The sequence below is a fragment of the Streptosporangium sp. OZ121 genome (assembly GCF_051918885.1).
GTDB lineage: Bacteria > Actinomycetota > Actinomycetes > Streptosporangiales > Streptosporangiaceae > Streptosporangium.
This window is the reverse complement of sequence record NZ_JBPXMC010000017.1, coordinates 113,998-168,468: the sequence shown is the minus strand read 5'-3', so window position 1 is coordinate 168,468 and position 54,471 is coordinate 113,998. Positions and strand designations below refer to the sequence as shown.

Here is a 54,471-nt window from a genome sequence, read left to right as displayed (position 1 = left end):
GTGGCCGGGGCGGTGCAAGCCGACCTGGCCAGGCGAGGAATCGACGAGACCGTCCTGGTCGGGCACAGTGCCGGAGGTATCGCCGCCCTCCTGATCGCTGCGACATGCCCCGATCTGGTGCGCGGAGTCGTCGTGGTGGACTCCACCATCGCGCTCACGGAGCCGGAACTGCGGGCAAACCGGGCACGGTCCGCCGAGTCGAACAACAGCGACTGGCGGCGCCATTTCATGGACTCGATGGCGGAGGCGTGGGGCACAGGCGAGCACGGTCGAGCCGCGGTATTCCGGACGCTGGAGCGCACGCCCGACCACGTCGCCAGGTCCTTGTGGCACAACGTTCTGGCCTTTGAACCGGAGTCCCTGTGGCGCGGCGTCACAGTGCCCGCGCTTTACCTCAGGTCCAGACGCGACACCGACTTGCGGCTGCTGCAGACGCTCAACCCCTTGATCTCGACGGTGGATCTACGCCCCCGCTGCGGCGGGCACTGGCCGCACGTGCAGTGTCCGGACGCGGTGAACCAGGCACTGCACCGCTTCCTGACCCTGCTCGGACTTGATGACGGTTGAGGAGGAAGTCATCGTGGACGTGTCTATGCTGATCAACGTCGGAGCGGTGATCGTATCGATCCTGGCCCTGATCACATCGGCGCTGCTGGCGCGCAACCAGTTCAGGGCACAGCGGCACGGCAATCACGTCGGCCCGCTCGTCGAGTTGCTCAGGGAATTCCGCTCGCTGGAGTTCCACCGCAACTACGCGTTCATCAGGAACGAGTTACCGAAGCTCTCCAGTGACAAGGGCATCTCAGGCCTCGACGAGGACATCCAGCGGAAGATCTACGACATCGGGTACTTCCTCCAGCTCTACAGCATCCTCGCGTACATGGACGTCATCGACCGCGAGTTCATCGGATCCCTGCTACGCAGGCGTTATGTCGAAGCCTGGACCTCCCTGGAACCGTTTGTGCGTAAGGAACGAGAACTGCAGGGACTGCCGGACAGCGCGATACTCAATGTCTTCGAGCGCTTCGCCGTTCACTTGCGTGACCACCCGCCGGCCGACATCCAGATCGCGCTGCGCCGCTGAGCGGGCGGGCCGGCGACGAACGGTCGCCACCGGCGGGTCCAACCGCCGACCCCCTCGAACGCGCGTGGGGGGGCCGACTCCTCCCTCCGGTAGCCGGCCCCGCCGCTGTTCATGGCCCCCACTCGGGTCCGCGCGATGAGGCCGGCCCGGCGCCCAGGGGCCGGCAGGATCCGCCGCATGGCGGAGCGGGTGTCGAGAACGGTGATCGACATGGCGCCGATGCCAGAAGGTGACGCAGCGTCAAGGTCAAACCTGCGGCTCTCCTCGCCGGGGTACGGCCGGCGTGCCGTCACCCGGCCCCGTCATGACCGGCGGTTCGCCGGCCCGGCCCGTCACGCGGAGCCGCTTCACCCGTGGTGACGCCGGCTCCGGTGGAGGGCCGGGCAGGTCGCGTAGCTGGCGGATCGGGCCGAGCAGCAGCATCGGAGCGGCGAACGCCTCACACAGTAGGAATCCCCGTGCGGTCCCGAACCGGGTGGCGACACGGCCGGCCAGCACCGCGCCGCACAGGCCGCCCGCACCGGCCAGTGCCAGCACGGCACCCGCCTGTCCCGCGCCCGCGCCCAGATTCCGGGCGAGGAACACCACCTGGATCGACTGATAGCCCACCAACGCGACGTTCGACATCACGCTGAAGGCGGTGAGCGTACGCAGACAAGGGTCGCCTGCCACGAACCGCAGGCCGTCGCGGATCTCGGCGAGCAGCCGCCGGTCGGCGGTGTTGCCGCCGCGCATCTCCCGGGCGCGCACGGAGCGCAGGAACAGCACGGCGACGCCGAAGCTGACAGCGTCCATCAGCACGCCGTTGCCGCGCCGGCCGGCCCCGTCCCGTCACGCATGTCCATGGGGAGGCTCGCCGCCCGGCCGATCCGCCGGAGCGGCCTTTCGCGTGGCGACGAGGTAGGTGACCGCGGCCGTGAAGGCGAGCAGGGCGGTCCAGTCGTTGAGGCGCAGACCGAGGATGTGGTGGGTGGGGTCGATGCGGAGCCACTCGATCCAGGCGCGACCGGCGGCGTAGGCGGCGACGTAGAGCGCGAATGTCCGGCCACGGTCGAGCCGGAACCTTCGTTCGGCCCAGATGACGAACCCGGCCACGCCCAGGTTCCACAGCGACTCGTAGAGGAAGGTCGGATGGTAGGTGGCGGTGGATTCCATACCCGGTGGCCGATGGGCGGGGTCGATCTCCAGCGCCCAGGGCAGGGTCGTCGGCCTGCCGTACAGCTCCTGGTTGAACCAGTTGCCCCAGCGGGCGATCGCCTGCCCGAGCGCGATCCCGGGCGCGACGGCGTCGGCGAAGTCGCGCAGCGCGACGCCGCTCCGGCGGCAGGCCAGCCACGCGCCCACCGCGCCGCCCGCGACGGCGCCCCAGATGCTGATCCCGCCCTCCCAGATCGCGAACGCGCGCAGCGGGTCGTCGCCGGGGCCGAAGTACTGCTGCCAGTCGGTGGCCACATGGTAGAGCCGGGCACCGACCAGGCCGAACGGCACGGCCCAGGTGGCGATGTCCCCGACCGCGCCGGGCTCGCCGCCGCGAGCGGCCCAGCGGCGCCGGGTCACCCAGATGCCGACGAGGACGGCGAGCAGCATCAGCAGGGAGTAGGCGCGGATCGGGAGCGGGCCGAGGTGCCAGACGGCTTGGGTCGGGCTGGGGATGGCGGTCACGCCGTCGAGTCTGGTCCCGGTACGGCGGCGCCCGCATCGAACGGAACGCCGATCACGTGATCAGTCGACTGGTTGATGCCGGGCGGACGGGTGGTTGATTATCGTCGGCGGTGTGGAGTCCTGGGAGCGGTCGCAGCGCCGGTGGCAGCACGCCTTCTTCGCCTCATGGCTGGTGCTGACCTCGGCCGGCCCCCTGAAGGAGGCGGGCCAGGTGCTCCCGGTCGTGCTGGTGGCCGGGCTGGCCGCCTGGTACGCGGTGTGGTTCGTCCTGCGCACGCCGCCCTCCGACGGCGTGCCCGCGCCGTACACGCTCGGCGGTGGGCTGCTCTGGCTGGGGCTGTTCGCCATCGACTCCTCCTTCCTGGTGGTCGTGCTGAGCGTGCTCGTGCCGTACTGCATGGACGCCGTGCGGGTCGGGCTGGTCGCGGTGGTGTCGTGCGCCGGGGGCTGGCTGTGGCATCGTTTCCACGCGACCGGGTCGATCACCTGGACCGAGATCGTCATCGCCGCGCTGATCGCGATCAGCGCGGCCACCGCGGTCGGGTACTTCGGCTCGGTGTCCCGGCAGAGCGCCGAGCGCAAGCGGCTCCTCGACCGGCTGCAGGTCGAGCAGGAGGCGCGGGCGGCGGCCGAACGGCAGGCGGGCGTGGCGGCCGAGCGGCAGCGGCTGGCCCGCGACATCCACGACAGCCTGACCCAGGGGTTCGCCAGCGTGGCGATGTTGCTGGAGGCGGCCCAGGCGACCCTGCCGGACAACAAGCACCTGACCCAGGCGCTGCGGGCGGCACGGGAGAATCTGGCCGAGAGCCGCCGGGTGGTGAGAGCGCTGCGCCCCGGCCGGCTCGACGAGTGCGGCCTGCCGGAGGCCCTGCAGTGGCTGTCCGGCCGGCTGTCGGACGAGACCGGCGTCCACGCGCACACCGTGATCACCGGCAAGCTCCGGCCGCTCGAAGCCCAGGTTCAGGCGGAGCTGCTGCGCGTGGCGCAGGAGGCGGTCGCCAACGTTCGCCGCCATGCCCGCGCCGAGCAGGTCACGCTGACCCTTTCGTACATGGAGGACCTGGTCGTGCTCGACGTCCACGACGACGGCGACGGTTTCGATCCCGGACGGGCCGCCTTCGGGCACGGCCTTTCGATCATGCGGGAGAGGATGGAGCAGCTCGGCGGCACGCTGCTCGTGGAAAGCGCCCCGGGTGCGGGCGCCACGGTGGCGGCCAGCCTTCCAGTGGTGACGCTGGGCGGGGCGCGATGACCGTCCGGGTCCTGATCGCCGACGACCACCCGGTGGTCCGCGACGGCATCCGGGCGATGCTGGGCACCCAGGACGACCTGGAGGTGGTCGGCGAAGCGGTCTCCGGCGCGGACGCGGTGCGGCTGGCGCGCGACCTGCGGCCCGACGTCACCCTGATGGACCTGCAGCTGCCCGAGATCGACGGCGCGACGGCGATCGGCCGGATCCGCGAACACGACCCGGGCGCCAAGGTGATCGTCTTGACCACCTACGACACCGACGGCGACATCTCCCGCGCCATCGACGCGGGGGCCACCGGCTACCTGCTCAAGGACACCGGCCGTGAGCAGCTGTTCGACGCGATCCGGGCGGCGGCGCGAGGGGAGAGCGCCCTGTCGCCGGCGATCGCGACCCGGGTGTTGTCGTGGGCGCGGGCCGATGCCCCCGATGCCCTCAGCGGCCGGGAGATCGAGGTCCTCGGCGCGGTCGCCCAGGGGATGAGCAACAAGGCCATCGCCGCCCACCTGTGCATCAGCGAGGCCACGGTCAAGACCCACCTGCTGCACATCTTCGCCAAGCTCGGCGTGGACGACCGCACCGCCGCGGTGACGGTCGCCGCTTCCCGCGGCATCATCCGGCTGGGCGGTTAGCCCCTTCGGCTGAAATCAGCGGTGAGCCGGCCGCGCGGATGCGGGCCGGCGCCTCCGGCCGAGACCGCTCTGGGTCACCGGATCATCGGGAGTGAGCCAGAGCCGTCAAATCCGCGCGCGACACGGATGTCCGGCCCGCCGCGAGGTGAGTTCGAACGGTGCGGCGCTCACCGTCCGTCTGTCGTCGCGCGCGGAGATGGTGCCGGTGGACACCCGTGATCGTTGCCAGTGGACCGCGGCCAGGATGTTTGAATGAATCATGACCGCGCGATATGACGGCCTGGCCGAGTGGTACGACGACTACATCGGGCCCGGCGCCGCCGCCAACGTCGCCCACATGGCCGATCTCCTGGGCCCCGGTGAGGGCCTGTGCCTGGACATCGGCTGCGGCACCGGCCTCTACCTCGACGCCATCCGATCCACCGGCCGGACCGTCGTCGGCCTCGACCACTCGGCCGACCAGTTGCGTCTCGCCCGCCGCAGGGACGGCGCCCCGCTCCTGCAGGGTGACGCGACGACGCTCCCGTTCGCCGCGGACACCTTCGGCACCGTCACCGCGCTCTGGGTCTCCACCGATATCGGCGACTTCGCCGGGCTGATCAAGGAGGCGGCCCGGGTGCTGCTTCCGGGCGGGCTGCTGCTGTTCTACGGGGTACACCCCTGTTTCAACGGTCCGCACATCGAGCTCCGTACCGACGGAGCGGTGGTCATCCACCCCACCTACCGGCTCAGGGGCTGGCACGAGCGCTCGCCGTGGTGGCGCGAAGGCGGGGTCCGAGACCGGGTCGGAATGAGCCACGTGCCGCTGCCCGACCTGGTCAACGCGTTCATCGACGCGGGACTGAGCATCGATCGGCTCTTCGAGCCACGCGAGCACGCCATCCCATCGGTGCTGGCGGTAAGGGCGTTCCACCGATGCTGAGCCGACCGCCCTCAGCCGGCGGCAGCGGTCCGCCGTACGCGAGAGGCCCGGGATCTCCCCCAGGGCTCACCGCCACGCGTCGCCGGTCACCGGACGTCCCTGCGGGTGAGCGCGACGGCCGCCGCGCCGAGGGCCGCGACGACGTACAGGGCCATCACCGCCAGCGCCGCCGCCGGGGACAGCCCGATCCCCGCGGCCGCGTCGCCGAGCCCGACCGCCAGGGGCGGCTCGCCCGCGGCCTGCCGGGTCAGGTCCTCCAGCAGCACCGAGCCGACCCTGGCGTTCCACGGCTCGGGCAGCGCGGTCGCGAACCTCGGCAGGACGTACAGGTACGCGACGACGCCGGTGATCGCCCCGGCGGTGGAGCGCAGCACGACGCCCGCGCCGAGCCCGACCATGGCGAGCACCACCGCCGACAGGCCGGCGGCGAACATCCCGGGAAACTCCTCCCACAGCGGCGTCGCGAAGCCCGGGATCGGGCGGTCACCGATGATCAGCCGACCGGCGGCGAACGTCACCAGCCCGCTCCCCTGCCCCACGGCGAACGCGACGGCGGCCACGACCGCCGCCCTGGCCGCCAGCACCACCGCGCGCTGCGGCACCGCCGTGAAGGTGGTGCGGGCCATGCCGGTGGCGTGCTCGGAGGTGAACGCGAGGACCCCGAGCACGGCCATGCAGATCTGCACCGGCAGCAGCAGGAGCTGCTCGGGCCGCGCGGCGCGCAGGGTGGCCCGCCGTTCGGGAGGCAGCCCGTCCCACAGACCGCCCACGTAGAGGGTGAACACCACCATGAGCACGACGGAGGCGGCGACGGCGGCCAGGACGTACCAGGTGGAGCGGACGGTGCGCAGCTTCAGCCACTCGGCGGCCAGCACGTCGGCCGCCGGCCGGCTCCCCGTCACCTCGCGCCGCGGGAGACGCGGGAGGCCGGTCATCGCTCGCCCGCCAGGTACTCGGCGCTGTCGCCGGTCAGCTCCATGTACGCCTCCTCCAGCGAGGCGCCGCGCGGGGTGACCTCGTGCACGGCGAGGCCGGCGGCCGCGGCCAGGTCCCCGATCCGCGCGATGTCCAGCCCCCTGACGACCAGTCCCCCGCCCGGTTCCGTCCCGACCGTCGCGCCGGCGGCCTCCAGCGCGCCGGTGAGCTCGGCGGCGCGCGGGGAGCGCACCAGCACGCCCCGGTCGCGGCGGGCGGCCAGGTCCCCGACCGTGGTCTCGGCGACCAGCCGGCCGCGCCCGATGATCACGAGGCGGTCGGCGGTGAGTTCCATCTCGCTCATCAGGTGGCTGGAGAGCAGCACGGTGCGTCCCTCGGCGGCCAGCGAGCGCATCAGGTGGCGGATCCACCGCACGCCCTGCGGGTCGAGCCCGTTGACCGGCTCGTCGAACATCAGCACGCCCGGGTCGCCCAGCAGTGCCGCCGCGATCCCCAGCCGCTGCCGCATGCCGAGTGAGAGGTCACCGGCCCGCCTGCGGGCCACCCCCGCCAGGCCCACCCGCTCCAGGACGGCGGCCACCCGCGAGACCCCGATCCCGTTGCTCCGCGCCAGGCAGCGCAGGTGGTCGTAGGCGCTGCGCCCGCCGTGCACCGCGTTCGCGTCGAGCAGCGCGCCGACCTCGTGCAGGGGGTGCCGCATCGTCGCGTAACGACGCCCGTTGACGAGCCCCTGGCCGGAGGTGGGGGCGTCCAGCCCGAGCAGCACCCGCATCGTGGTCGACTTCCCCGCGCCGTTGGGGCCGAGGAACCCGGTGACCAGGCCCGGCCTCACCTGGAACGACAGCCCGTCCACCGCGACGGTCGCGCCGTGGCGTTTGGTCAACTCCCTGACTTCGATCATGCCGTCGAGGCTCTCGCGGGGCAGGCCCCGGGCGCGTCGGGCCAGGGCGGGCACTTCGCGGTCGGCCCCGGGTCCGACGGCGGCGCCCGCGGCGCGGGAGGGTCGGTCCCGGGGATGACGTCCCGTGGGGGGAGGCGGGGACGCGACCTTGGCGGATACGGTCTCATCGTGGACCTCACCATGGACGACTCGCTCTTCCCGCGGCACTGGAGCCGCGCCCGGCTCGTCCGCCTCGACACCCTGGGGGCGGCGGGGTACGCGCTCGCGCTGCTGCTGTTCGGAGCCGGGCACCCGGACCCGGCGGTGCCCGCGTGGGCACGGTTCCTGATCCTGGCCGGGATCACCCTGCCGCTCGCGGTACGGCGGCTGTGGCCGCTCACCGTCTTCTGCGCCGTCCTCGCGATGTCGCTGGTGTCCCTCGTCGTCCTCGGCACGGTGCACGACAGGTTCGCGGCGGCGGCCTTCGCGATCTACATCGTGGCGCTCACCCGGCCCCGGCCCCGGTGGGAGCCCACGGTCGCGATCGGCGCCTGCGGCGCGGTGGCCGTCCTGCTGCTGTCGGCGGTGGGCACCTCCGCCCCGGCGCCCGGCGTCGCCGGGCCGCTGCTGGTGGGGGTGGCGTTCATGGGCGGCGCCTGGGTCGCGGGCCGCGCCGTGCGCGAGCGGCGGGCGTACACGGCGCGGGCGGCCGAGCAGCTCGCGGGCCGGGCGGTGGCCGAGGAGCGGCTGCGGATCGCCCGCGAGCTGCACGACGTGGTGGCGCACAGCATGAGCCTGATCGCGGTCAAGGCGGGCGTCGCCCACCACGTCGCCGCCGTGCGGCCCGAGGAGGCCACGGACGCGCTGCGCGTCATCGAGACCACCAGCAGGGGCGCCCTGGCGGAGATGCGCCAGCTGCTGGGAGTGCTCCGCTCCGACCTCGACGCCGACCTTGGTGCGCCGCCCGCCCTCGCCCCCTCCCCCGGCCTCGCGGGTCTCGCCGGCCTCGCGGAGCGGGCGTCGATGGCCGGGGTGCGCGTCGAGCTGGACGTCCGGGCGACCGGCCTGCCCGAGGGGGTGGAGCTGTCGGTCCACCGGATCGTCCAGGAGGCGCTGACCAACGTCGTCAGGCACGCCGCCCCCGCCCGGTGCCGGGTCTCGGTCGAGGCGTCCGGGGGCGAGGTCCGGGTCGAGGTCGCCGACGACGGGCCCGGCGAGCGGGTGCTGCCCGGCGGGCCGGGGCACGGGCTGATCGGGATGCGCGAGAGGGTGGCCGTGTACGGCGGGAGCTTCACGGCCGGGCGCCGCCCGGAGGGCGGGTTCGGGGTCTCGGCCCGCATCCCGTACGAGGAGACGCGCGTGCCGCACCGGGAGGCGCGCGCACCGGGTGAGGGGACGTTCCCGCCGCCCCGGGGAACTCACCCGCCGCGCGTGCCGCACGGGGAGACGGCCGGGTCACCCGGCACGACGCGCGTGCCGCAGGAGGAGGCCCGGTGATCCGGGTGCTCGTCGCCGACGACCAGGCGCTGCTGCGCGGGAGTTTCCGGGTGCTGGTGGACACCGCGCCCGACCTGGTGACGGTCGGCGAGGCCGGGACGGGTGCCGAGGCGGTGGAACTGGCGCGCGGCGGGTCGCCGGACGTCGTGCTCATGGACGTGCGGATGCCGGAGATGGACGGCATCGAGGCGACCCGCCGCATCTGCGGCCCGGCGGGCGTCCCGGGCGTGCGGGTGCTCATGCTCACCACGTTCGACCTGGACGAGTACGTCTACGCGGCGCTGCGGGCCGGGGCCAGCGGTTTCCTGCTCAAGGACACCCCGCCGGGCGACCTGCTGGCCGCGATCCGGGTGGTCGCCTCCGGCGAGGCGCTGCTCGCGCCGACGGTGACGCGCCGGCTCATCGCCGAGTTCTCCCGGCGTCCCGAACCGGCGCGCCCGACGGCCCGCGAGCTCGACGGGGTCACCGGGCGGGAGCTCGACGTGCTGGCGCTCGTCGCCAGGGGACTGTCCAACACGGAGATCGCCGACCACCTGACCCTGAGCCTGGCGACCGTGAAGACGCACGTGGGCCGCCTGCTCGGCAAGCTCGGCGCGCGCGACCGGGCCCAGCTCGTCATCGTCGCCTACGAGACGGGCCTGGTCACGGCGGCTCGCCCGCCCCGCTAGGCCGGACCCCGCGCCCCCGTCCCGCGGCCCCGCCGTGACGGGTCCTTCCGGGCACCGGACCGGCCGGGTGCCCGCCGTCCCCCGCCCTCGCGCGGCGGGGGACGGTCCGGTCGGGTCAGCGGGGCTCGCCGGTGCCGGTCGCGCGTTCCAGGACCTCCAGGAGGGTCCCGGCGAGCAGCGCGAGCTTGGAGGAGTCACGGGCCGCCGGGGCGCACCGGGCGACGGCCAGCCCGGCCGCCCGGTCCAGGGGCTCGCCCGCCAGGAGCGCCTCCTCGACCTCGGGCAGGCGGACGGGGACGCGGGCGACGCCCCCCGCGGCCACCCGGGCGAAGGTGATCCCGCCGTCGTCGACGACGAGCCGCGCCGCCGCCTCCACCAGCGGCCACTCGGCCTCCGACCTGCCGATCGCCCGGTGGTAGGCGGCCCGCTCCCCCGGCACGGGCGGCGGCAGGACGACGGACAGAAGGATCTCCCCCGCGGCCAGCAGGTGGTCGCGGGACGGGTCCGAGCCGTCTCCGTACAGCTCGGCGATCGGGAACGCGTCCCTGCCGTGCACCTCGACGAAGGCGTCGCAGGCGAGCAGGGCCACCGCCAGCGACGACGGGTGCGGCGCGACGCACGGGCCGGTGTCGAGGATCACGGCGTTCGGGGCGAGTCCGGCGCGTGCCGGGCAGTGGTCGCCGCCGTCCTGGTGGCAGGAGAAGGCCGGGTTGCGGAAGTACGCGCAGCGGTTGCGCTGCAGCAGGTTGCCCCCGACGGTGGCCACCTCCCGGATCTGGGGGGTGGCCAGGGCCGCCGCCGTCATCGCCAGGCAGGGGTGGCCGGCGGCCAGGCGCGCGTCGCGGGCCACCCGCGCGACCGTGGTCAGCGCGCCGATCCCGGCGGAGCCGTCCGGCCGCCAGGTGACGCCGGACAGATCGGGCAGGCCGCGCAGGTCCACGTGCGGCCCCGCCGCGCGGCGGCCCATCAGGTCGGTGCCTCCGGCGCGGAACTCGCCGCCGCGCCGCACGGCCTCGCCGAGGTCGGTGAGTACGGTCATCGAACACCTTCCAGTACGGGGATCGTCGAACAGCTTCCGGCGCGGATCCGCGGGAAGAGGATCACCGGTTGATCCCCTCGAGGAGCCGGTCGGGACGGATGGGCAGGTCGTGGGGGCGCCAGCCGGTGGCGTTGTGGACGGCGTTGCCCACCGAGGCGGCCACGCCGACCGTGGAGATCTCGCCGACCCCGACGCCGTGGCCGTTGACGTGGTCCCACCCGTCGCGGTGGAAGTGCACGGTGATCTCCGGGGTGTCGCCGATGCCGGGGATGCGGTAGTCGTCGAGGTTGGCGGTCAGCACGACTCCCGTCACCGGGTCGACCAGGCGCTCCTCGTACAGGGCGTAGCCGATGCCCTGCACGACGCCGCCCTCGCACTGGCTGCGCGCCAGCCGCTCGGCGTAGATGTGTCCCACCGCGATCCCGGCCCACACCCGCAGCGGCCTGACGGCGCCCAGGCGGGTGTCGACCTCGACCTCGGTGACGTGGACCGAACCGCTGAACCCGCGGCCGATCGCCATGCCGCCCACCGGGAACGGGGTGACGTAGCCGCGCCGGTCGCGGCGGCGCCCGCCGACGACCCGGGCGCCGTCGGTCAGGCCCAGCTTCCGCAGGCGCCGCGCGGCGTCGCGCGCGGCCGGGGCCACCGAGACCGTGGTGCGGCTGCCGATCGAGGCCGGCCCGTGCACGGTGCCCGTCCTGCCGATCTCGACGCGGACGCGCTCGGCGGGCAGCCCGAGCTCCTCGCCCACGACGCCGGCGATGACGGTGCGGATGCCGGTCCCGATGTCCTGGGTCGTGGTGCGGGCCACGACCACGTCGCCCTCGACGCGCAGCTCCACCTCCGTGCCGGGGTCGAGCATGTAGGCCCAGTTGGCGGCGGCCACCCCGACGCCCCGGCGGAAGCGGCCCGTCTGGGAGCCGGTCCGCGGCCTGGCCGTCCACCCGGGCAGGGCCGCGGCCAGGTCGTAGAGGGCGTGCCGCTTGCGGTTGCCGTCCCAGCGGCGGCGCAGCGCGATCGGGTCCTCGCCCCGGCGGTGGGCGGCCTCGTCCACCGCCTGCTCCAGCGCCCAGAGCATGGGCGGCGCCCCCGGGCCGCGGAACGGGGTGCCCGGCGGCTCGTTGGTGACCACGTCGTAGTCGCGGAGCCGCCGGGGCGCGGTGCCGTACATGAGGCGGGCCATCACCGCGACGGCCGACCCGATGGCCACGCCGCCACGCCCGTGGACGTCCATGGTGAGGGCGGCGAGGTCGCCGCGGTCGTCGGTGAGCAGTTCGAGGGTGGTGCGGGTGCCGGGGCGGTTGCCCGCGTCGGTGAGCTCCTCGGCGCGGCCGAACACCACGCGCACCGGCGCGCCGCAGGCCCGCGCGAGCTCGACGGCGGCGATCGTCTCCGTGCCGACGCCGCTCTTGGCCCCGAAGCCGCCGCCGACGTGGTCGGTGACGACGTGGACCCGCCCGGCGGGCAGGTTCCACCGCTTGGCGGCCTGCTCGGCGGCCACGCCCACGGTCTGGGTGGACAGGTGCAGGTGCAGGTCGCCCTCGGCGTCCCAGCGGGCGACGCAGGCGTGCGGCTCCAGCGGGGTGTGGACCTGGACGGCGGTGGTGAAGGTGCCGGTTACCAGGCGGGGGTCGGCGTCGCGGCGGGCGGCCTCGATCCGCTTGACGGCGGTGCGCCCGCGCCAGCTCGCCCTGGTGAAGGGGCCGCGCACGTTGCCGTTCCAGTCGCCGGGCAGCTCCAGCCCCTCGCTGGAGCTGGGGACGTGCTTCCTGGCGGCCTCGTCGTAGACGGGCGGGGCGTCCGGCGCGTCGTCGAGCGCGGCGGGCATCGGGTCGTAGCCGATCTCGGCGGCCTCCGCGATCGCCAGCGCCTCGCGGCGGGTGGGGGCGGCGACGGCGGCGACGGGCTGGCCCGCGTAGCGGACGGTACGGTCGGGCGGCAGCAGGTCGACCATGTGGGCGGCGTCCACCCTGACCGAGGTGACGCGGGCGTGCGCCCTCGCCGAGCGGATGATCACCCCTTCCAGCTGGCCCTCGAGGCGCACGTCGGTGGTGTAGCGGGCGCGGCCGGTGACCTTGTCCATCGCCTCCACCCGGGCGGGTGTCCCCGCGGCGCCGTCGTGCTCGCCCCGGCAGGCGGCGGCGATCGCGGCGTGGATCCCCTCGTACGCGCCGCACCTGCACAGGTGACCGGCGAGGGCGGCGGCGATCCGCTCGCGCGGCGGCGCGACGTCGCCGTGCTCGGCGCGCCAGGCGTCGACGAAGGCGGCGCCCTCGACCGCGAACCCGGGCGTGCAGTAGCCGCACTGCAGGCCGTCGTGGACCGCGAGCGCCCGCTGGACGGGGTGGTCGAGGCCCTCGGCGGTGGTGATCTCGCGATCCTCCAGCGCGGCGGACGGCAGCAGGCAGCTCGCCTGGGGCACCCCGTCCACCATGACCGTGCACGCGCCGCAGACTCCGGTACGGCAGGCGGCCTTGGCGCCGGTGAGGCCGAGTCCGTCGCGCAGGACGTCCACGGCGGCGTCGTCGGGGCCGGCGTCCACCGTGGCGGGCAGTCCGTTCACCGTGATCTTCATAGCTCTCCGGTTGACGTCGTCAACATCATGTTGACAGTGTCAACCAGGTACGTTGACATTGTCAACACGCGAGGCCCGGGAAGGTGGACCTACATGGTGGACGACACCAGGACCCGCCTGGTCGACAGCGCGCTGAGACTGCTGCGCGAGGGGGGCCTCGACGCCGTGACGCTGCGCGCCGTCGGCGACCTGGCCGGCCTGTCCCGTACGGCCCCCTACCGGCACTTCAGCGACAAGACCGCGCTGCTGGCGGCGCTCGCCGTCCGGGTCATCGCCGATCTCAGCGCGCACGTCGCCGCGGCGATCCTGGAGGGGACGAGCCCGCGCGACCGGCTGCGGGCCTTCTACCTGAGCTACGTCGAGTACGCCACGACGCACCGCGAGGAGTACCGGCTGGTGTTCGCCGCGGAGTTCCTCGCCGGGGACCACCCGGAGCTGGAGACGGCGATCGACCAGGTGACGACCGCGCTCGGCATGCGGGGCCCCTGGGACGGGCCGGCGTCCAAGGCCCGGGTGATGGCCCTGCTCTCGACCGCCCACGGCCTCGCGGAGTTCGCGGTGGCGGGACAGTTCACGCACAAGGAGATCGGGTACGCGGACATCGTCGACGTCATCGTGGCCCGCGACGGCGAGCCGTGACAGCCGGTCGAGCCGGTCGTGACGGCCGGTCGTGACGGTGGGCCGCCGGCGGGTCAGCCGGGGACGGCGTCCCTGGGCTCGCCGGCGGCGGGCGCGTCGAGGGCGGCGGCCCGGCCCTCGGAGGGGACGGGCAGGACCCCGCGCTCGGCGGCCCTCGCCACGTTGCGCAGCATCGGCCCGAAGATCAGGCTGTGGAAGGGCGCGACCGACCACCAGTAGAGGTGCCCGGCCAGGCCGCGGGGGTGGAAGATCGCCCGCTGGCCGTAGACGGTCTCCCCCCGGTGCGTGAGCACCCGCATCTCCAGCCAGGCGAGGCCGGGCAGGCGCATCTCCGCGCGCAGCCGCAGCAGGCGGCCCGGCTCGACCTCCTCGACCCGCCAGAAGTCGACCGAGTCGCCCACCCGCAGCCGCTTGGGGTCGCGGCGCCCCCGGCGCAGGCCCACGCCGCCGACCAGCCGGTCGAGGAGGCCGCGCAGGCTCCAGGCCAGCGGCAGGGAGTACCAGCCCGACTCCCCGCCGACGGCCTCGACGACCGCCCACAGGGCCTCCGGCGAGGCGCCGACCCGGCGGGCCCGCGCGTCGACGTACAGGCTGCCGCCCGCCCAGCCCGGGTCGGTGGGCAGCGGGTCGCTCGGCGCGCCGGGGACGGAGGCCGAGGACCAGCGGGTGACGACCCTGGCCTCCTTGATGCGCTCCAGGGCGAGTTCGATCGCCCGTCTCAGCCCGGTCAGGCCGCCGGGCGGGTCCTCGACGTAGCGGGCGATGTCGTGCTCGCCGCAGACGGCCTCGTTGCGCAGCGACTCCACCAGCGGGCGGGCCAGGCCCGCCGGGACCGGGGTGACCAGTCCCACCCAGTGGCTCGACAGGCCGGGGCTGAGCACCGGGACCGGGATGATCAGCCGGCGGTGCAGCCCGGCGACCTCCGCGTAGACCCGCATCATGTCGGCGTAGGTGAGCACGTCCGGGCCGCCGATGTCGAAGGAGCGGTTCACCTCCCCCTCGACGGAGGCCCAGGCCACGAGGTAGCGCAGCACGTCGCGGATCGCGATGGGCTGCGTCCTGGTGGCGACCCAGCGCGGCGTCGTCATCACGGGCAGCCGCTCGGTGAGGTAGCGCAGCATCTCGAAGGAGGCGGAGCCGGATCCGATGATGACCGCCGCCCGCAGCACCACCGCGGGCGTCGAGGAGCGCAGGAAGATCTCCCCCACCTCGACGCGGGAGCTCATGTGCGGCGAGAGCCTCTCGCCCGGCGCGGGACCACCGGGGTGGGAGGGCCTCTCCTCCGGGACGAGACCGCCGAGGTAGACGACGCGGCGGACCCCCGCGCGCTCGCACGCGGCGGCGAAGGTGGTGGCCGCCTCGCGGTCGGCGGCGGCGAAGTCGCTCCCCCCGCCCATCGTGTGGATGAGGTAGTAGACCACCTCGATGCCCTCCAGGGCCCTGGCGGCCTGCTCGGCGTCGGACGCGTCCGCCTGGGCGACCTCGACCCGGGAGGCCCACGGCTGGTCACGCAGGCGGCCGGCCGACCTCACCATGCAGCGGACCTCATGACCCGCGTCGAGCAGTTCGGGGACGAGCCGCCCTCCGATGTATCCGGCCGCGCCGGTCACGAGACATCTCATGCCCACATCTTCGTACGGCGCCGCCCGGCGGTTGCGGGCGGGCCGCGTCCCCGGCTCGCAGCCCCGCGCTCACCGGTCCCGCGAGCCCCGTTTCCGGCTCACAGCCTCCGCTGGAACTCCTCGCGGATCCCCAGGAGGATCTCACGGGTGCGCGTGGCCGGCTCGGCCTCGATGCACAGGCGCTCCATGACCTCCAGGTAGCTGTCGACGTCGTCGCGCTTCTCCAGGTAGACGGCGCTGGTGAGCTGCTCCATGTAGACGACGTCGGGCAGGTCGGGCTGGGAGAACCGCAGGATGCTGAAGGGCCCGCCGGCCGCGGCGTGGCCGCCGACGCTGAAGGGCACGATCTGGACGGTCACGTTGGGCAGTTCGAGCGCCCGCAGGATGTGGTCGATCTGCTCGCACATCGCCTGGACCCCGCCGAGCGGGCGGCGCAGCACGGCCTCGTCGAGCACGGCCCACAGGTGGGGCGGCTCCGGACGGCGCAGCAGCCGCTGGCGCGCCATGCGCAGCTTCACCCTGCGGTCCAGCTCGTCGTGGGAGGCCGAGGGGAAGCCCAGCCGGACGACGGCCCGCGCGTAGCCCTCGCTCTGCAGCAGGCCGGGCACGAACTGCACCTCGTAGTTGCGGATGACGGCGGCCGACTCCTCCAGGCCCACGTACGTCTCGAACCAGGGGGGCAGCACGTCGTTGTAGTTGTGCCACCAGCCGGTGAGGTTGGCCTTCTCGACGAGGGACAGCAGCGGCTCGCGCTCGGCGTCGCTGGTCACCCCGTACAGGGTGAGCAGGTCGGCCACGTCCCTGATCCGGAAGCTGACCCTGCCGAGCTCCATGCGGCTGACCTTGGAGTGCGAGGCGCGGATGGAGTGCCCCGCCTCCTCCAGCGTGATGCCCCGCTGCTCGCGCAGGCGGCGGAGCTGCGCGCCCAGGACGATCCGCAGCACGGTGGAGCTGCCCCGCGGCGCGGCCATCGAGGTTGGGCTGACCGGCGGGCCGTCGGCGTCGGGTGTGATCATCTACAGTCCTTCGGGCGCGGAACGCGAGCCTCTGCGCACTCTTTGTGGCGATCGCGAGCCTTCACGGTACTCCGCTCGCCGCGTCCAGACCATAGAGAGTTTTATTTTTCAATCACAGTCCCGGCCCCTCAGATGATCAGGTCGTCGAACTCCCCGCCCTTCACCCCGCGGACGAAGTCGTCGGCCTCGCGGCGGGTGTAGATCAGCGCGGGGCCCTCGGGATCGCGGGAGTTGCGCATCGCGACCCTGCCGTCGGGGAGCTCCGCGAGTTCCACGCAGTTGCCGCTGGGGTTGCTGAAGTTGCTCTTGCGCCACACGACGCCGTCCATCAGGGCGGCCGACATGCCGTTGTACAGCTGGTTCATCCTCGCCTCTCACCGGTCGGGGAGGGAAACAACACTTCGAGCATAGGGCTTTTTGTGCAGATGCACGTGCATCTGTACTTGCCTATGCACATTACGGAGGGCAAGATGGCTAGACGGATCAACCTCGCCATACGATCGCCCCCCTCCCCAAGGTCGCCGATGACTGGTTACCAAAGACACGAAGCCACACCTATCCGAGCTGAGATCGGAGGGTGGGAACGGTGGTTGTCGATGCTTGATCACCTGCTCCCCCCGAGCGGCCTGCCCCCCTGGGCCGGCGAAGAGGGCCACGCCGGCCAGTTGCAGATGGCCGTGCGCAGCCTTCGTTACGACCCGTGCGCGGCACGGACCGCCCGCGAGTTCACCACCAGGTCGCTGAGGGCCTGGGAGCTGGAGCCGCTGATCGACGACACCGGTGTCGTGGTCTCCGAACTCGTGACCAACGCCCTGCGCCACGGCACCCGCGGCGTCCTGCACGCCCGTTCCTTTCCCGAGGTCAAGGTGATCCTCTGCCACACCGAGCGCTCGGTGCTGTGCGCGGTCACCGACCCCAGCGACCAGGGGCCCTGCCTGCGCGATCCCGACTACGAGGCGGAGAACGGCCGGGGACTCCAGCTGGTCGACGGCGTCAGCGAGACGTGGGGCTGGGCCCCGCTGGAGAGCCACGGCAAGGCGGTGTGGGCGGCCTTCGCCCTGCCCCCGGCGGGGGAACGCCATCTGGAGGCCTGCCACTGACGACACCCGCCCGCTGACGACGCCTGGAAGCCCGCCGCCGACGGCGCGGGGAAACCCGCCCCGGCGGCCCGCCCGTCACCGGCGAGGGAGACGCGGAGCAGGGGGTACGGACCGCCGAGTATCCAAAAAGTGACATGAGCAGAAGGAGGCTCTGGCAAGAAATACAGCACAGCGTGGGCGGAAGGTCGATAATGTCCGCTGGAACCGCATGGCTGGACGGAGGACATCATGGCGTCGCCGCAACCTGAGCGCCTCAGGTTCGACCCCACGATCCCGAACGCGGGCCGGATAACCGACTACTTCCTGGGCGGCAAGGACAACTTCGCCGCCGACCGGGCCGCCGCGCAGGCGGCACTCGCGATCGCCCCCGAGCTCCCCGCCATGTCGCGGGAGGGGCGCAGGTTCCTCGGCCGCGCCGTGCGGTTCCTCGTGCAGGCCGGCATCCGGCAGTTCGTCGACATCGGCTGCGGCCTGCCGACCCAGGGCAGCGTGCACCAGATCCTGCGCGGCGTCGCGCCCGAGGCGCGGGTCGTCTACGTCGACAACGATCCGATGGTCGTCGTCCACGCCCAGGCCCTCCTGAAGGAGGGCAGCCCGGCCACGGTCATCGAGGCGGACATCCGCGACCCGGAGCGGCTCCTGGCGCATCCCGGCCTCACCGACATGATCGACCTCGACGAGCCCGTGGCGATCCTGCTGTTCTCGGTGCTGACCGACTTCTCCGACGACGTGCAGGCCATGCAGATCACGGCCGCCCTGCAGAAGGCCGTCGTGCCGGGCAGCTACCTGGCCCTCTCCCACGCGGTCTCGGACCTGTGCCCGGAGAGGACCGCGAGGCTCGCCGCCCTCTTCCAGGACAGCGGGTCGATCACCGGTCCCCGGCGGGCGAACCTGCGGACCAAAGCCGAGGTCGAGCTCTTCCTCGACGGGCTGCGGCCGGTCGAGCCGGGGATCGTCTACATCCCGGAATGGCGGCCGGAGGGCTCGGTGCCCCACCGGCCGGACTCCGTCTGGGTCGTCGGCGGCGTTGCCCGCAAGGAATAGACTTTCTTGGCAAATAATCACGTTTTTCATGTATAAACCGCGTCTTGACACCTGTTCACGCATCGCGCGGTTCTTTATCGTCACAGGAAAAGGAGGAGTCGATACATGAGCGATGCGTCCCGGCGGCCGGGGGCGGGCCTGGACACCAGCGTGCCCAACATCGCCAGAATGAACGACTACTTCCTGGGCGGTAAGGACAACTTCGCCGCCGACCGCAGGGCGGCCGAGGAGGTGCTGGCCATCGCGCCCGAGGTCAGGGCCATGACGCACGAGGCCCAGGCGTTCCTCGGCCGGGTGGTGCGCTATCTCGTCGGGCAGGGCATGACCCAGTTCGTCGTCATCGGCTCCGGGCTGCCCACCCGCCGCAACGTCCACCAGGTGGCCCAGGAGAGCGCGCCCGGCACCCGCGTGGTCTACGTCTCCAACGACCCGGTGGTGCTCTCCCACGGCCGCGCCACTCTGGCCACCAATCCCCACACCACCGTCGTCGAGGGTGACGTCATGCACCCCCGCGAGCTGCTCACCGACCCGGAGCTGCTGCGCCTGGTCGACCTGGACCTGCCGGTGGCCGTCCTGATCCTGTCGGCCCTGCAGTTCATCCCCGACGAGGACGACCCGCACAAGAGCGTGGCCGTCCTCCGCGACGCGGTACCGGTCGGCAGCCACTTCGGCATCGGCCACGTCGTCTTCGACACGCGCCCGGAGGCCCGGCGCCCGCTGGTCGAGATCTTCCAGCGGGTCCTCGGCCGCGGCGAGGACGCCTCGCGGCGGAGCGAGCAGGTGCTGCGCTTCTTCGACGGGCTGGAGCTGGTCGATCCCGGCCTGGTCTACGTACGCCACTGGCGCCCCGACAACCCGCTCGCCGCGCAGGGCCGCGACAGGACGTGGACGATGGGCGGGGTGGCCCGCAAGTCCGGGGGCTGACCCGGCTCCGGCGCGGGCCCCGCCCGCCCGGCCTAGCCCGCGACCAGGAGGTCGTCGCGCTCGACGGCCTCCAGGGAGAGCGTCTTGTAGCCGACCTCGTCAAACAGCACGGTGATCCGGTCGCTCTCCCTGCTCATCACCATCCCCGGGCCCCAGGCGCTGTGCCGCACCCTAGCGTGCATCGCGAAGGGCCCCTCCTCCGCCACCCCCTTCACGGCCTCCGGCTCCTCGGGGAGGCCTGCACGGCAGGTGTCGCAGGCCTCGCAGCCGCGCTCGCGCGGCTCGCCGAAGTACTCGAGCAGGAAGCGGCGCCGGCAGCCCGTGGTCTCCGCGTACGCGCGCATCATGTCGATCCGGGAGTCGTCGATGCGGCGCCGGGTGTCGTCCAGCTCGACGGCCCGAGCCGCGGCCGCCTCGGGCTCGGGCCCCTCGGGCACCCCCCCGCAGGTCGCCCTCCCCGGTGACCTCGATCGCGTTCGCCCGCTCCAGCAGGTTGACCAGCCGGGTGAGCCGGGTGGCGCCGACGCCGAGCAGGGTTCGCAGCTCTCCCGCCGGTACGGTGCCGCCGTGCTCGTGCACCAGCGTGGCGACGCGCAGCAGGAGCTCCTCGTCGGCCCGTCCCCCGGCGAAGAACCTGCGCAGCCCGAGGTCCTCCGAACGGTAGAACAGCACCGCGGCGGCGGGCTCGCCGTCCCGTCCCGCGCGGCCGATCTCCTGGTAGTAGGAGTCCGGCGACTCCGGCGGGGCGGCGTGCAGCACGAACCGCACGTCCGGCTTGTCGATGCCCATGCCGAACGCCGAGGTCGCGACCACGACGTCCAGCTCGTCGTCGCGGAACATCTCGTGGATCCTGTGGCGCTCCGCCGCCTTCATCCCCGCGTGGTACGGCTCGGCCCTGCGACCGGCCTCGCGCAGCGCGGTGGCGTACTCCTCGGCGGCGCGGCGGGTGGCGACGTAGACCAGCCCGAGCCCGGAGCGGGACGCCGCGTCCTCCACCAGTGCCCGCCTCAGGTCGTCCTGGGTGACGAAGCGGCGCACCTCCAGGTCGATGTTGGGCCGGTCGAAGCCCCGCACGATCTGACGGACGTTCCTCAGGCCGAGGGCGGCGATGATCTCCTCGCGCACCGCGGGGGCGGCCGTCGCGGTCAGCGCCACCACCGGCGGATGCCCCAGCCGCTCGATGACCTGGCCCAGCCTCAGGTAGTCGGGCCGGAAGTCGTGCCCCCACGCCGACACGCAGTGCGCCTCGTCCACGGCGATCAGCGAGGGACGCGCGGCGCGCAGCCGCTCGACCGTCTCCGGTTTGGCGAGCTGCTCGGGCGAGAGGAACACGAACTCGGCCGCGCCCGCGCGTACGGCCTCCAGGGACGCCTCGCCGCCGGACTGGGCGGAGTTGACCGCGACCGCACCGCCCGCGTCGGCCTCGGCCAGCCCGGCGACCTGGTCGCGCTGGAGGGCGATGAGCGGTGAGACGACGACGGTGGGCCCGTCGAGCAACAGGGCCGGCACCTGGTAGACGGCCGACTTGCCGCTGCCGGTGGGCATGACCACGAGGGCGTCGCCGCCGCCCAGCAGGTGGCGCATGGCGTCGAGCTGCCCGGGCCGCAGGTCCCGCCAGCCGAAGACCTTGCGGGCCACCGCCCGCAGCCTCCGCGCTCTCGGCCCGAACCTGTCCTTGATGTTCATGCCCTCCGCCTTCCCTCCGCGTGACGGCCAGTTACCCGTGGATCGGGGCGCTAGTCGCGCGACGTCCCCTTGATCGCCGGATGGCACGAGACGGGTGTGACTCCTCCGTTCCCTGAAGGGAGCGGCTTCTCGCTAGGCCGCTTGCGCAGCGTCGCGAAGGGCAAGCCCTGCCCGCAGGATGTTGATCGCCGCGTTGACGTCGGCGTGCGCCGTATGAGCGCACCGCTGACAGTGGAACCCGGCTTGGGTGAGGCGGTTCTCCTGCGCGCAGTGCCCGCAGGCGGCAGGTGCCGGTGGACGCGGACATGCCCGACGCCCTGGAGGCGGACGAACGTCACGGACGGGTGTTCGGGCTGGGAGTCCCACCGGCAGCCGTCGCCGTCCTTGGGCCAGGTCACCGTGTCGAACCGGCCGCGCCCCTTGAAACGCGGGTAACCCGGTGTTCGCCCGGCCTGGAGGCGGGCGAAGAACGCGGCGAACGCCGTGTCCAGACGGCGCAGGGTGGCCTGCTGGGAAGAGAACGACCACTGGCCCTGACCGTCGGGGTCCTCGGCGCGGATGTGCTTGAGGTCGGCCGGCTGCTCGCCGTAGCGGATGTTCACGCCTGCCGTGCGGTAGGCGGTGCGGCGGTGCTCCAGCGCGGCGTTGTACAGGGTGCGGTGGTCATCCAGGCACGCGGTGAGGGCGACCTCTTGATGGCGGGTGGGACGCAGCAGGAACTTGAACGACCTACGCACGAGCACCCCCGCCCGTGGGGACACGATCGTCCTGGAGCTCGATGGAGCGCCGCACGGTATCGACCGACACCGCGCCGACCGTGGCCACGAAGGACGACCGCGACCACAGCGTCGGCAGCTGAGAGCGCAGGTGCGCGAACCCGGCACGCACGTGATGGGAGGTGAAGCCCTTGAACCGGCTGGCCACGTACGACGGAGAGTTCTTCGGGTACGGCTTGACGAACAGGCGCACGTGGTCGGACATCACCTCAAGCGCCACGATCTCCCGGCCGTGCTCGCCGCCCCGGGCGCGAATCAACTCCTCCAGGCGGTCCTTCACCCGACCGTCCAGAACCAGGCGGCGGTACTTCGGGCACCACACCACGTGGTATCCGAGGTCGTAGGCCGCACCGGGACAGGTGCGCGCCTGACGAGTCACACGACCATTGCAACAGCACCATCCATCCAACGCGCGACGATCGGAGATCCCGCATGCGCAGACCTGACCGGCCAGGGCACACTCGGGCCCTGGCGGCCCTCCCGCTCCCGATTCCCCCGTCGCCTAAAGGCGACGGCCCCCTCGGGAGGAACTGATGGGAGCGGGGCAGGCGTGCGGAGCCGTGGGAACGGGACACGCGTGCGGGGCCACGGGTGAGGGGCGCCCCGTACGGGCACCCCTCCTTCGGCCGGATCGGATCGGCCCGGCCGGCCGGGCCACGACGGCCACCGGGGCCGTCGTGGTCGTCACGGCCGTCGTGACCGTCACGAGCGTCGCGTCACCGCGGTCACTTCGGCATGAGCACCGTGTCGATGAGGTAGACGACGGCGTTGGAGGTCTGGATGTTGCCGCAGACGACCTTGGCGTCGTTGACGGTGAAGTCCTCGCCGGAGCCCGTGACGTTCAGCGTTCCTCCCTGCATCGTGGTCAGGTCGCCGCTGCTCAGGTCCTCGGGAGCCTTCTTCCCCTCGACGACGTGGTAGGTCAGGACCTTGGTGAGCTGCGCCTTGTCGGCCAGGAGCTTGTCGAGCGCGTCCTTCGGGATCTTGGCGAACGCGTCGTTGGTCGGCGCGAACACCGTGATGTCCTTGGCGGAGTTGAGCGTCTCGGTCAGGCCTGCCTGCTCGATCGCCTGGGCCAGCGTGGACAGGGCGGGGTTGGAGGCGGCCGCGGTGGCGACCGGCTGCGAGGCCATCTCGCTGAGGCTGCCCTCGCCGCTGGCGGGCAGGGACGCGCATCCCGGGCCGAACGGCTCCGTCATCATGCCCGAGGGCTCGGGCGACATGCTGTCCGTGGGCGAGGCGCTGTCGGTCGGCAGAGCCGTGTCCGTCGGGATCGGTGTGGGAGAGAAGATGCGCGCGTCGGCGGCGACCGCCTGCGCTGCGGGGACGGCGGTCAGGGCGAGCACGGTCAGGGCCGATGCCAGAAGAGACTTCTGCTTCACGGTTATCTCCTTGTTTGGGCGGATGAGCCATCCGGGGTCCGTCGGCGGGTTCCCGAGCCACTCATGTCCTGCATTGGAGATCAATTCCCTGATATTTGGTGTCAAATGCCCCATTAGACGACTCTTGACCACATATCTCCCGAGAAAGAGAGCCATTTTCCATTCGTCAGGGCGTTAATTCGGGCGTGCCACATCCCCCGTAGAGTGGGCATTATGAGCCCGAAGATCGCAACCAACGAGGTCGTCTCCCGCGACCGGCTTCTGAATTTCCTCCGAGACCGCCACCGCGCGCTGGTCATCACGGCGCGGCGCGACGGCCGGCCGCAGGCGTCCCCGGTGACCTGCGGCGTCGACGCCGAGGGCCGGATCGTGGTGTCCACCTACCCCGAGCGGGCCAAGACCTCCAACGCCCGCCGCGACCCCCGGGTCAGCATCGTGGTCCTGTCGGACGACTTCGACGGCCCCTGGGTGCAGGTGGACGGCACCGCCGAGGTCCTCGACCTGCCGGAGGCCCTCGAACCGCTGGTCGACTACTACCGGTCGATCTCCGGCGAGCACCCCGACTGGGACGAGTACCGGGCGGCCATGACGCGGCAGGGCAAGTCGCTGCTGCGCCTCACCCCGGAGCGCTGGGGCCCCATCGCCACCGGCGGCTTCCCGGCCCGGCTGGCCTGAGGGACGCCCCCGGGTCAGGCGCCCAGGTCGGCCAGGACGGCGTCGGCGGCCCGGCGCCCCGAGACCAGGGCGCCCTGCTGCGAACCGGTGTCGCGGTGATCCCCGCACACGTAGCGGCCCGGCGCGAGGCGCACCGGGCGCCGCAGCCGGAACGGCGGCACCATCGCGGGCAGCGCCCCCTTGACGGCGTACGTCGCCAGATGCTCCCAGCCCGAGGTGTCGGTCCCGTAGATCTGCGACAGCCGCGCCCTGACCCGGGGCTCGTCCGCGTCGGAGAGGACCCCCAGCACCGACGTGGAGACCAGCGCGCGGCCCGGCGGGGCGTACTCGGGCGCGGCGTCGCTGATGACCAGGGTGTCGGTGATGTGGCCCTCCGCGTCGACGATCTGCGTGGGGTCGTCCATGGGGGAACGGGAGGCGGCGTGGTAGAAGGTCGTCACCGAGCGCATCGCCGGGATCTCCAGCCCCGGACAGAGCGTGGCGGCCATGGCGGGGTCGGTGGCCACCACCACCGCGCGGGCCGGGATCGTCGCGCCCCCGGCCGTCTCCACCCCCTCCCCGGTCACGGCGAGGACCGGGGTGCCCGGCGCGAGCGCCCCCGGGGGGAGGCGGGCGGCGAGCTGCCGGGTGATCTCCCCCATGCCGAGCGCGGGCACCCCGACCGTTCCCCGGGCGAAGGCACGCCAGACGAGGTGGAAGAAACGGCTGGAGGTCTCCAGCTCCCGCTCCAGGACGACGCCCGACAGGAACGGGCGGATCAGCTTCTCGACCATCTTCGGCGAGACGCCCCAGTGCCGCAGCTCCTCGCGCGTGGTGCGCTCGCGCCCGCCGCGCAACCGGCTCGCCGGCAGCAGGAGGTCCCGCGCGGTCAGCGCCGCCAGGGCCGCCTTGTCGGCCGGTGAGCCCACGTCGGCCAGCAGCCCGCTGAGCGCCTGGCCCGGGTGGCGCCAGGGCAGCATGAGCCGCTCCCGCCGGCCCCTGTCGAAGGAGATCAGGCCGGACGGGATCGGGCGCAGGTCCAGGGCTGCGACGTCGAGGACCCGCGCGGCCTCCGGGTAGGCGGTGTTGAACACCTGGAAGCCGTGGTCCAGCCGGAAGCCGTCCACGACGTCGGTGCGTACCCGGCCGCCCACCTCGTCCGCCGCCTCGACGACGTGGACCTCCACTCCCGCCGAGCGCAGCCGGAGGGCGCACGCGAGACCGGCGAGCCCCGCACCGACGATGACCACCGTGTCCTGCATGACGCGTCCCCCCCGGGTCGACGGCGGCACGGAGTCCGCGGGCCCCCCGGGTTCACCGGGTTCACCGGTCCGTGGGTCCGTGGAGTCCCCCGGGTGCGGGGGTCCGCCGCCTGTGTCTTCGAGAAGGCGGGTGCCGGGGGTTGCGTCCGCCGCTCCCTTCCTCGTACGGCCTACCCCAGCCTCACGGTGATCTCTCCCCCGAGCCGGAACCCTCCGGTCAGCTCCAGGTCGTCGCCGCTCCAGAACCGGCCGGGGTCGTACCAGTTCGGCCGCCGTCCCCCCGGCAGCAGCCCCATGGCCTCGTACGTGACCGCGACGACCTCGGCGCAGTAGGCGCTCTCCAGGGCGCTCTCCTCCGTGCCCCGCTTGAAGATCTTGGGCACCCGCCCCTTCATCCAGCGGCCGGCGAGCCTGGCCGTCGAGGGGAAGGGCGTGCCGTCCAGCCGGGCGACGGTGCGCAGGACGGCGTCCTCCATCTCGCGGGGGGGCTGCGGCTCCAGTTGCCTCAGCCAGCCGCGCTGGCCGTATCTGGTCGCCCAGACCGTGACCGCCTCCCGCAGGTCGTGCAGCTGGACGCCGCGCTGGTGGGTTCCCGACCACAGGTCGGGCAGGGAGCGGCCCAGTTCCGCGTGCCACATCAGGGGCGGCATGTCGTCGATGACGACCGACATGCCGACGTGGTTGACGGGGCTGTTCGTCATGGTCTGGATGGCTCGATCGGGCACCGTTCGACCGCGGAACAGCCACACGTCGCCGGTGCGGGTCAGGTTGACGGCCTCGTCGAGGCTGATGCTCTTGCCGGACATTCCGCTAGCGTAGGCACATGCGATGGTGGAAGGTACTCGGTCTGGCAGGAGTGGCGGGCGTCGCGGCCACGGGGGTCGTGATCGCGCGGGCCGAGCGCCGGCGGCAGGCGTACACCCCGGACGAGATCCGCGCCCGCCTCCGCGCCCGCCTGGAGGAGCCCTCCGGAGAGCCCGCCGAGCCGGAGCCGAAGATCGTCGGCCCCGCCGACCGGGCCCCCTGAACGAACACGTCCCGGCGCGCCCGCGGGCGGGCCGGACCCGCGACGGCGCTCACACCGGCCCGTCGGGGGCGAGGGCCGCGGACAGGGCGTCGAGGGCGGCCGGGTAGGCGCGCTCGGACGGGGCGGCGAAGCCGACCAGCAGACCCCGCGGGCGGCCGGCGGGATCGTGGTGGAGTTCGGTGAGACCGCGCAGGGCGACGCCGTGGCGGGCGCACCTGGCCAGGAGCCGGTCCTCGGTGGGGCCGCCGGGCGCGAGGGTGACGAGGGTGTGCAGGCCGGCGGGGACCCCGTGGGCGGTAAGGCCTGAAACGGCGGCCAGCCGGTCGAGGAGGAGTTCGCGGCGGCGGCGGTAGCGCAGGCGGGCGGCGCGGATGTGGCGGTCGTAGGCGTGGGTGGTGATCAGGTCGGCGAGGACGAGCTGGCCCAGGGTCTCGGTGTACAGGTCGGATCGTTCTTTGGCCAGCGTCACCGGTCGCACCAGGTGCGGCGGCAGGACCATCCAGGCCAGGCGGAGGGCGGGGCCGAGGGTCTTGGACGCGGTGCCGCAGTACACGACCTGGTCGGGGGCGACGCCCTGGAGGGCACCGACGGGCTGGCGGTCGTAGCGGTACTCGCCGTCGTAGTCGTCCTCGACGATCAGACCGCCCGTGGAGCGCGCCCACGCGACCAGTGCCTGGCGGCGGCCGGGGCGCAGCGGGACGCCGGTCGGGTACTGGTGCGAGGGGGTGAGGAACGCCGCTCCCGCGCGCCGTGTCAGCGTCTCCACGCGGGCGCCGTGCGCGTCGACGGGCAGGGCGAGGACGGTGAGCCCCGCGCGCCGGACGACGTCGCGAAAGGCGTTGTGGCCCGGGTCCTCCACGGCCGCGGTGCGGGTGCCGTCCGCGGCCAGCACCCCGCTGAGCAGGCCAAGGCCCTGGTAGTAGCCCGAGGTGATCACGATGCGGTCCGGGGTCGTGATCACGCCGCGGGTGCGGCCCAGGTAGCCGGAGAGCGCCTCGCGCAGCTCGATCCGCCCCTGCGGGTCTCCGGCGCCGAAGACCTCCGGGCGGGCGTGGGCCAGGACGCGACGGGTGGAGGCGAGCCAGGCCCGGGTGGGGAAGGCGCTGACGTCGGGGCGGCCGGGGCGGAGGTCGTGGGGCGAGGTCGCCGGCGCGGGCGCGCGGGGCGCGGGAGCCTGGGCGCGTCGCGGCGCCTCGGCCACGCTGGTGCCCGATCCCGGCCGCGTGGTCAGGTAGCCCTCCTCGACCAGCTGGTCGTAGGCGGCGCTGACGGTGCCCCGCGAGAACCCGAGTTCCCGGGCCAGCCCGCGCGTGGACGGCAGGAGCGTCCCCGCGGGCAGGCGTCCCTGACGGATCGCCGCCCGGAGCGCGGACTCCAGGCCGGAGCGCCGCCCGCCCGCCGCGTCGGGGGAGATGTACAAATCGAGCCGGGAACCGGCCCAATAATTCGGCATGAAACCGGATCTTATTCTTGGTCCGGTGACCTTCTACTTTCGAGGTGAGCCCGAACGGGGAGCACGAGCGCGAAACGGGTCGCCGTCATCGCGATCGGTGCGCGACCAGGGCCGCTCGGCCGTCATCGCGATCGGTGCGCCGGCCCGGGGCCGCTCGGCCGTCCTCGCTCACCTCCCGCACACCGCGACGAAGGGACCACGGTGATGATCGTGATCGCCCACCTCAGCGACACCCACATCGACGGCGGGGAGCGCAGCGCCGAGCGCACCCGGGCCGTCATGGACCACCTCGAAGACCTCCCCTACGACCTGGACGCCGTCCTGGTCACCGGCGACATCGCCGACCACGCCCTGCCGGAGGAGTACGAGCGGGCCCGCCTGCTCCTGACCTCCCGGCACCCGGTCATGATCTGTCCCGGCAACCACGACGAACGCGCCGCGTTCCGGCGGCACCTGCTCGGGCGGCCGGAGACGACGGCGCCGATCAACCAGGTGCACCACGCGGCCGGCGTCGTCATCGCCCTGTGCGACTCCTCCGTGCCGGGCAAGGACGAGGGCTTCCTCGAGGACGAGACGCTGGCGTGGCTGGAGGACACCCTGACCCGGGCCCCGGCCCGGGTGCCCGTGCTGGTCGGCTTCCACCACCCGCCGGCTCGGCTGCACGTCCCCTTCGTCGACGGCATCCGCCAGTTCGGCGCGGAGCGGCTCGCCGCGATCGCGGACCGCCACCCCAACCTCGCGGCCTTTCTGTGCGGGCACGCCCACACCCCGGCGGCGACCACCTTCGCCGGACGGCCGCTGCTGGTGGCACCGGGAGTCGTCTCCACCCTCCGGCTCCCCTGGGAGCACCGGGCCCACCCCGAGGACCACGTCCACCTCGACCAGCCGCCCGCGCTCGCCTTTCACATCCTGGACGACGAGGGACGGCTGACCACCCACTACCGGTGCCTCCCCGCGCCGGGGACGAGGTAGAGGCCGGAGCGGGGGTCGTGGAGGCCGGCGCGCGCTTGGTAGACGTTCATGATCACCAGCATCAGGACCGAGAAGGCCCCGTACTGCAGGCCGCTCAGCCCCACGGCGAGGTCGATCGGGACAGCCAGGGCGATCACCACCCGGACGGCCGCGTCGGCCAGCGCCCCGACGCCCCAGACGACCGTGGAGACCCGCCACACCCGGCGGAAGCGCGGCGAGCCACTCCAGAGGTCGTCCCACGACACGTCCCTGGCACCGGTCCGGCCCTCCAGCAGCGGCCGGGAGAACTGCAGGGCCAGCGGTCTCGGCCCCCGGGCGGTGGCCAGGAACCAGCCGCCGGCCATGACCATCAGCAGGGCGCCCTTGAGGAGCAGGAAACGGGGGCTGCCGCCGACGACCGCCAGCCCGGCGCTCACCAGCATGGCGCTCGCCATGAAGAGGCCCACGGAGTCGAGGCGGCGCTCCCTGACGAGGACGGCGACCATTCCGGTGCCGGGCACCAGGGAACCGGCGACCAGGGCGTTGACGTAGCCGACGCCCGCCGCGCGCAGGGCGTAGTAGAGCCCGATGGGCAGGACGAGGTCCACGAGCATCAGGACGGCCGCGGCCCGACGGCCCGCTCTCGTCCTCGTCTCCGCCCTCGCCCCGGCCCCCGTTCCCGTCTCCGGCTCCGCCCCCGCTCTCGCCTCCGCCTCGGTCCCCGTTCCCGCCCCTGTCTTCGGATCCGTCCCTGTTCTCGTCTCCGTTCCCGGCTCCGCCCTCGCCTCGCGTTCCGCTCTCATCTCCCGCTCCGCGTGGCCAGGTCGAAGATGGTCACCAGCTCGGCGGCGTAGAGGGTGGTGTCGACGTCCGGGTCGGCCTCCAGCAGGAAGGGCAGCCCGTCCACGGACCGCTGGATGCTCATCGCCATCACCCTCGGCTCGAAGGCGCGGAACTCGCCCTCCCGCTGGCCCCAGCGCAGGATCTCCTCGATGTGGGAGAGGGTTCCCAGGTCGGTGGCCGCGTCGTGGGAACGTTCGCCGTCCTCGCCCCGGTAGTTGACGAAGATCTCGTACAGCGCCCTCATCCGGACGCGGTGGGTGACGATGAACTCGACGTTGCCCGTGATGTAGGCCCTGATCGCCCCGCCGGCCGTGGGCTCCGCCCGCACCCGCTCGGACATGAACTCGCCGATCTCCCGGTGGACCTCGGCGACGACCTGGGCGATCAGCTCGTTCTTGCCCCGGAAGTGGTACGAGATCAGGCGAGTGCTGCTGAGCCCGGCCCGCTCGGCGATGCGCGCGAAGGAGGCCTGCCCGTACCCCAGCTCGGCGATCGTCTCGATCGCCGCCTCGACGATCTGGGCGCGTCGCGCGGTGGCCGCGAGACTCGGAGGCTTCGTTACTTGCATAGGTAATAAATAACTCGGACGAGTAACAAGCGCAAGGGGCAGACCGGAGAACGGTCCACCCCTCGCGTCCTCGCCGTCGGGCCCCCGGGCCCGGACCCGTCAGTCGAAACGGATCGCGGCCGGGTCCCATCCCTCGGGCAGCGGCGCCGGTACCGGGCAGGTGCTGCCGATCTCCACGAACTCGGCCCGCTCCGCGGACTCCGCGACGGCGATCATCGTGTCGAGGACGTGCAGGCCCAGCTCGCCGGTGGTCCGGTGCGGCCTTCCCTCGCGGACGGCCTGGGCCATGTCGAGCACGCCCAGGCCGCGACCGGCCTCGGTGCCCTTCGCAGGGACCGGCACCCACTCGTCGTCGACGGCCCGGCGCAACCGCACCTCGCCGCCGAAGGTGTTGGGATCGGGCACCCGCATGGTCGCCTCGGTACCGGTGATCTCGACGAACCCGGTGCAGCGCAGCGGCGAGTCGAAGCTGAAGACCATCGTGGCGGCCTGTCCCGCGGCGAACTCCAGGAGCGCGCTCGTGTGGGTGGGCACCGCCACCGGAAAACGCGTCCCGGCCTTGGGACCGGAGCCGACGACCCGCTCGTCCCTGGCCCTGCGGCCGACCGCGGTCACCCGCGACGCCGGGCCGAACAGGGTCACCAGGGTCGTCAGGTAGTAGGGGCCCATGTCGAACAGCGGCCCGGCCCCCGGCTGGAAGAAGAACTCCGGGTTCGGGTGCCACGACTCGGGGCCCGGCGTCTGGAACAGGACCAGGGCGGTGAGCGGGGTGCCGATGGCCCCCTCGGCGACGAGCCTGGCCGCGGTCTGCAGCCCGGCGCCCAGGAAGGTGTCGGGGGCGCTGCCCAGGAGCACCCCCGCCGCGGCGGCGGCCTCCACGAGCCGCGCGCCGGACTCCCTGTCCACGGTGAACGGCTTCTCGTTGTAGACGTGCCGTCCGGCCCGGACGGCGGCGAGCGCCACCTCGGCGTGCGCGGCGGGGACCGTGAGGTTGACCACCAGCTCCACGTCCGGGTGCGAGATCGCCTCCTGCGGGGAGGTCGCCACCGGCACGCCGTACCGCGCGGCGACCTCCGCGGCGCGGTCCAGGTCGAGGTCCGCGCACGCCACCACCCGCACGCCGGGGAAGGAGGTGAGGTTGCCCAGGTACTGGTGGCTGATGTTCCCGCAGCCGACGATCGCCACCCCGAGCGGGCCGGTCACGGGTTCACCCGCCCGGCGGCGGCGAGACCGGTCAGGTAGGCGTGGCTGTCGGCCAGCGCCTGGAGCATGTCGGTGGCGCAGTGGTCGAGTTCCACGATCCGCACCGCGTCCGGCGCGGTGTTCAGCGCGTCCACGATGGGCACCCGGCCGGTGCCGACCGCGGTCATCGGGCCCTCCTGGGTGGCGGGGCCGTCCTTGACGTGCAGGTGGCTCACCCGCTCGCCGAGCCGGGTCAGCAGCTCCGACGGGTCGACCCCGCCGGTCGCCGCCCAGTAGAGGTCCACCTCCAGCAGCACCGAGGGGTCGAGCAGCTCCGCGAGCACCTCCAGCGCGGGACGGCCGTCCACCCGCTGCTCCAGCTCCCACCAGTGGTTGTGGTACCCGAGCCGCAGCCCGTGGTCGGCCGCCTCGCGGGCCGCCTCGCCGATGCTCCTGGCGGCCAGCTCGACCCCCTCCCTGCCGGCGAACCACTCGGCGGGGGCGGCGGGCACGATGACGGTCTCCGCGCCGACGGTGACGGCCCCGGCCAGCGCGGCCGCGCGCCGCTCGTCGAGGAGCGGGGCGTGCACGCTGCACACCGAGAGCCCCGCCTCCCGCAGGTCGTCGCGGAGACCTTCCGGATCGAGGTGCACGTCGTACGGCTCGACCGCGCCGTAGCCCATGTCGGCGATGCGGCGCAGCACGGCGCGGCGGTCGACGGCCGCCTGTTCGCGCACGGAGTACAGCTGGACGGCTAGTGAGCTCATCGGTTCTCCTTAGCGTGGACACCTCCGCCTGCGGGCGGAGGAGAGAACGCGGTCCTCTACCCCGCGACGGGGAGGACCAGGGCCGCGGCGCCGTACAGGCCGGCGTCGCGTTCCAGGGAGGTACGTTCGACGTTCAGGCCGCGCAGGAAGCCGAGGCCCGCCCGCTTGGCGACCGCCTGGCGCAGCGGGGCGAGCAGGGTCTCCCCCGCTCCGGAGACGCCGCCCCCGATGACGACGTCGTCGAGGTCGAAGAGCGCCGCCGTGGTGAGGATCGCCACGGCCAGCGCGTCGGCGGCCCGCTGGAAGGCCTGCCGGGCGACGGGGACCCCGCGCGCGGCGTCGGCCGAGAGCGCGCGGGCGTCCGGGTGCGCGCCGGAAGCGCTCCAGCCGTTCTCCAGCGCCCAGCGGACCATGCTCGGGCCGCTGGCGATCGTCTCCAGGCAGCCGGTCGCCCCGCAGGGGCAGAGCCGTCCGTCGCTGTCCACCGCGATGTGCCCGATGTGCCCGGCGTTTCCGGTCGGTCCCACGTACGGCACCCCGTCGAGGACCAGGCCCCCGCCCACGCCGGTGGACACCACGATGCCCAGCAGGGCCCGGGAGCGCGAATGCCCGCCCCGCCACCACTCCCCCAGCGCCATGCACTGCGCGTCTCCCGCGAGCGCGACGGGAAGGCCGGGAAGGAGCTCGCTCACCGCGCCGACCAGCGGGAAGTCACGCCAGGCGGGGATGTTGACCGGGCTGACCGTACCGGCGACGGCGTCGAGGGGACCGGCCGAGCCGATGCCGACCCCGGTCAGATCTCCCAGGTCCCCGGTCTCTCCGGCGGCGCCTGTGCCGGTGGCGCCATCGGTGTCACGAACGTCGGGGACCTCGCGGATGTGCCGGACGAGCGAGGCCAGCGTCGCCTCGGGATCCGGGCCGACCGGCAGTTCCGCCCTGCGTGCCACGGTCCCGTCCGGCCGGACCAGCGCCGCGGCGAACTTGGTGCCGCCGATGTCGATCGCGAGGGCGGTCATCGGCCGGCCTTTCCGGCGCACCGGAACCCGGAGGGACGGCAGGCGGCCACCGGGGCCACCACGCGGCTGTGCAAGGAGATCCTCCGCTGGTCAATGGCACAAAGGGTGCGATACCCAAGTGGCTGGGCAAACAGGCTGAAGGTATGACGTTTATGACAACGTTGTCAACGGCCTACGGGGGGTGCGGGGTCACCGGTTCACCACAAGCCTTCCATGAGTTGTGCAGGCTTATCCGATTTAGGGGCAGATACGGTTAGCTCAGGTGTGATGTGAGGAGACTGCGATGACGCACGAACACGCGGGACAGCCCGCCGGGCCGTCCGACCTTGTCGACGTGGCCCGCCTGGTGACCTCCTACTACGCTCTGCATCCCGACCCGGGCGAGGTGGGCCAGCGGGTGGCGTTCGGGACGTCGGGACACCGGGGCTCCTCGCTGAACGTCGCGTTCAACGAGGACCACATCCTCGCGACCAGCCAGGCCATCGTGGAGTACCGTGCGGCGCAGGGGATCGACGGCCCGCTGTTCCTGGGCGCCGACAGCCACGCGCTGTCGGAACCGGCACAGGTGTCGGCGCTGGAGGTCTTCGCGGCCAACGGGGTGACGGTCATGGTCGACAGCCGGGACGGCTACACCCCGACCCCCGCGGTCTCCCACGCGATCCTGGCCCACAACCGGGGGCGCTCCTCGGGACGGGCCGACGGCGTGGTGGTGACCCCCTCGCACAACCCGCCCGGCGACGGCGGGTTCAAGTACAACCCGCCGCACGGCGGCCCGGCCGACACCGACGCCACCTCGTGGATCCAGGACCGGGCCAACGCGCTGATCGCCGACGGCCTGAAGGAGGTCAGGCGGGTCCCGTACGCCAGGGCGCTGGCCGCCGACACGACCGGCCGGTACGACTTCCTCGGCCACTACGTGGACGACCTGCCCTCGGTACTGGACCTCGACGCCGTCCGGGAGGCCGGGGTGCGCATCGGCGCCGACCCGCTGGGCGGGGCGAGCGTCGCGTACTGGGGGGAGATCGCCGAGCGGCACCGGCTGGACCTGACGGTGATCAACCCGCTGACCGATCCGACGTGGCGGTTCATGACGCTGGACTGGGACGGCAAGATCCGGATGGACTGCTCGTCGCCGTACGCGATGGCCTCGCTCATCACCGGCCGCGACGCCTTCGACGTCTCCACGGGCAACGACGCCGACGCCGACCGCCACGGCATCGTCACGCCCGACGGGGGGCTGATGAACCCCAACCACTACCTCGCCGTGGCGATCTCCTACCTCTACTCCCACCGGCCCGGCTGGCCCGCCGCCGCCGGGATCGGCAAGACGCTGGTGAGCAGCGGCATGATCGACCGGGTGGCGGCCGACCTGGGCAGGCGGCTGATGGAGGTCCCCGTCGGGTTCAAGTGGTTCGTGCCGGGCCTGCTGGACGGCTCGCTGGGCTTCGGCGGCGAGGAGAGCGCCGGGGCGTCGTTCCTGCGGCGCGACGGCTCAGTGTGGACCACCGACAAGGACGGCCTGATCCTGGCGCTGCTCGCCTCGGAGATCATCGCGACCACGGGCCGCTCGCCGAGCGAGCACTACGGCGACCTGGTGGCCCGGTTCGGCGACCCCGCCTACGCCCGCGTCGACGCCCCCGCGACCCGGGAGGAGAAGGCGGTGCTCGCCAGGCTCTCGGCCGAGCAGGTCACCGCCGGCAGCCTCGCCGGGGAGGAGATCACCCAGGTGCTCACCTCGGCCCCCGGCAACGGCGCCGCCCTCGGCGGGCTCAAGGTATCCACCGAGAGCGCCTGGTTCGCCGCCCGCCCCTCAGGCACCGAGGACGTGTACAAGATCTACGCCGAGTCCTTCAAGGGCCCCGAGCACCTGGCGCGGGTGCAGCAGGAGGCGCGCGACCTGGTCTCGGCGTCCCTGGGCTGACCGCGACGACGCGCGACCGGCGGGCACCTCCCGAAGTGGCCGCCCGCCGGTCGGCCGGGCTCTCGCGAACCGGCCTCGGGCGGAGCGGGAGCGACCTCAGGCGAACATGCGCCAGGCGGCGGGCACGACCGTCCAGCGGCGCCGGGTGATCCGGCCGGTCAGCTCGCCGTCGGCGTTCACCGGGACGGGGCCGCCCTCCACGGTCACCTCCCCGCCGCGAGTGGTGATCACGTCGCGCAGGCCGAGGTGGGTTCCCCTGCGCAGCCGGAGGGCGTAGACGAGCCTGTCCAGCGGACCGGTCATCAGCGAGACGATGACGTCGGCCATGCCGTCGTCGGGCCTGGCCCTGGGAGCCAGCGGGGTGCCGCCGCCGATCGTGACGCCGTTGCCGATCCCCACCATGAGCGCCGGGCGCCCGTCGCCGACGGAGCGGCCGTCCACGGTCACGCGCAGCCGCCAGCCGGGGCTGCGCACACCCGCGAGCAGCGCTCCCACCGCGTAGGCGAGCCGCCCGAGCACCGGCTTGAGCGGCGTGGCGCCCTCGGACGCCTCGGCACCGATGCCGAGGTGGACCATGTTGACGATGACCCCGCCCTCGTCGTCCACCAGGAGGTCGAGCGGCCGGGGCCGTCCGGCGAGCACGACGCGGGCCGCGACCGGCGGCTCCAGCGGGATGCCCAGGCCGCGGGCGAAGTCGTTGCCGGTGCCCAGCGGCACGAGCCCCACCGTGCGGGCGTCCAGCTCGCCGCGCCGGTGCAGGGTGGCGACCACCACGTGCAACGTGCCGTCACCGCCCAGCACGACCACGTCCCTGCCGGGACAGGCGTCGAGCATCTCGTCCAGGTCCTTCTCCCCGGCGGGCGCCTCGATCACGTCGGCGCCACCGCCGCGCAGCGTCTCGAGGGCGGTGGCCCTGGCCTCGTCGTCGGCGCTCCCCGCGCTCTCGTTGTAGATCGCCAGCAACTCGGCCATGTCGTTCCTCCAGGTGGTCGTCCCTACGGTCCCTGCCCACCGGAATCACGATCACGCGGTTCCCTGTCCATCCGCCACCAGCGCAGCGACACCCAGAGCCCGGTACCGAGGCCGATCAGCGCGGCCAGGACGTACACCACGCCGATCGTCGTGTCCGAGGTGTAGCCGTTGCCGGCCACGAGGATGGCCATGAGCAGCGCGGCCAGCAGCCCCACGCCCGCTCCCCCGGCGAGACCGAGCAGTCCCACCTTCAGCGCGCGTGACAGGCCTCCCCCGCGGCGCGGCACCGGCGTCATGACGGTCATGAGGCGGCCCACGACGAGGGCCGGGTCGTCGTCGACCCCGCCGGCGACGAGCTGGACGGTCACCCCGCCCCGCTCGGGCTCGCTCAGGCAGATCCAGTGGCGTTCCTCGAGGAAGACGGTGGCGCCTCCCGCGCCGGGAACGGTCAGCCACAGGAACGGCGTGCCCTCGGGGAACGTCCTGACGCCGTGCCTGGCCGCCGGGGCGTGCACATCGAGCGCCGCGCCGAGGGCTCGCAGCGCCACCTCCTGGCCGGATCTCCCCACGGCAACCTCCCTTCCTCATCCCTTCGCGCCTTCGTGGCGCACGACGCGGCGGTCGCCTCCCGGCGGGGACCGCTCGGCGGGTCGAGGGGCACTCGGAGGATCGGGACCGTACGGCGGGATCGCGGACGCCCTACGGCGGATCCTGAGGACCGGGGCCCGAGGGCCCCGGCGAGCGGTCGGGCGGGCCTCACACGGCGGACCTGCCGAGAGAACCGGCCCCGGCGAGGGACGGGGAGCAGATCTCGTCCAGCACGTCGCGGAGCCGGCCCCGGTAGTCCTGGTCGGCGAGCCTGCCGGCGGCGTCGAACCGGTCCGGAGCCGGGGAGACGGCCAGTTCCGCGCCGCACACCACCGCCCCCGCCGCGCCGAGGGCCCTGCGCAGCTGGATCTGCGTCCACATCCCCTCGTGGGCGCGCGGGCAGGCGGTCACCACGCCCACCGGCTTGCCCACCAGGACCGCGCCGCCGCGCGCGGACGAGATCCAGTCGAGCGTGTGTCCCAGCTGTGCCGGGAGCGCGCTGTGCGCCGGCGCGGTGATCAGTACACCGTCCGCGGCGGAGAGGCGGTGCCACAGATCGGCGACCGGCCCCGGGAGCTCGCCGTCCTCGAAGGACGGCACCTGGTCCAGGCCCCGCCAGATCTCGAAGTCCACCGTCGCGGGCAGTTCCCGTGCCGCCGCCTCCAGGAGCCTCCAGACGTACGCCCCCGGGCGAAGGCTTCCCGCGATCCCAACGATCCTCATTCCCGGCCCCATCTCTGTCGCCGTACCGCGACGTTACGAGTGAGGGAGGTCCCGCCTTCGGTCACGCGGTCGCGGCCGTCGGCGGGGCGCTCCCCCGAACTCACCGACAAAAACCGCTACTCGACGCCACCGTGACGCGGAGAGAGTGGTCCGCTCGCGGTACCGGTCGAGCCGCCCCTCTCACGAACCCCGGAACGGCGATCACGCTTCCGCAGGCCGGCACCGCGACGGCGGTGCCGACGAACCTCACGCTCCATCACACTCGGGGGCCTGCCCTCAGTGAGGGGTGACGAACATGATCAAGCGTATCGTTCACGAAAAAAGCGGTTATTTCTCCGTCAAGCGCGGCGAGGACGCCGGCAGGGAGGCCTCGTCCCGCGCTATGGGGCCTGCGGCCAGGTGCGGGGAACCGCCCGGTCGGTGACCCGCTTGAGCTCGAAGAACGTCTCCTCGGTGGCGAGCACCTTGAACGCGTCCCAGAGCCGCCCGGCCCGCTCGCCGGCCGGGATCTCGCTGATGACCGGACCGAACTGCCCGGCGTGCCCGTTCACCGAGATGGTGGGGACACCGATCAGCGACGGGTTCCGCTTCCCTCCGGGCACCAGGGCGTGCGAGGCGTGGATCGCCTCGTCCCAGGCGCCGTCGGTCCTCGCGGCGAGCAGCCCGGCGGGCAGCCCGGCGTCGGCGAGCGCGGCGGCGATCACCGGTTCCAGGGCCTCCATCGCGGCCCGCCGGCCCGCGAGACCGCCGTCCGGCTTCGTGTCGCGGGGCCGCCGGAACAGGCCGTCCTCGCCGTGGTAACGGGTGCCGAGCGTGGTGTAGAGGTCACCGACGGCGGCGTCCCCGGCCGCCGCGCGCGCCGCCGCGAACACCCGCATGGTGCCCCGGCCGATCTCGACTCTCTCGCGGTACTCCTCGGACAGGTCCTGCTTCTCGTTGATCACCGCCAGGCTCATCTCCCGCCAGTTGATCGTGATGGGGCGCACCTCGCGCACTTCCAGGATCCAGCGGGAGGTGATCCAGGCCCAGGGGCAACCGGGATCGAACCAGAAGTCGACCAGATCCTCGCTCATGGGATTCCTCTTTCCTCGGGACCCCCAGGATGAGACCTGAACCCCGCTCAAGGTCAAGTCCGAGCGCCCGTGCTCCCCGGCCGGGGCGCGGTTCCCCCGCCGGGTCAGGAGGCGATGTAGACCCAGGCGCGCACGCCGGAGGCGAGCGTCACCGGCACCCGGCTGTAGTCGGCCACCTCGTAGCCGTCGGCGGCGGCCAGCTCCGCGCCGGTGATCTCGAATACCGTTCCCTCGACCCCGTCCGAGGGATCACCGGTGGCCCGCACGATCGGATGGCGATCGGCGCCGCTGACCGCGACGACGTCCGGGTCGGTTATCGCCACCGTCGACAGCGTGTGGCCGGGCAGCAGATCCGGCCTGCCGTCCAGTTCCCGGCCGAAGGTGGACAGCTGCACGTCGCGCTGCCGCAGGGTCCCGTAGGAGAACAGGTACGTGCCCCCCTGTGCGACCTGGCCGTCCTCGGACAACGAACACCCCTCCCGCGCGGACGTGGACCCCCTCACCGAAGTCTAGAACGCGCCGGTTCCCGGCCCCCGGCGGGGAGACCGCCCTGGCGGCCGGCCCGAGGCGCAGGCCCTTCGGTGAGCTCGCCCGTCCTCACACATGCCGGCCCTGCGCGGAGGACGGCAGGCGAACGCCGGGCGGGCGGGATCCCGCGCCTTACGGGCGTCGTGGCGGGCCCCTTTTCAACCGCCACGCCGCCCGCCCCCCTCCCCCTTCCGGCCCGGGTGCGGCGAGCCACCGGGGGGATGCCTTCACGACCTATCCGGCCGCCCCCGCCGTGGTGAGGCGCAGGCGGCGAGGTCCCCCGTCGAGGGGTTCCGGCAACCTCAGCGCCCCGGCGCCGGGAGTGATCGCGCCGAGGAGGCGGGGACCGGACGCGCCCGTGCAGCCGGGGACCGTCGCGGGCAGCCCGTGCGCCGCCAGCCAGCCGAGGAGCGAGAAGGCGATCGCCTCCTTGGCGCCGGCGGGGACGCCGAGCTCGTCGCTCGGCACGATGCGCGCGCCCCCGGCCCGCGCGGCCAGCATCGCCATCAGCACCGGATTGCGCACCCCTCCCCCGGAGACGACCACCGTCTCGAGGCGGTGGCGCCGGATCTCCGCCGCGGCGGTCTCCGCGGTGAGCGCGGCCAGCGTCGCCAGCAGGTCGGGCAGGTCCGGCCCGTACGGCGACGTCTTGCCGTCCAGGTAGCCGGGGTGGAACAGCTCCTTGCCGGTGCTCTTCGGCGGCGGGGCCCGGTAGTACGGCTCGGCCAGCAGGTCCGCCAGCAACCCCTCGTGCACCTCCCCCGAGGCGGCGAGGCGGCCGTCCTCGTCGTAGGGCGCGCCCGTGGCGGCCGACACCGCCGCGTCCATCAGCGCCGACGCCGGGCCGGTGTCGTAGGCCGTCCCGGTGTCCCGCACGGTCAGGTTCGCGATCCCGCCGAGGTTGAGCGCGCCGCTCGGCCCCGGCAGCCCGTCCAGGAGCAGCAGGTCGAAATAGGAGACCAGCGGCGCGCCCTGCCCTCCGGCGGCCACGTCCCTGGCCCGCAGGTCGGAGACCACCGGCACGCCGGTCCGCTCGGCGATCCAGGCGGGCTGGCCCAGCTGCAGCGTGCCGCGCACCCGGCCGTCCTCCACCCAGTGGAACATCGTCTGCCCGTGCGAACAGATGAGATCCACCGGCCCGCACTCCTCGGCGGCGTCGGCGAACGCCTGGCCGATCAGGGTGTCGAGCCGGCACACCTCGGCCATGTCGGCCGGATTGGGCGGCAGCGCGCCGGCGATGCGCTCGCGCAGCCGCCCCTCGTACGGCCGCGTGCCGGTGTGCTCGACGGCACCGGTGAGCACGTCGCCGTCCGGGGACCAGTCCACGATCGCGCTGTCGATCCCGTCGTGGGACGTTCCCGACATCAACCCCAGCACGCGCATGCCTTCACCCCCTCACGATCCCCCGGATCCCACCGGGCCGTCACCGCGCACGGCGGGCGGCGCTGGGCGGGCTCAGGCGGCCGGCCCGGTCGACGGCCACCACGTGGTAGTACGCACCCCCGGCACCCCCGGCACCCCCGGCGCCCCCAGCGCCCGCAGCGCTCCCAGTGCCCGCCGGGTCCGTCCAGCGCAGGTCACGGGCGGCGGGGAGGACCGCGATCAGGTTCCGGGCGTCGGCGAGGTCCCCAGGCCCGGCCGGCCGGTCGAGCCGGAAGACCGCGTACTGGAACGGGACGTGCCGGCCGGCGGCCAGGATCCGCAGCTCGACGCCACCGGGCACCCGGCGCGCCAGGGGGACGAGCGGGCGGCCCGGGGCCCGGCCCGAGGCGAGCCTGGGCAGCAGCGGGGACAGCGCGGGGCGGGTGTAGTGGCCGGTCACCACGGCGCTGATCGAGCCGATCCGGTCGTCGCGGACGTCGCCGGAGTTGTACCAGATGTCGCCGCCGACCTCGGGGTGGCCCTCGTTGAGGGTGAGGTGCCTGCTGAGCTCGTCGGGCCGCGACCACTCGGCGGGCTGGCCCGCCGCCCCGGCCTTGTAGGCCGCCTGGCCGATCCACAGCTGGGTGCCGGTGCCCGCCGCCACGTCGGACCACCAGGGGACCAGCTTGGCGTAGTCGGCGTTGGACTGGCCGATGTACCAGTACAGCTGCGGCGCGATGTAGTCGAGCCACCCCTTCTCGACCCAGCCGCGCGTGTCGGCGTGCAGGTTGTCGTAGGACTGGCCGCCGCTGGTCTCCGACCCCAGGGGGTCGGTGGCCCGGTTGCGCCAGATGCCCGAGGGACTGATGCCCCAGGCGACCTCGGGCTTGACCCGCCGCACCCGCCGCTGCATCTCCCGTACGAGGAGGTCGACGTTCTCGCGCCGCCAGGCCGCGAGGTCGGGGAAGCCGGCGCCGTACCGGGCGTAGGCCTCGGCGTCGTCGAAGGCGGTGGTGTTGACCGGGTAGAAGTAGTCGTCGAAGTGCAGGCCGTCGATGTCGTACCTGGTGACCGCGTCCATCATCGCGTCCTGCACGAACGCGCGGACCTCGGGCATGCCGGGGTTGTAGTAGAGCTTGCCGCCGTAGGGGACGATCCAGTCGGGGTGCCTGCGGCCGGGGTGGTCGGGGTGCAGCAGGGCCGGGTCGGCCTGCATCGACACCCGGTAGGGGTTGAACCACGCGTGGAAGGCGAGGCCCCGCCGGTGCGTCTCCGCCACCAGGAAGGCCAGCGGGTCGTAGCCGGGGTCACGTCCCTGCACGCCGGTCAGGTACTGCGACCAGGGCTCGTACCGGGAGGGCCAGAAGGCGTCGGCGGTCGGCCGGATCTGCACGAACACCGCGTTGAGCCCGCGGGCCCGCGCCAGGTCGAGCCAGCCGAGATACTCGGCCCGCTGCTGCGCGGCGCTCAGCCCGGTCCTCGACGGCCAGTTGATGTTGGCGACCGAGGCGATCCACATGCCGCGCATCTGGCGCAGCGGCGGCACCCGCCCGGCGCCGGTCCCGTACGAGATCCCGGAGGCGGCGGAGGAGGCGGAGGCCGGGGCCCGGCCGGACAGGGGCACGGCGGTCGCCGCGACGGCGAGGGCGAGGCCGCGCAGGACGGCTCGCCGGCTGGATGAGCTCATGCGGACTCCAGGGGTGTTCGGCCCCGGGCGGCGGGCCGGGGACCGCGGTCCGGACGCCGCCGGGCCGACGCGAGGGCGGGCACCGGGGCGGGCACGACGGCGAACATGAGGACGGGCAGGACGGACGCGAGGCGGGCACGACGGCGGACGTGCGGACGGACATGCGGACGAACGCGAAAATGATCGCGAGACCGGCACGGGATCACAAGGTCACAAGGTCACGGGTTCTCGATCGCGAGGATGACAGAAAGCTACTTCTAAGGCAATGATAATGAAGAAAATTGTCATTGATGTGTAATCTGCCTTGAGACACCTCCTCCCGCCGACCTGTCAGAAGACGCCTGCCTCGATCGAGAAGGTGACCGCATGCCCCATCGCAGCCCCGACCTGGCCCGGCTGGCCATGACCGTCCTCCAGCCGGGTTTCGACGGCACCGAGCCGCCCGGATGGCTGCTCCGCGCGCTCGGCGACGAGGGCCTCGGCGGGACCGTGCTGTTCGCCCGCAACCTCGACGGCCTCGGCCACACCGCCGATCTGGTCGCCCGGCTGCGCGCGGAGAACCCCGCCGCGGTGATCGCGGTGGACGAGGAGGGCGGATCCGTCACCCGCCTGCAGGCCGCGCGGGGCAGCTCGTGGCCGGGCAACCGGGCGCTGGGCGTGGCCGACGACGTCGAGGCGACCCGGCTGGTCGCCCAGGAGATCGGCCGCCTCCTGGCCTCGGCCGACATCACCCTCGACTACGCCCCGGTGGCGGACGTCAACGCCAACCCGGTCAACCCGGTGATCGGCGTCCGCTCCTTCGGCGCCGATCCCGAGCTGGTCTCCCGGCACACCGCCGCCTGGATCTCCGGGCTCCAGGGGGCCGGGGTGGCCGCCTGCGCCAAGCACTTCCCCGGCCACGGCGACACCCACACCGACTCCCACCACGCCCTGCCGACCCTGCACGCCTCCCCGCGGCTCCTCGCCGAGCGTGACCTGCCGCCCTTCCGCACGGCGGTGGCCGCCGGGGTACGGGCCGTCATGTGCGGGCACCTGCTGATCCCGGCCCTCGACCCGGAGAACCCCGCGACGCTGAGCCGGCGGATCACGACCGGGCTGCTCCGCGAGGAGATGGGGTTCACCGGGATGATCGTCACCGACGCCATCGAGATGCGCGCCGTCGCGGCCCTCCACCCGCCGGGGGAGATCGCGGTCCGCGCCCTGGCGGCCGGGGCCGACGCGATCTGCGCGGGCATCTCCTCCCCCGGGGGCGAGAACGTCCACGAGCTGCGCGACGCCATCGTGGCCGCCGTACGGGAGGGCAGGCTGGCCGAGGACCGGCTGGCCGAGGCCGCCTCCCGCGTGCTCGCGCTGTCCGGCTGGTACGCCGCGAGCGCCGCCGCGGAGGCGCGGGCGGCGGGGATCGCCGCCCGGGGCCCGGGGGACGAGGGCGAGGAGCTCGGCCTGCGCACCGCGCGGGCGGCCATCCGCGTGACCGGCACGAACGCCCCGGCCGTGCTCTCCGGGCCGCCGCTGGTCGTCGACATCGCCCCCCGGCTGAGCGAGGCGGTCGAGCCGGGCATGCTCACCGGTCTCATCGGCGCCCTCACCGAGGTGCTGCCGGGCACCGTCGGCCACGTCGTCACCGTGGAGGCGCCCGAGCTGCCCGACCTGAGCGACGGGAGCCGGCCGCTGGTGATGGTGGTGCACGACGCCAGGCGCCATCCGTGGGTCGGCGAGCTGCTGGCGCGGGCCGTCGCGCTGCGCCCCGACACCGTGGTGGTCGAGACCGGGATGCCCGGCGAACCCTCGGGGGCCGTGTACGTGACCACGAACGGCATCTCCCGGGCTTCGGCCCGCGCCGTGGCCCGCTGGTTGACCGGCGACCAATAGGCTGATTTATGACATGAAAGGCGCTTAATGAACGTCCTCGACGGCCCCACCCCCGTGAACCTGGTGGCCACGGTGAGGGCCGTCCTCCCCTCCCTCACCCCCGCGGCCCAGTCCATCGCCCGTCTCATCCTCGACGACCCCGCGGTGGTGGCACGCAGCACCATCACCGAGTTCAGCGCGGCCTCCGGTACCAGCGAGGCCACGATCGTGCGCACCGCCAGGGCCCTGGGCTTCGCCGGATACTCCCAGCTGCGCTTCGCCCTGGCCGCGGCGGTGGCCAGGAACGAGCCGGAACGGCTGGTCCCCGGCGACCTCGGCCCCGACGACCCGCTGACCGACGTGATCGCGAAGGTGGCCAGGGCCGAGTCGGAGGCGCTGGCCGACACCGCGGCGCAGCTCAACCCCGAGCGGCTGGGCATGGTGGTGGAGGCGGTGGCCGGGGCGCGCAAGGTCGACGTCTACGGGGTCGGTGCCTCCGGGCTGGTGGCGGCCGACATGGTGCAGAAGCTGATGCGGATCGGCCTGCCCGGCCACGCCTACACCGACGCGCACCTCGCGCTGACCAGCGCGGCGCTGGTGCGCGACGACGACGTCGCGGTGGCGGTGAGCTGCACCGGCGAGACCCCCGACGTGCTGGCGCCGATGCGCGTCGCGCGGCGGGCGGGCGCGACCACGGTGGCCATCACCAACAACCCCCGCTCCTCCCTGGCCGGGCTCGCCGACCACGTCCTGGTCTCGGCGGGCAGGGAGACCGCCTTCCGCCCGGGGGCGCTGGCCAGCCGGATCAGCCAGCTCCTGATCGTCGACTGCATCTTCGTCGGCGTCGCCCAGCGCACCTTCGAGACCTCGGACGCGGCACTGCGGGCCACCAGGGACGCCATAGACGGTTTCAGGACCGGCTACCCCCGCCGGAGCAGGCCCTCCTAGCAGTGCTTTGTCAGGTCGGCCTGTTGTCGACCGGTCGAGTCAGCCGGGTGATGGTTCGATGCGGACGTGCCCCCCGAACAGCTTGCTCGTATCCGGCGGCGGCTGGAGACGTTCGCCGCTGAGGTGTCCACCCCGCTGATCCGCTCGGATCGGCGGGCCGAGGCGGCCACCTGTCTCCTACTCCTCTGCGACAGGTATGGCGAGGTCTTCGCCTTACAGCTGCCACGGGGTCCGGAAGATCCCGTCCGGGTCGTAGCGGTGCCAGAGCCGGCGGACCCGGTCGCCGGTCGCACCCGGGTAGATCCGCTCGAAGGCGCTCTTGTCCGGGCGGCCCTCGAAGTTGACGTACGTCCCGTCGACCCGTTCGGCCAGGGGCTGCCAGGCGGCGTCCAGTGCCGCGCCGCGTCCCGGAGGAAACACCGTGGCGACCACCAGCGTGCCGTGGCGCCGGTGCGCGTAAGCGGTCGCGTCCGGCGGCACGTCGTTGACCGCCCCGCCCACGGACCGCATCTGGATCATCGGCCGGTGCGGGCCGCGCATGACGGCCGCGATCGTCGCGGCGTCCTGGTCGGTCATGGCCGTCAGCAGCCCGTTGGTGGTCGTGGTGGGCTGCTGGCCGACGTTGGCGTGCAGGTGCGCCGTCGGCACCAGGGCAGAATACGGGACGATTTGCGCATGCTGGTCAAGCGTGGCGCCGATGCGGAGCAGCGGCTCGACCGCCCTCCGCAGCCGCCGCTCGCTCCCGTCGGCGACCACGGCGGTGATGGACGCGACCAGAGAGCGGTCGTCCGGCAGCAGGTTGACGAGGGTCGACAACTCGCGCGGCGCTTCGGCCAGGTAGTCGGCCCAGTGCCGCAGGACGCGGCCGTCCCGGTCGAGCCGCACGGTGATCTGCGCGTACCCGACGTCGCGCAGTTCGGTCGCCTCGATCTCGAAGGCGGTCACGATGCCGACCCCGGCGCCGGCGCCGCGTACGGCCCACAGCAGGTCCGGTTCGTGTTCGGCGTCGGCGCGCACGACGGTGCCGTCGGCCAGGACGACCTCCGCCGCGCGAAGGTGGTCGATGGTCAGCCCGTATTGGCGAACCAGCCAGCCGATGCCGCCGCCGGTGGTCAGGCCGCCGACGCCGACGTTTCCGTAGTCGCCGGAGCTGATCGCCAGCCCGTACGGCTCGAGCGCCTCGGCGACCTGCGCCCAGCGGGCCCCCGCCTGGACCCGGACGAGCCGCGCCGCCCGGTCGAGCACCTCGACGCGGTTCAGCGCGGACAGGTCGACGACCACGCCGCCGTCGTTGGAGGAACGCCCGGACAGGCCGTGCCCGCCGCTTCGCACGGACAGCGGCAGGCCCTGCTCGCGGGCGAACGCCAGCGCGGCGACCACCTCCGAGGTGTTCTCGGGAAGCAGCACGCCGGCCGGGTTGGCCACGGTCGTGTATGTGGAGCGCAGCAGCGGGTACCGCCGGTCTCCGGGGACGACGAGCCTGCCCTCGAGGGCGGCCGGGAGCGGAGACAGTTCGGCGGTCATCGCTGCCCCCGAATCTGGCCGACGCGCTCACGGACGGCCGGGACGACCTCGGCGGCGAACACCTCGAGCTGCCCCCGGGTTTCGGCCACCGGCCAGAAGACGAACGTGTCGAAGCCCAGCTCGACCGCCCATTCGGTGAGCGTGTCCGTCCACAGGCGCACATCCCCCACCAGTCCGGGCCCGCCACGGAGGCCGCCGATCGTGCCGATCACGTTGTAGATCCTCCGGATGTCGGCGGGGTCGCGCCCCGCGATGAGAGCCGCCTCGTCGACGATCTTCTGCTTGGCGGGCACCTGGGCCGGCGTGACGTAGATGTTGAGCGGGGAGATCCAGCCGTCACCGGCGCGGCCGGTCACGCCGAGCATCTTGGGCCCCTGGCTGCCGAGCCACAGCGGAATGGGGAGGGGCGGCACCGGGCCCGCCTCGTACCCCTCGATCGCATGCTGGTCGCTGAGCAGCCGCACGCCGCCGCCGCCCAGCGCGGCCCGCATCACGTGCAGGGACTCCTCGGTGTAGGCGACCATCTCGCCACCGGCGCGGCGCCGACCGCCCATGCCGGCGATGGCGTCGGCGAACGCCCCGCCACCGACGCCGAGGACGGTCCGCCCCCCGGCCAGCACCGCGAGCGAGGCGGCCGCCTTGGCCAGCATGGCCGGTGGGCGCAACTGCAGATCCGCGACATCAGTGAGGAACGAGATGCGCTTCGTCTGCGTGGCCATATGGGTGATCAGGGTCCAGGTGTCCAGGTGCCCGGGTTGGTAGGCGTGGTCCTGGACGGCCAGGTAGTCCAGCCCCTTCTCGTCGGCGGCCTTGGCCAGCCGCCTGGTCTCGTCAAGCCGGTCGGCTTCCGGGTCGAGGCTGAGCCCGAAGGTTAAGGCGTGTCCGTAATCAGTCATGGCTTCATACTCCACACGCCCGCGCCGTTAGACAAAAGCAAGGTTAGTCACTAATCTTTAGTAAGTGAACGCCAAGACGCCGCAGAGTGCACACCCCGCCCGCCCGGCCATCCACGAACCGAGCTGCCGCAGCTTTCAGGGCATCGTCGAGCTCGTCGGCCGCCGGTGGACCAGCGCGATCCTGCTCGCCGGACTGCGCGGCGCCCGCCGATTCGGCGAGTACCGCCTGCTGGTGCCGGGGATCTCCGATCGGCTGCTCACGCAGCGGTTGAAGGAGCTGGAGTACGAGGGCCTGATCTCCCGTACCGTGATCCCCACCACGCCGGTACAGATCCGCTACGCGCTCTCCCCCGACGGCGAGGAGCTGATGAGGATTCTGCAGCCGCTGGTGGATTGGGGCCGCCGGCGCGTCGGGGCGGACGCGGATCGATCCGCCGACGCCGTATGAAGCGACGCCCGGCTGCCGCACAAGCCCGGGAATCGAGCCTCGCGCACCTGTGACAGGGGAGAGCCGATGCCCGGACCAGGTGCCTGCGCCGTCCATGCGGAAGAACGCCTTGAGGTCGGCCCCGGCGTCGAGGACGGCGATGGATCGGAACCGGCAGCTCGGCCGCCCTCGCGACCCCGGCGGACAACACCCGCTCGGCTTCACTCAACGAGAGATTTAGCATGTCCGTAATTCACGGCATCGCGATCGAGCGCGGAAGGGATGAGTTCGTCCCCCGGAGCGCCCGCACCCCGGGCACGCCGGGGTGGTGGCCGGCACCATCAGGGCCCGGGCCACAGCGTGCGCGCGGGCTCAGGACAGGCGCAGGGCCTCGGCGGCGACGGCGTGGCGCAGGTCGCGGATGCCCGCGCGGCCGCGCAGGGGGTGGACGTTGTTGGTCAGCAGGACGACGGTGAGGGCGCGCCCGGGATCGACGACGAGCGAGGTGCCGGTGAAGCCGGAGTGGCCGTAGGCGTCGGCCAGCGGGCCGACGATCGCGGGATCGCCGATGCGCACGCCCAGGCCGTGGCGGAAGTCCGCGCCCCGCACGCCGTGGTCGCGAGTGATCTCGGCGACCGCGCCGGGACCCAGCACCGGCGCTCCCCCGGTGCGCAGCGCCTCGGCGAAGCGTACGAGGTCGTCGGCGGTGGAGAAGATCCCGGCGTGCCCGGCGACCCCGCCCAGGCCGTGCGCGGTCTCGTCGTGGACCTCGCCGCGCACGCATCCGGGACCCGGGCGCTCGGGCTTGTGCTCGGTGGCGACGATCCGGGGCAGCAGGGACGCGGCGGGGCGGTAGCCGGTGTCGGGCAGGCCCAGCGGATCGACGACCCGGACGCGGGCGAGCTCGTCCAGGGAGGCCCCGCCTGCGATCTCCGCCACCCGGCCCGCCGTGATCAGCCCGACGTCGGAGTACAGGTAGCGCTCGCCCGCGGGACCGATCGGCGCTGTCGAGAGGATCCGCTCCATGCGCGTGGCGTGGATCTCCGGGCCGTCGCCGGGAATCTCCTCGTGGGCCCTGCGTCCCGGTGGCAGGCCCGCGGTGTGGGTGAGCAGGTGCCGCAGGGTGACCTCGGGGGCGCCGCCGTAGCCGCCGGGCAGCCAGGCCGCGACGGGCTCGTCCAGGCCGAGAAGACCGTCCTCGGCCAGCGACAGGATGACGGCCGTGGTGAAGAGCTTGGTGATCGAGGCGAGGTCGAAGACCGAGTCACGGAGGGCGCGCGGCCGGTCCGCGGCGAGTTCCCCGGAGGCCGACGCGTAGCGCACGGCCTCCCCGGCCGCGGCGGCTGCCACCGTGACCCCGCCCACGGCGATCGCGGCCACCGCCGCCGAGCAGACGCGCGGCACCGCCGCCCCGAGGATCCCGGCGAGCCGGGCGCCTTCCGCGAAATCGGTCATCGCTCCCGCTCCATCCCCCGGTCCCGGCTCGGATTCCCGCCCCGATCCCGGTTCCGCGGCCCTGGTCCCGGTCCCGCTCCCGGCCCTGATCCCGATCCCGCTCCTGGTCTCGGCCCCGGGTTCCGCGGCCGGCGCCGGTTCCCCTTCCGCTTCCCCTTCCGCGAGAAGTTCAGGCGCCCCTGGCCTGTCCCGCCGCCTCCAGCGCCGCCTCCAACTGGTCGCCGTGCCGCTCCAGCAGGATCCGGGCGCCGGCGGCGTCGAGGCCGTGCTCGATCATCAGCACCGCGACCTTCACGTGCCATCCGGCGGCCTCCAGCGCGGAGCGGGCGGCGGAGAGGGCCGCCCCGGTGATGTCGCTGACCATCCTGGCGGCCCGGTCGGCCAGCTTGGAGTTCATCGCCGACACCTCGATCATGGTGTTGCCGTAGGTACGGCCCAGCTTGACCATCGCGATCGTGGAGATCATGTTGAGGACCAGCTTCTGCGCGGTCCCCGCCTTGAGCCTGGTGGAGCCGGTCACCACCTCCGGGCCGACGATCACCTCGATGGGGTGCAGCGCGGCCGCCGACAGCGGGGTCGCGGCGTTGCACGACAGTCCCACGGTCAGGGCGCCTCGGCGGTTCGCCTCGGCGAGCGCGCCGAGCACGAACGGCGCGCGACCGCTGGCGGAGACGCCCACCACCGCGTCGAGCGCGCCCGCCCCCCGTTCCCGGAGGGCCGCCGCTCCCCCGGCGTGGTCGTCCTCCGCGCCCTCGACCGAACGGGTCAGCGCGGGAGTGCCGCCCGCGATGACGCCCTGGACGAGCTCGGGATCGGTGCCGAAGGTCGGCGGGCATTCGGAGGCGTCCAGCACGGCCAGCCGGCCCGACGTCCCCGCGCCCACGTAGAACAGGCGGCCTCCGGCCTTCATCCGGGCCACGATCGCGTCCACCGCCGCCGAGATCTCCGGGATCGCCTCGGCCACCGCCGCGGGCACCGCGGTGTCCGCCGCGTTCATCAGCCGGGCCACCTGGTCGGTGGGAAGCCGGTCGATCCGGCTGTAGCGCGGATCGCTCTGCTCGGTGGACAGCGTGGACAGTGTGGCTAGTTGATCACTCATGACGTCCCATGTCGTTAGTTTTCCTGATCTCACTACCGCTGAGTAGATGATCTTCTGACAGTGAGGCCGTTACAGGCACATACCCGGTGGGAGCCCGCCCATCGGCCCGCCCCGCGGGCACGGGCCGTCACGGCAGGCCACGGCGGTAGAGCCAGAAGACCCGCTCGGCGCGCGCGCCGACCGCCCTGGCGTAGAAGCGCAGCGGACCCACCCAGCCGATCTGGGTGCTCGACATGCCGGCGGCCCGCTGCTCGGCGAGGCAGCGGCGTACGAGCACCCGGCCCACTCCCAGGCCCCGCGCGGCCGGCGCGGTGCCCATCGGGCCGAACCAGGAGGGCCTCGAACCCCACGCGGCGAAACCGAGGATCTCGCCCTCCCTGACGGCGTAGTGGCAGCCGGTGGCCTGCTCCGCCTCCCAGGCCCACCTGGCGTTCCACTGCTCCTCGACGAACGCCGACACGGCGGCGCGCTCCCCGGGGGCGGCGGCGCGCACGGTGACCCCCAAGGCCGCCAGCCGCGCGAGGTCGGCCTCGACGGACAGGTCTCCGGTGAGGTCGGCGGTCATGTTCCAGGCGACCCGGTAGCGCTCGTAGCCGAGGCTCTCGGCCAGGCAGGCGGCCTCGGTGTAGCGCACGTCGATGCCGGGCCAGGCGTAGCAGGGCGGGTTGCCGGCCAGGCGGGCCTCGGTCGCCCCCCGGTCGCGCAGCCAGTCCTCGGCCGCGGTGACCAGCGCCCGGCCGAGGCCCCTCCCCCGGGCCTCGGGACGCACCGCGAGCAGGTCGATGTGGCCCGCGTGCGGGTCGCGCGCCGACATGGAGGCGAACGCCACACCGTCGAGGCCGCCCGTCACCAGTGCCGTCCAGGACCGGCGCGCGGGCGGCGTGGCGAGCCTGGCGACCAGGCTCGCGGCCTCCCCCGCGTCATGGGTGAGCGCGGCCCCGGCGATTCCCGCGAGCGCCGCCGAGTCTGCGGCGACGGCCTCGCGGATCCCGGACGCCGCGCCCGCGCTCCACGGCCCCGCCCCGGGACCGTCTCCCAGCGGGTTCACGGGTGGCCGACCGGCATGGCGACGACGTTGCGGGGAGCGGGATGGAAGCAGGCGTGCTCCTGGGGCGTGCCGCCGCCGTGGCCGAGCAGCGGATGCTCCGACTCGCAGCGGCCGGTACGGAACGGGCAGCGCCGGGCGAACAGGCAGCCCGCGTCGAGGCGGCTCTCGTCGAGCGCCCCGGTCGGCGTCACCGGCTCCTCGCCGGGCCGCTCCAGGCCGTGCAGCACGGGGATCGCCGACAGCAGCGACTGGGTGTACGGGTGCACGGGGCCGGAGATGATCGTCTCGACGTGGCCGCGCTCGACGACCTCGCCCCGGTAGATGACGTACAGCTCGCCGTCGTCACCGATGTAGCGCGCGGTCGCCACGTCGTGGGTGATGAACAGCACGCTCACCCCGAGGCGCTCGCGGAGGTCCTTGAGCAGGGCGAGGATGCCCAGCCGCAGCGATACGTCGATCATGGAGACGGCCTCGTCGGCGACGAGCATCTCGGGGTCGACGGTGAGGGCGCGGGCGATGACGACCCGCTGGCGCATGCCGCCGGAGAGCTGGTGGGGATAGCGCGACAGCACGTAGCCGGGGTCGAGGCCGACCAGTTCCAGCAGCTCCTGCGCGCGCCCGTCCACCCACGCCCGCGAGCGGCCGGTCTGCGCGGCCCGCAGCGACAGCGGCGCGTCCAGCGTCTGGTGCACCGTGCGGGTCGGGTTGAGCGCCGAGTACGGGTCCTGGTGGATGAGCTGGATACGGCGGAAGTAGGGCTCACGCTGCTTCGGGCGCAGCGACGACATGGGCGTGCCGTCGATGGTGATCTCTCCGGAGTCGTGTTTCTCCAGCCCGGCGATGATCCGCCCGAGCGTCGTCTTGCCGCAGCCCGACTCCCCGATGAACGACGCCGCCCCGCCCTTCGGAATGGCGAAGTCGACGCCGCGCAGCGCCTTCACCTCGCGTCCGGCGAGGAGGCTGCCCCGCTGTTTGAAGGTCTTCGTGATTCCCCGACCAGTGATCACGTTTTCTCCCTCGGTCCGTTTGTCCGGGCGACCCGTCCGGCTCCTCGCGCGACCGCGTCCCGGTCCTCGTACGCGGTCCCGTTCGCGGTCGCGGCCCCGTTCGCGCCACGCGCGGCGTTCCCGGCTCCGGCCCCGCTCCCGTTTCCGTTCGCGTTCCCGTTGTCGTTCGGGGTCCCGTTCCCCTTCCCGGTACGCGCGGCGTCCTCGTCCGCGTGGCGGGCGGCGACGGCGTGGCAGGCCACGATCCACTCACCGCGCGAGACGGCGGGCGGCTCCTCGGTCTCGCAGACGTCCATGCGCAGCTCGCAACGCTCCCTGAAGACGCATCCCCGCGACGGAACGGTCCCAAGCGTCGGCGGGCGGCCGGGCAGCGCCCTGGCCTCCCCGATGTCGCCGATCAGGCGCGGGATGGCCCGGATCAGGCCCTGGGTGTAGGGGTGGCGGGGGGCGCCGAGCACCTCGGTGGTCGGCCCCTGCTCCACCACGCGCCCGCCGTACATGACGGCCAGCCGGTCGGCGACCTCGGCCACCACGCCGAGGTCGTGGGTGATGACGAGCGTGGTGAGCCCGCGCTCCTCGTGGACCTCCCTGACGATCCGCAGGATCGTGGCCTGAGTGATCATGTCGAGGGCGGTCGTGGGCTCGTCCAGGATGACGAGGTGGGCGTTGAGCACCAGCGCGAGCATGATGCCGACCCGCTGGCGCATCCCGCCGGACAGCTCGTGCTGGTGGGAGTCGAGCACGCGCGCGCCGTCCATGCCCATCCTGCCGAGCAGGTCCTTCGCGTCCCTGACCAGCCCCCGCAGGTCCTGGATGTCGTGCGAGCGGCCCAGGTCGAGGAGCTGCTTGCCGACCGTCTTGAGCGGGTTGAGGGAGTTCTGGGCTGCCTGGAAGACGTACCCGATGTGCCGTCCCCGCGCCCGGCGCAGATCGTCGCCCCGCAACCCGACGACATCGCCGAGCCCGTCGATCTCCACGCTGCCCGAGCGGATCCTGCCGGGGGGCTGGACCGCGTTGAGCAGCGACAGCGCCAGGGTGGACTTGCCGGAGCCCGACTCGCCGACCACCCCGGTGATCGTCCCGGGCACCAGCTCGAGATCGATTCCCGACACCGCGGGCAGTTCCCCCGCCGAGGTCCGGTAGACGACGGACAGGCCGTTGACGCGCACTCCCGGCGGGCCGCTCCTCCCGGCCTCGCGGAGGCCCGCGGTGCCTTCGGTGCTCTCGATGTCCCCGATGCCCTCCGTGCGCCTGGTGCCCCAGGCGCGCCGGGGCCGCACGGCGGCGGGCCGCCGCTCGCCCGGTGTCACGGACACCTTCTCCGAACGTGTGAACATGTGTTCAGTCCTCCCGCAGCCGGGGGTTGAAGATCTCGTCCATGGCGTCGACGACGAGGACGATGCCCAGGGTGAGCAGCAGGATCGCCAGCAGCGGCGCCAGCATGTACGGCAGCGCGGTGGTCGTCGTCAGCGCGCCGCCGCCGAACACGGCGAGGTTGAGCATGACGCCCCAGTTGTTGGCGTCGAACGGCAGCACGCCCAGGAAGAACAGGCCCACCTGCGCGTACACCGCGCCGGTCACCGCGATGAGCATGTTCATCGCGATGAAGGGGGCCATGCTGGGCAGCAGTTCCCTGCCGATGATGTGCCGGCCGGACAGGCCGAGCCCCCTGGCCGCCTCGATGAAGCCGCGCTCGCGCAGCGAGAGGGTCTGCGACCGTACGGCGCGCGCCACGCCGCCCCAGCCGAGGAGTCCGAGCACCAGGCCCATCTCGATCGCGCTGGTGAACTTCCATACGGTCGACAGGACCAGCAGCAGCGGGAGGGCGGGGATGGTCAGCTTCATGTCGGTGATCCGCATGAGCACGCTGTCCCAGCGCCCGCGCCGGAACCCCGCGAACAGCCCGACGGCGGTGCCGAGGGCGACCGTGATGACGGCGGTGACCAGGGCGGTCATCAGGACGTACCGGGAGCCGGTGACCACCAGGGCGAGCACGTCGGTGCCCTCGAAGTCGGTGCCGAAGGGGTGCGCCAGGCTCGGCGCGGCGTAGAGCGCGTTGTCGTCGCGCGGCAGCCGCGCGGGGTAGAGCAGCGGCCCGAAGATCCCCATGAACGCGAACACGCCCAGGATGGCCACGCCCACGATCCGGCTGGGCTTGCGCCGCAGGACCCGCCAGACGCCGCGCCAGAAGTTGCGCCGCTGCGCCGCGCGGGTGCCGGAGACACCGGGGACGCCCGGGACGCCCGGGGTGCCGGGAGCGCCGGGAGCGCCGGGAGCGCTGCCGGTGGTGATGGCAGGCGCCGTCA

54 protein-coding genes and 2 pseudogenes (2 of these 56 cut by a window edge) are annotated in these 54,471 nt (G+C 73.3%); 18 read left to right on the top strand and 38 right to left on the bottom strand.

The genetic code is table 11. The annotated features are described in order from the left end of the window. Positions 1–567: the 3' portion of an alpha/beta fold hydrolase gene (locus ACTOQ1_RS27310; RefSeq protein ID WP_440070862.1), read on the top strand. It extends 219 nt beyond the left edge of the window; the window shows 567 of its 786 coding nt (coding positions 220–786); its start codon lies off the left edge, out of view; it ends in the stop codon at positions 565–567. Next, entirely contained in the window at positions 557–1,084 is a 528-nt protein-coding gene (locus ACTOQ1_RS27305) for a DUF4760 domain-containing protein (protein ID WP_440070861.1), read from the top strand. The genes ACTOQ1_RS27310 and ACTOQ1_RS27305 overlap by 11 nt, the downstream gene beginning before the upstream one ends. Before the next feature lie 246 nt (positions 1,085–1,330). Here ACTOQ1_RS27305 and ACTOQ1_RS27300 read toward each other — a convergent pair whose 3' ends face one another. Together ACTOQ1_RS27300 and lgt are read right to left on the bottom strand one after the other, a co-directional pair. Next, on the bottom strand, positions 1,331–1,879 hold the full coding sequence (locus ACTOQ1_RS27300; protein ID WP_440070860.1) for a hypothetical protein: 549 nt from the start codon (positions 1,877–1,879) through the stop codon (positions 1,331–1,333). 36 nt (positions 1,880–1,915) lie between these two features. Then, the gene (lgt, locus tag ACTOQ1_RS27295) at positions 1,916–2,746 is read right to left on the bottom strand and encodes a prolipoprotein diacylglyceryl transferase (protein ID WP_440070859.1); all 831 of its coding nucleotides are present in this window, start codon (positions 2,744–2,746) and stop codon (positions 1,916–1,918) included. Positions 2,747–2,858: 112 nt separating this feature from the next. Between lgt and ACTOQ1_RS27290 the strand changes: the two genes are divergently transcribed. From ACTOQ1_RS27290 to ACTOQ1_RS27280, 3 genes are all read left to right on the top strand, one after another. Next, positions 2,859–3,998: a sensor histidine kinase gene (locus ACTOQ1_RS27290; protein ID WP_440070858.1), complete on the top strand. Its 1,140-nt coding sequence runs from the start codon at positions 2,859–2,861 to the stop codon at positions 3,996–3,998. Beyond that, complete coding sequence (locus ACTOQ1_RS27285) at positions 3,995–4,627, top strand: response regulator (protein ID WP_440070857.1); 633 nt, start codon at positions 3,995–3,997, stop codon at positions 4,625–4,627. Before ACTOQ1_RS27290 ends, ACTOQ1_RS27285 begins: the two co-directional genes overlap by 4 nt. 259 nt (positions 4,628–4,886) lie before the next feature. Further along, positions 4,887–5,549, top strand: a complete 663-nt coding sequence (locus ACTOQ1_RS27280; protein WP_440070856.1) for a class I SAM-dependent methyltransferase — start codon at positions 4,887–4,889, stop codon at positions 5,547–5,549. 86 nt (positions 5,550–5,635) lie between these two features. On the opposite strand, the gene ACTOQ1_RS27275 is transcribed toward ACTOQ1_RS27280, so the two are convergent. Then, on the bottom strand, positions 5,636–6,484 hold the full coding sequence (locus ACTOQ1_RS27275) for an ABC transporter permease (RefSeq protein WP_440070855.1): 849 nt from the start codon (positions 6,482–6,484) through the stop codon (positions 5,636–5,638). After that, positions 6,481–7,386 (bottom strand): ABC transporter ATP-binding protein, encoded by a 906-nt coding sequence (locus tag ACTOQ1_RS27270; protein ID WP_440070854.1) that lies wholly within the window; start codon positions 7,384–7,386, stop codon positions 6,481–6,483. The genes ACTOQ1_RS27275 and ACTOQ1_RS27270 overlap by 4 nt, the downstream gene beginning before the upstream one ends. Before the next feature lie 168 nt (positions 7,387–7,554). Between ACTOQ1_RS27270 and ACTOQ1_RS27265 the strand changes: the two genes are divergently transcribed. Beyond that, positions 7,555–8,862: a histidine kinase gene (locus ACTOQ1_RS27265; RefSeq protein ID WP_440070853.1), complete on the top strand. Its 1,308-nt coding sequence runs from the start codon at positions 7,555–7,557 to the stop codon at positions 8,860–8,862. Next, positions 8,859–9,530: a response regulator gene (locus ACTOQ1_RS27260; protein WP_440070852.1), complete on the top strand. Its 672-nt coding sequence runs from the start codon at positions 8,859–8,861 to the stop codon at positions 9,528–9,530. Before ACTOQ1_RS27265 ends, ACTOQ1_RS27260 begins: the two co-directional genes overlap by 4 nt. Before the next feature lie 115 nt (positions 9,531–9,645). On the opposite strand, the gene ACTOQ1_RS27255 is transcribed toward ACTOQ1_RS27260, so the two are convergent. Together ACTOQ1_RS27255 and ACTOQ1_RS27250 are read right to left on the bottom strand one after the other, a co-directional pair. Continuing rightward, positions 9,646–10,569 (bottom strand): FAD binding domain-containing protein, encoded by a 924-nt coding sequence (locus tag ACTOQ1_RS27255; RefSeq protein ID WP_440070851.1) that lies wholly within the window; start codon positions 10,567–10,569, stop codon positions 9,646–9,648. Between the two features lie 61 nt (positions 10,570–10,630). Next, on the bottom strand, positions 10,631–13,144 hold the full coding sequence (locus ACTOQ1_RS27250) for a molybdopterin-dependent oxidoreductase (protein WP_440070850.1): 2,514 nt from the start codon (positions 13,142–13,144) through the stop codon (positions 10,631–10,633). A 93-nt stretch (positions 13,145–13,237) separates the two neighbouring features. Between ACTOQ1_RS27250 and ACTOQ1_RS27245 the strand changes: the two genes are divergently transcribed. Beyond that, positions 13,238–13,783 carry a TetR/AcrR family transcriptional regulator gene (locus ACTOQ1_RS27245; RefSeq protein ID WP_440070849.1) on the top strand — a complete coding sequence of 182 codons (546 nt, stop codon included), beginning with the start codon at positions 13,238–13,240 and terminating at the stop codon, positions 13,781–13,783. 53 nt (positions 13,784–13,836) lie between these two features. Here ACTOQ1_RS27245 and ACTOQ1_RS27240 read toward each other — a convergent pair whose 3' ends face one another. From ACTOQ1_RS27240 to ACTOQ1_RS27230, 3 genes are all read right to left on the bottom strand, one after another. Beyond that, positions 13,837–15,405, bottom strand: a complete 1,569-nt coding sequence (locus ACTOQ1_RS27240) for an SDR family oxidoreductase (RefSeq protein ID WP_440070848.1) — start codon at positions 15,403–15,405, stop codon at positions 13,837–13,839. A gap of 98 nt (positions 15,406–15,503) precedes the next feature. Then, complete coding sequence (locus ACTOQ1_RS27235) at positions 15,504–16,421, bottom strand: helix-turn-helix domain-containing protein (RefSeq protein WP_440070847.1); 918 nt, start codon at positions 16,419–16,421, stop codon at positions 15,504–15,506. Positions 16,422–16,549: 128 nt separating this feature from the next. Beyond that, positions 16,550–16,786, bottom strand: coding sequence for a DUF397 domain-containing protein (locus ACTOQ1_RS27230; RefSeq protein WP_440070846.1), 237 nt, complete (start codon positions 16,784–16,786; stop codon positions 16,550–16,552). 231 nt (positions 16,787–17,017) lie between these two features. On the opposite strand from ACTOQ1_RS27230, the gene ACTOQ1_RS27225 reads away from it, so the two are divergent. From ACTOQ1_RS27225 to ACTOQ1_RS27215, 3 genes are all read left to right on the top strand, one after another. Then, complete coding sequence (locus ACTOQ1_RS27225; protein ID WP_440070845.1) at positions 17,018–17,521, top strand: ATP-binding protein; 504 nt, start codon at positions 17,018–17,020, stop codon at positions 17,519–17,521. A 228-nt stretch (positions 17,522–17,749) separates the two neighbouring features. Then, positions 17,750–18,565, top strand: a complete 816-nt coding sequence (locus ACTOQ1_RS27220) for an SAM-dependent methyltransferase (protein ID WP_440070844.1) — start codon at positions 17,750–17,752, stop codon at positions 18,563–18,565. A gap of 105 nt (positions 18,566–18,670) precedes the next feature. Further along, on the top strand, positions 18,671–19,489 hold the full coding sequence (locus tag ACTOQ1_RS27215; RefSeq protein WP_440070843.1) for an SAM-dependent methyltransferase: 819 nt from the start codon (positions 18,671–18,673) through the stop codon (positions 19,487–19,489). Positions 19,490–19,521: 32 nt separating this feature from the next. Here the strand turns inward: ACTOQ1_RS27215 and ACTOQ1_RS27210 are convergent, their stop codons facing one another. The 6 genes and pseudogenes from ACTOQ1_RS27210 to ACTOQ1_RS27185 all read right to left on the bottom strand — a co-directional run bounded on the left by ACTOQ1_RS27210 (position 19,522) and on the right by ACTOQ1_RS27185 (position 23,333). Beyond that, complete coding sequence (locus ACTOQ1_RS27210) at positions 19,522–19,671, bottom strand: DUF3553 domain-containing protein (RefSeq protein WP_440070890.1); 150 nt, start codon at positions 19,669–19,671, stop codon at positions 19,522–19,524. A gap of 511 nt (positions 19,672–20,182) precedes the next feature. Then, positions 20,183–21,073, bottom strand: a pseudogene (locus tag ACTOQ1_RS27205) (RecQ family ATP-dependent DNA helicase); the annotation flags it as partial. A gap of 234 nt (positions 21,074–21,307) precedes the next feature. Continuing rightward, positions 21,308–21,541: a zinc ribbon domain-containing protein gene (locus ACTOQ1_RS27200; RefSeq protein WP_440070886.1), complete on the bottom strand. Its 234-nt coding sequence runs from the start codon at positions 21,539–21,541 to the stop codon at positions 21,308–21,310. A gap of 302 nt (positions 21,542–21,843) precedes the next feature. Further along, a pseudogene (locus tag ACTOQ1_RS27195) lies at positions 21,844–21,912 on the bottom strand (hypothetical protein); the annotation flags it as partial. Next, on the bottom strand, positions 21,905–22,330 hold the full coding sequence (gene tnpA / locus ACTOQ1_RS27190; protein WP_440070842.1) for an IS200/IS605 family transposase: 426 nt from the start codon (positions 22,328–22,330) through the stop codon (positions 21,905–21,907). The pseudogene ACTOQ1_RS27195 and the gene tnpA, both read right to left, overlap by 8 nt. Positions 22,331–22,676: 346 nt before the next feature. Further along, a complete protein-coding gene (locus tag ACTOQ1_RS27185; protein WP_440070841.1) occupies positions 22,677–23,333 on the bottom strand; it encodes a fasciclin domain-containing protein in 657 nt (218 codons plus the stop codon). A gap of 213 nt (positions 23,334–23,546) precedes the next feature. Here ACTOQ1_RS27185 and ACTOQ1_RS27180 point away from each other — a divergent pair, with 213 nt between their 5' ends. Beyond that, entirely contained in the window at positions 23,547–24,008 is a 462-nt protein-coding gene (locus tag ACTOQ1_RS27180) for a PPOX class F420-dependent oxidoreductase (RefSeq protein WP_440070840.1), read from the top strand. Between the two features lie 14 nt (positions 24,009–24,022). Here ACTOQ1_RS27180 and ACTOQ1_RS27175 read toward each other — a convergent pair whose 3' ends face one another. Then, complete coding sequence (locus ACTOQ1_RS27175; protein ID WP_440070839.1) at positions 24,023–25,249, bottom strand: NAD(P)/FAD-dependent oxidoreductase; 1,227 nt, start codon at positions 25,247–25,249, stop codon at positions 24,023–24,025. Positions 25,250–25,419: 170 nt separating this feature from the next. Next, positions 25,420–26,055: a hypothetical protein gene (locus ACTOQ1_RS27170; protein WP_440070838.1), complete on the bottom strand. Its 636-nt coding sequence runs from the start codon at positions 26,053–26,055 to the stop codon at positions 25,420–25,422. Positions 26,056–26,072: 17 nt separating this feature from the next. Here ACTOQ1_RS27170 and ACTOQ1_RS27165 point away from each other — a divergent pair, with 17 nt between their 5' ends. Then, the gene (locus ACTOQ1_RS27165) at positions 26,073–26,276 is read left to right on the top strand and encodes a hypothetical protein (RefSeq protein ID WP_440070837.1); all 204 of its coding nucleotides are present in this window, start codon (positions 26,073–26,075) and stop codon (positions 26,274–26,276) included. A 49-nt stretch (positions 26,277–26,325) separates the two neighbouring features. Here the strand turns inward: ACTOQ1_RS27165 and pdxR are convergent, their stop codons facing one another. After that, on the bottom strand, positions 26,326–27,729 hold the full coding sequence (gene pdxR / locus ACTOQ1_RS27160; RefSeq protein ID WP_440070836.1) for a MocR-like pyridoxine biosynthesis transcription factor PdxR: 1,404 nt from the start codon (positions 27,727–27,729) through the stop codon (positions 26,326–26,328). A 204-nt stretch (positions 27,730–27,933) separates the two neighbouring features. Here pdxR and ACTOQ1_RS27155 point away from each other — a divergent pair, with 204 nt between their 5' ends. Continuing rightward, a complete protein-coding gene (locus tag ACTOQ1_RS27155; protein ID WP_440070835.1) occupies positions 27,934–28,701 on the top strand; it encodes a metallophosphoesterase in 768 nt (255 codons plus the stop codon). Here ACTOQ1_RS27155 and ACTOQ1_RS27150 read toward each other — a convergent pair. From ACTOQ1_RS27150 to ACTOQ1_RS27130, 5 genes are all read right to left on the bottom strand, one after another. Next, positions 28,668–29,483 (bottom strand): VC0807 family protein, encoded by an 816-nt coding sequence (locus tag ACTOQ1_RS27150; protein ID WP_440070834.1) that lies wholly within the window; start codon positions 29,481–29,483, stop codon positions 28,668–28,670. The two genes, ACTOQ1_RS27155 and ACTOQ1_RS27150, sit on opposite strands and share 34 nt — an antisense overlap. Continuing rightward, positions 29,480–30,091 carry a TetR/AcrR family transcriptional regulator gene (locus tag ACTOQ1_RS27145; protein ID WP_440070833.1) on the bottom strand — a complete coding sequence of 204 codons (612 nt, stop codon included), beginning with the start codon at positions 30,089–30,091 and terminating at the stop codon, positions 29,480–29,482. Before ACTOQ1_RS27145 ends, ACTOQ1_RS27150 begins: the two co-directional genes overlap by 4 nt. A 99-nt stretch (positions 30,092–30,190) precedes the next feature. After that, positions 30,191–31,294: a Gfo/Idh/MocA family protein gene (locus ACTOQ1_RS27140; RefSeq protein WP_440070832.1), complete on the bottom strand. Its 1,104-nt coding sequence runs from the start codon at positions 31,292–31,294 to the stop codon at positions 30,191–30,193. Beyond that, the gene (locus ACTOQ1_RS27135) at positions 31,291–32,040 is read right to left on the bottom strand and encodes a sugar phosphate isomerase/epimerase family protein (RefSeq protein WP_440070831.1); all 750 of its coding nucleotides are present in this window, start codon (positions 32,038–32,040) and stop codon (positions 31,291–31,293) included. Before ACTOQ1_RS27135 ends, ACTOQ1_RS27140 begins: the two co-directional genes overlap by 4 nt. A 56-nt stretch (positions 32,041–32,096) precedes the next feature. Further along, a complete protein-coding gene (locus ACTOQ1_RS27130; protein ID WP_440070830.1) occupies positions 32,097–33,056 on the bottom strand; it encodes an ROK family protein in 960 nt (319 codons plus the stop codon). A gap of 283 nt (positions 33,057–33,339) precedes the next feature. Between ACTOQ1_RS27130 and pgm the strand changes: the two genes are divergently transcribed. Beyond that, positions 33,340–34,977 (top strand): phosphoglucomutase (alpha-D-glucose-1,6-bisphosphate-dependent), encoded by a 1,638-nt coding sequence (gene pgm, locus ACTOQ1_RS27125; protein WP_440070829.1) that lies wholly within the window; start codon positions 33,340–33,342, stop codon positions 34,975–34,977. A 96-nt stretch (positions 34,978–35,073) separates the two neighbouring features. Here the strand turns inward: pgm and ACTOQ1_RS27120 are convergent, their stop codons facing one another. From ACTOQ1_RS27120 to ACTOQ1_RS27090, 7 genes are all read right to left on the bottom strand, one after another. Next, complete coding sequence (locus ACTOQ1_RS27120) at positions 35,074–35,949, bottom strand: diacylglycerol/lipid kinase family protein (RefSeq protein WP_440070828.1); 876 nt, start codon at positions 35,947–35,949, stop codon at positions 35,074–35,076. A gap of 23 nt (positions 35,950–35,972) precedes the next feature. Then, a complete protein-coding gene (locus ACTOQ1_RS27115) occupies positions 35,973–36,518 on the bottom strand; it encodes a hypothetical protein (RefSeq protein WP_440070827.1) in 546 nt (181 codons plus the stop codon). Positions 36,519–36,705: 187 nt separating this feature from the next. Then, on the bottom strand, positions 36,706–37,260 hold the full coding sequence (locus ACTOQ1_RS27110) for an NADPH-dependent FMN reductase (protein ID WP_440070826.1): 555 nt from the start codon (positions 37,258–37,260) through the stop codon (positions 36,706–36,708). Positions 37,261–37,640: 380 nt separating this feature from the next. Beyond that, a complete protein-coding gene (locus ACTOQ1_RS27105) occupies positions 37,641–38,333 on the bottom strand; it encodes a mycothiol-dependent nitroreductase Rv2466c family protein (RefSeq protein WP_440070825.1) in 693 nt (230 codons plus the stop codon). Positions 38,334–38,437: 104 nt separating this feature from the next. After that, the gene (locus tag ACTOQ1_RS27100) at positions 38,438–38,800 is read right to left on the bottom strand and encodes a gamma-glutamylcyclotransferase family protein (protein ID WP_440070824.1); all 363 of its coding nucleotides are present in this window, start codon (positions 38,798–38,800) and stop codon (positions 38,438–38,440) included. Between the two features lie 295 nt (positions 38,801–39,095). Beyond that, positions 39,096–40,244 carry an anhydro-N-acetylmuramic acid kinase gene (locus tag ACTOQ1_RS27095; RefSeq protein ID WP_440070823.1) on the bottom strand — a complete coding sequence of 383 codons (1,149 nt, stop codon included), beginning with the start codon at positions 40,242–40,244 and terminating at the stop codon, positions 39,096–39,098. A 40-nt stretch (positions 40,245–40,284) separates the two neighbouring features. After that, entirely contained in the window at positions 40,285–41,910 is a 1,626-nt protein-coding gene (locus ACTOQ1_RS27090; RefSeq protein ID WP_440070822.1) for a glycoside hydrolase family 10 protein, read from the bottom strand. Positions 41,911–42,276: 366 nt separating this feature from the next. On the opposite strand from ACTOQ1_RS27090, the gene ACTOQ1_RS27085 reads away from it, so the two are divergent. Both ACTOQ1_RS27085 and ACTOQ1_RS27080 read left to right on the top strand, forming a co-directional pair. Next, entirely contained in the window at positions 42,277–43,782 is a 1,506-nt protein-coding gene (locus ACTOQ1_RS27085; protein WP_440070821.1) for a glycoside hydrolase family 3 protein, read from the top strand. A gap of 27 nt (positions 43,783–43,809) precedes the next feature. After that, positions 43,810–44,709 carry a MurR/RpiR family transcriptional regulator gene (locus ACTOQ1_RS27080; RefSeq protein ID WP_440070820.1) on the top strand — a complete coding sequence of 300 codons (900 nt, stop codon included), beginning with the start codon at positions 43,810–43,812 and terminating at the stop codon, positions 44,707–44,709. A 213-nt stretch (positions 44,710–44,922) separates the two neighbouring features. Here ACTOQ1_RS27080 and ACTOQ1_RS27075 read toward each other — a convergent pair whose 3' ends face one another. Both ACTOQ1_RS27075 and ACTOQ1_RS27070 read right to left on the bottom strand, forming a co-directional pair. Beyond that, on the bottom strand, positions 44,923–46,233 hold the full coding sequence (locus ACTOQ1_RS27075) for an FAD-binding oxidoreductase (protein WP_440070819.1): 1,311 nt from the start codon (positions 46,231–46,233) through the stop codon (positions 44,923–44,925). Beyond that, on the bottom strand, positions 46,230–47,129 hold the full coding sequence (locus ACTOQ1_RS27070) for an LLM class flavin-dependent oxidoreductase (RefSeq protein ID WP_440070818.1): 900 nt from the start codon (positions 47,127–47,129) through the stop codon (positions 46,230–46,232). Before ACTOQ1_RS27070 ends, ACTOQ1_RS27075 begins: the two co-directional genes overlap by 4 nt. A 64-nt stretch (positions 47,130–47,193) precedes the next feature. Between ACTOQ1_RS27070 and ACTOQ1_RS27065 the strand changes: the two genes are divergently transcribed. Then, complete coding sequence (locus ACTOQ1_RS27065) at positions 47,194–47,577, top strand: winged helix-turn-helix transcriptional regulator (protein ID WP_440070817.1); 384 nt, start codon at positions 47,194–47,196, stop codon at positions 47,575–47,577. Between the two features lie 351 nt (positions 47,578–47,928). Here ACTOQ1_RS27065 and ACTOQ1_RS27060 read toward each other — a convergent pair whose 3' ends face one another. The 6 genes from ACTOQ1_RS27060 to ACTOQ1_RS27035 form a co-directional block, all read right to left on the bottom strand. Then, the gene (locus ACTOQ1_RS27060) at positions 47,929–49,011 is read right to left on the bottom strand and encodes a serine hydrolase domain-containing protein (RefSeq protein WP_440070816.1); all 1,083 of its coding nucleotides are present in this window, start codon (positions 49,009–49,011) and stop codon (positions 47,929–47,931) included. 169 nt (positions 49,012–49,180) lie between these two features. After that, positions 49,181–50,110 (bottom strand): N-acetylmuramic acid 6-phosphate etherase, encoded by a 930-nt coding sequence (gene murQ / locus ACTOQ1_RS27055; RefSeq protein WP_440070815.1) that lies wholly within the window; start codon positions 50,108–50,110, stop codon positions 49,181–49,183. Positions 50,111–50,237: 127 nt separating this feature from the next. Continuing rightward, positions 50,238–51,158: a GNAT family N-acetyltransferase gene (locus ACTOQ1_RS27050; protein WP_440070814.1), complete on the bottom strand. Its 921-nt coding sequence runs from the start codon at positions 51,156–51,158 to the stop codon at positions 50,238–50,240. After that, on the bottom strand, positions 51,155–52,165 hold the full coding sequence (locus ACTOQ1_RS27045) for an ABC transporter ATP-binding protein (RefSeq protein ID WP_440070813.1): 1,011 nt from the start codon (positions 52,163–52,165) through the stop codon (positions 51,155–51,157). Before ACTOQ1_RS27045 ends, ACTOQ1_RS27050 begins: the two co-directional genes overlap by 4 nt. After that, on the bottom strand, positions 52,162–53,502 hold the full coding sequence (locus ACTOQ1_RS27040) for an ABC transporter ATP-binding protein (RefSeq protein ID WP_440070812.1): 1,341 nt from the start codon (positions 53,500–53,502) through the stop codon (positions 52,162–52,164). The genes ACTOQ1_RS27045 and ACTOQ1_RS27040 overlap by 4 nt, the downstream gene beginning before the upstream one ends. 4 nt (positions 53,503–53,506) lie before the next feature. Beyond that, positions 53,507–54,471, bottom strand: partial view of an ABC transporter permease gene (locus tag ACTOQ1_RS27035; protein WP_440070811.1) — the 3' portion only. The gene runs 1 nt beyond the window's last position; the window shows 965 of its 966 coding nt (coding positions 2–966); its start codon straddles the right edge of the window (only 2 of its three bases are visible, at positions 54,470–54,471); it ends in the stop codon at positions 53,507–53,509.

Coding starts and splice junctions, on each gene's coding strand:
- ACTOQ1_RS27305 (WP_440070861.1), top strand. CDS start 557: ATGACGGTTGAGGAGGAAGTCATCGTGGACGTGTCTATGCTGATCAAC.
- ACTOQ1_RS27300 (WP_440070860.1), bottom strand. CDS start 1,879: ATGGACGCTGTCAGCTTCGGCGTCGCCGTGCTGTTCCTGCGCTCCGTG.
- ACTOQ1_RS27285 (WP_440070857.1), top strand. CDS start 3,995: ATGACCGTCCGGGTCCTGATCGCCGACGACCACCCGGTGGTCCGCGAC.
- ACTOQ1_RS27280 (WP_440070856.1), top strand. CDS start 4,887: ATGACCGCGCGATATGACGGCCTGGCCGAGTGGTACGACGACTACATC.
- ACTOQ1_RS27275 (WP_440070855.1), bottom strand. CDS start 6,484: ATGACCGGCCTCCCGCGTCTCCCGCGGCGCGAGGTGACGGGGAGCCGG.
- ACTOQ1_RS27270 (WP_440070854.1), bottom strand. CDS start 7,386: ATGATCGAAGTCAGGGAGTTGACCAAACGCCACGGCGCGACCGTCGCG.
- ACTOQ1_RS27255 (WP_440070851.1), bottom strand. CDS start 10,569: ATGACCGTACTCACCGACCTCGGCGAGGCCGTGCGGCGCGGCGGCGAG.
- ACTOQ1_RS27250 (WP_440070850.1), bottom strand. CDS start 13,144: ATGAAGATCACGGTGAACGGACTGCCCGCCACGGTGGACGCCGGCCCC.
- ACTOQ1_RS27245 (WP_440070849.1), top strand. CDS start 13,238: ATGGTGGACGACACCAGGACCCGCCTGGTCGACAGCGCGCTGAGACTG.
- ACTOQ1_RS27240 (WP_440070848.1), bottom strand. CDS start 15,405: ATGAGATGTCTCGTGACCGGCGCGGCCGGATACATCGGAGGGCGGCTC.
- ACTOQ1_RS27235 (WP_440070847.1), bottom strand. CDS start 16,421: ATGATCACACCCGACGCCGACGGCCCGCCGGTCAGCCCAACCTCGATG.
- ACTOQ1_RS27230 (WP_440070846.1), bottom strand. CDS start 16,786: ATGAACCAGCTGTACAACGGCATGTCGGCCGCCCTGATGGACGGCGTC.
- ACTOQ1_RS27225 (WP_440070845.1), top strand. CDS start 17,018: ATGCTTGATCACCTGCTCCCCCCGAGCGGCCTGCCCCCCTGGGCCGGC.
- ACTOQ1_RS27220 (WP_440070844.1), top strand. CDS start 17,750: ATGGCGTCGCCGCAACCTGAGCGCCTCAGGTTCGACCCCACGATCCCG.
- ACTOQ1_RS27215 (WP_440070843.1), top strand. CDS start 18,671: ATGAGCGATGCGTCCCGGCGGCCGGGGGCGGGCCTGGACACCAGCGTG.
- ACTOQ1_RS27210 (WP_440070890.1), bottom strand. CDS start 19,671: ATGCACGCTAGGGTGCGGCACAGCGCCTGGGGCCCGGGGATGGTGATG.
- ACTOQ1_RS27180 (WP_440070840.1), top strand. CDS start 23,547: ATGAGCCCGAAGATCGCAACCAACGAGGTCGTCTCCCGCGACCGGCTT.
- ACTOQ1_RS27175 (WP_440070839.1), bottom strand. CDS start 25,249: ATGCAGGACACGGTGGTCATCGTCGGTGCGGGGCTCGCCGGTCTCGCG.
- ACTOQ1_RS27170 (WP_440070838.1), bottom strand. CDS start 26,055: ATGTCCGGCAAGAGCATCAGCCTCGACGAGGCCGTCAACCTGACCCGC.
- ACTOQ1_RS27165 (WP_440070837.1), top strand. CDS start 26,073: ATGCGATGGTGGAAGGTACTCGGTCTGGCAGGAGTGGCGGGCGTCGCG.
- pdxR (WP_440070836.1), bottom strand. CDS start 27,729: ATGCCGAATTATTGGGCCGGTTCCCGGCTCGATTTGTACATCTCCCCC.
- ACTOQ1_RS27155 (WP_440070835.1), top strand. CDS start 27,934: ATGATCGTGATCGCCCACCTCAGCGACACCCACATCGACGGCGGGGAG.
- ACTOQ1_RS27150 (WP_440070834.1), bottom strand. CDS start 29,483: ATGAGAGCGGAACGCGAGGCGAGGGCGGAGCCGGGAACGGAGACGAGA.
- ACTOQ1_RS27145 (WP_440070833.1), bottom strand. CDS start 30,091: ATGCAAGTAACGAAGCCTCCGAGTCTCGCGGCCACCGCGCGACGCGCC.
- ACTOQ1_RS27135 (WP_440070831.1), bottom strand. CDS start 32,040: ATGAGCTCACTAGCCGTCCAGCTGTACTCCGTGCGCGAACAGGCGGCC.
- ACTOQ1_RS27130 (WP_440070830.1), bottom strand. CDS start 33,056: ATGACCGCCCTCGCGATCGACATCGGCGGCACCAAGTTCGCCGCGGCG.
- pgm (WP_440070829.1), top strand. CDS start 33,340: ATGACGCACGAACACGCGGGACAGCCCGCCGGGCCGTCCGACCTTGTC.
- ACTOQ1_RS27120 (WP_440070828.1), bottom strand. CDS start 35,949: ATGGCCGAGTTGCTGGCGATCTACAACGAGAGCGCGGGGAGCGCCGAC.
- ACTOQ1_RS27110 (WP_440070826.1), bottom strand. CDS start 37,260: ATGAGGATCGTTGGGATCGCGGGAAGCCTTCGCCCGGGGGCGTACGTC.
- ACTOQ1_RS27105 (WP_440070825.1), bottom strand. CDS start 38,333: ATGAGCGAGGATCTGGTCGACTTCTGGTTCGATCCCGGTTGCCCCTGG.
- ACTOQ1_RS27095 (WP_440070823.1), bottom strand. CDS start 40,244: ATGCGCGTGCTGGGGTTGATGTCGGGAACGTCCCACGACGGGATCGAC.
- ACTOQ1_RS27090 (WP_440070822.1), bottom strand. CDS start 41,910: ATGAGCTCATCCAGCCGGCGAGCCGTCCTGCGCGGCCTCGCCCTCGCC.
- ACTOQ1_RS27085 (WP_440070821.1), top strand. CDS start 42,277: ATGCCCCATCGCAGCCCCGACCTGGCCCGGCTGGCCATGACCGTCCTC.
- ACTOQ1_RS27080 (WP_440070820.1), top strand. CDS start 43,810: ATGAACGTCCTCGACGGCCCCACCCCCGTGAACCTGGTGGCCACGGTG.
- ACTOQ1_RS27075 (WP_440070819.1), bottom strand. CDS start 46,233: ATGACCGCCGAACTGTCTCCGCTCCCGGCCGCCCTCGAGGGCAGGCTC.
- ACTOQ1_RS27070 (WP_440070818.1), bottom strand. CDS start 47,129: ATGACTGATTACGGACACGCCTTAACCTTCGGGCTCAGCCTCGACCCG.
- ACTOQ1_RS27060 (WP_440070816.1), bottom strand. CDS start 49,011: ATGACCGATTTCGCGGAAGGCGCCCGGCTCGCCGGGATCCTCGGGGCG.
- murQ (WP_440070815.1), bottom strand. CDS start 50,110: ATGAGTGATCAACTAGCCACACTGTCCACGCTGTCCACCGAGCAGAGC.
- ACTOQ1_RS27040 (WP_440070812.1), bottom strand. CDS start 53,502: ATGTTCACACGTTCGGAGAAGGTGTCCGTGACACCGGGCGAGCGGCGG.